Source organism: Streptomyces tateyamensis, from assembly GCF_003205575.1.
Taxonomy (GTDB): domain Bacteria; phylum Actinomycetota; class Actinomycetes; order Streptomycetales; family Streptomycetaceae; genus Kitasatospora; species Kitasatospora tateyamensis.
The window spans coordinates 1-57,025 of the sequence record NZ_PYBW01000040.1 but is presented as its reverse complement, the minus strand read 5'-3'; the positions used below and the strand labels follow the sequence as shown (position 1 = coordinate 57,025).

Annotated in this window: 48 protein-coding genes (1 of these 48 cut by a window edge); 16 read left to right on the top strand and 32 right to left on the bottom strand. The window is 74.5% G+C overall.

The annotated features are described in order from the left end of the window. The 21 genes from C7C46_RS13160 to C7C46_RS13065 all read right to left on the bottom strand — a co-directional run. Positions 1–1,031, bottom strand: partial view of an MFS transporter gene (locus tag C7C46_RS13160; protein ID WP_110669072.1) — the 5' portion only. Its footprint begins 427 nt before the window's first position; only the first 1,031 of its 1,458 coding nucleotides appear in the window; it begins with the start codon at positions 1,029–1,031; its stop codon lies beyond the left edge, outside the window. 602 nt (positions 1,032–1,633) lie between these two features. After that, the gene (locus C7C46_RS13155; protein ID WP_110669070.1) at positions 1,634–2,188 is read right to left on the bottom strand and encodes a hypothetical protein; all 555 of its coding nucleotides are present in this window, start codon (positions 2,186–2,188) and stop codon (positions 1,634–1,636) included. Positions 2,189–2,239: 51 nt separating this feature from the next. Then, entirely contained in the window at positions 2,240–3,457 is a 1,218-nt protein-coding gene (locus tag C7C46_RS13150; protein ID WP_181442330.1) for a serine hydrolase domain-containing protein, read from the bottom strand. Between the two features lie 85 nt (positions 3,458–3,542). Continuing rightward, the gene (locus C7C46_RS13145; protein WP_110669068.1) at positions 3,543–3,992 is read right to left on the bottom strand and encodes a universal stress protein; all 450 of its coding nucleotides are present in this window, start codon (positions 3,990–3,992) and stop codon (positions 3,543–3,545) included. Positions 3,993–4,131: 139 nt separating this feature from the next. Beyond that, entirely contained in the window at positions 4,132–4,923 is a 792-nt protein-coding gene (locus tag C7C46_RS13140; RefSeq protein ID WP_110669066.1) for an SDR family NAD(P)-dependent oxidoreductase, read from the bottom strand. Next, positions 4,923–6,644 carry a tryptophan 2-C-methyltransferase gene (gene tsrT / locus C7C46_RS13135; protein WP_110669064.1) on the bottom strand — a complete coding sequence of 574 codons (1,722 nt, stop codon included), beginning with the start codon at positions 6,642–6,644 and terminating at the stop codon, positions 4,923–4,925. Before tsrT ends, C7C46_RS13140 begins: the two co-directional genes overlap by 1 nt. Then, the gene (locus tag C7C46_RS13130) at positions 6,641–7,987 is read right to left on the bottom strand and encodes a TfuA-like protein (RefSeq protein ID WP_110669062.1); all 1,347 of its coding nucleotides are present in this window, start codon (positions 7,985–7,987) and stop codon (positions 6,641–6,643) included. Before C7C46_RS13130 ends, tsrT begins: the two co-directional genes overlap by 4 nt. Next, complete coding sequence (locus C7C46_RS13125; protein ID WP_110669060.1) at positions 7,984–9,183, bottom strand: YcaO-like family protein; 1,200 nt, start codon at positions 9,181–9,183, stop codon at positions 7,984–7,986. The genes C7C46_RS13130 and C7C46_RS13125 overlap by 4 nt, the downstream gene beginning before the upstream one ends. Beyond that, the gene (locus C7C46_RS13120; RefSeq protein WP_110669058.1) at positions 9,183–9,686 is read right to left on the bottom strand and encodes a pyridoxamine 5'-phosphate oxidase family protein; all 504 of its coding nucleotides are present in this window, start codon (positions 9,684–9,686) and stop codon (positions 9,183–9,185) included. Before C7C46_RS13120 ends, C7C46_RS13125 begins: the two co-directional genes overlap by 1 nt. Beyond that, positions 9,683–12,085: a lantibiotic dehydratase gene (locus C7C46_RS13115; RefSeq protein ID WP_110669056.1), complete on the bottom strand. Its 2,403-nt coding sequence runs from the start codon at positions 12,083–12,085 to the stop codon at positions 9,683–9,685. Before C7C46_RS13115 ends, C7C46_RS13120 begins: the two co-directional genes overlap by 4 nt. Continuing rightward, positions 12,073–13,299, bottom strand: coding sequence for a cytochrome P450 (locus tag C7C46_RS13110; protein ID WP_110669054.1), 1,227 nt, complete (start codon positions 13,297–13,299; stop codon positions 12,073–12,075). The genes C7C46_RS13115 and C7C46_RS13110 overlap by 13 nt, the downstream gene beginning before the upstream one ends. Then, the gene (locus C7C46_RS13105; RefSeq protein WP_110669052.1) at positions 13,296–14,591 is read right to left on the bottom strand and encodes a class I adenylate-forming enzyme family protein; all 1,296 of its coding nucleotides are present in this window, start codon (positions 14,589–14,591) and stop codon (positions 13,296–13,298) included. Before C7C46_RS13105 ends, C7C46_RS13110 begins: the two co-directional genes overlap by 4 nt. Further along, a complete protein-coding gene (locus C7C46_RS13100) occupies positions 14,567–15,925 on the bottom strand; it encodes a cytochrome P450 family protein (protein ID WP_110669050.1) in 1,359 nt (452 codons plus the stop codon). Before C7C46_RS13100 ends, C7C46_RS13105 begins: the two co-directional genes overlap by 25 nt. Then, a complete protein-coding gene (locus C7C46_RS13095; RefSeq protein ID WP_146259077.1) occupies positions 15,903–17,822 on the bottom strand; it encodes a TOMM precursor leader peptide-binding protein in 1,920 nt (639 codons plus the stop codon). Before C7C46_RS13095 ends, C7C46_RS13100 begins: the two co-directional genes overlap by 23 nt. Continuing rightward, positions 17,819–19,450 carry a hypothetical protein gene (locus tag C7C46_RS34300; protein ID WP_146259076.1) on the bottom strand — a complete coding sequence of 544 codons (1,632 nt, stop codon included), beginning with the start codon at positions 19,448–19,450 and terminating at the stop codon, positions 17,819–17,821. Before C7C46_RS34300 ends, C7C46_RS13095 begins: the two co-directional genes overlap by 4 nt. Further along, complete coding sequence (locus tag C7C46_RS13090; protein WP_110669046.1) at positions 19,447–21,048, bottom strand: nitroreductase family protein; 1,602 nt, start codon at positions 21,046–21,048, stop codon at positions 19,447–19,449. Before C7C46_RS13090 ends, C7C46_RS34300 begins: the two co-directional genes overlap by 4 nt. After that, entirely contained in the window at positions 21,045–22,151 is a 1,107-nt protein-coding gene (locus C7C46_RS13085; protein ID WP_110669044.1) for a thiopeptide-type bacteriocin biosynthesis protein, read from the bottom strand. Before C7C46_RS13085 ends, C7C46_RS13090 begins: the two co-directional genes overlap by 4 nt. Before the next feature lie 5 nt (positions 22,152–22,156). Then, positions 22,157–23,158, bottom strand: coding sequence for a lantibiotic dehydratase C-terminal domain-containing protein (locus C7C46_RS13080; protein WP_110669042.1), 1,002 nt, complete (start codon positions 23,156–23,158; stop codon positions 22,157–22,159). Continuing rightward, a complete protein-coding gene (locus C7C46_RS13075) occupies positions 23,155–25,773 on the bottom strand; it encodes a lantibiotic dehydratase (protein ID WP_110669040.1) in 2,619 nt (872 codons plus the stop codon). The genes C7C46_RS13080 and C7C46_RS13075 overlap by 4 nt, the downstream gene beginning before the upstream one ends. Beyond that, positions 25,770–26,522, bottom strand: coding sequence for an alpha/beta fold hydrolase (locus C7C46_RS13070; RefSeq protein ID WP_146259075.1), 753 nt, complete (start codon positions 26,520–26,522; stop codon positions 25,770–25,772). The genes C7C46_RS13075 and C7C46_RS13070 overlap by 4 nt, the downstream gene beginning before the upstream one ends. Before the next feature lie 102 nt (positions 26,523–26,624). Then, positions 26,625–26,807 carry a thiocillin/thiostrepton family thiazolyl peptide gene (locus C7C46_RS13065; RefSeq protein WP_110669035.1) on the bottom strand — a complete coding sequence of 61 codons (183 nt, stop codon included), beginning with the start codon at positions 26,805–26,807 and terminating at the stop codon, positions 26,625–26,627. Positions 26,808–27,488: 681 nt separating this feature from the next. Here C7C46_RS13065 and C7C46_RS13060 point away from each other — a divergent pair. The 6 genes from C7C46_RS13060 to C7C46_RS13035 all read left to right on the top strand — a co-directional run bounded on the left by C7C46_RS13060 (position 27,489) and on the right by C7C46_RS13035 (position 32,503). After that, positions 27,489–28,307 (top strand): alpha/beta fold hydrolase, encoded by an 819-nt coding sequence (locus tag C7C46_RS13060; protein ID WP_146259074.1) that lies wholly within the window; start codon positions 27,489–27,491, stop codon positions 28,305–28,307. A gap of 63 nt (positions 28,308–28,370) precedes the next feature. Further along, entirely contained in the window at positions 28,371–28,943 is a 573-nt protein-coding gene (locus C7C46_RS13055) for a DUF2867 domain-containing protein (RefSeq protein WP_110669032.1), read from the top strand. Further along, entirely contained in the window at positions 28,940–29,815 is an 876-nt protein-coding gene (locus C7C46_RS13050) for an SAM-dependent methyltransferase (RefSeq protein ID WP_110669030.1), read from the top strand. The genes C7C46_RS13055 and C7C46_RS13050 overlap by 4 nt, the downstream gene beginning before the upstream one ends. Beyond that, on the top strand, positions 29,812–31,014 hold the full coding sequence (locus C7C46_RS13045) for an acyl-CoA dehydrogenase family protein (protein WP_110669028.1): 1,203 nt from the start codon (positions 29,812–29,814) through the stop codon (positions 31,012–31,014). The genes C7C46_RS13050 and C7C46_RS13045 overlap by 4 nt, the downstream gene beginning before the upstream one ends. 45 nt (positions 31,015–31,059) lie before the next feature. Beyond that, positions 31,060–31,494, top strand: coding sequence for an ester cyclase (locus tag C7C46_RS13040; RefSeq protein ID WP_110669026.1), 435 nt, complete (start codon positions 31,060–31,062; stop codon positions 31,492–31,494). A gap of 4 nt (positions 31,495–31,498) precedes the next feature. Continuing rightward, entirely contained in the window at positions 31,499–32,503 is a 1,005-nt protein-coding gene (locus C7C46_RS13035) for a pyridoxal phosphate-dependent aminotransferase (protein ID WP_110669024.1), read from the top strand. Here the strand turns inward: C7C46_RS13035 and C7C46_RS13030 are convergent. Then, complete coding sequence (locus C7C46_RS13030; protein ID WP_110669022.1) at positions 32,493–33,137, bottom strand: response regulator transcription factor; 645 nt, start codon at positions 33,135–33,137, stop codon at positions 32,493–32,495. The genes C7C46_RS13035 and C7C46_RS13030 overlap by 11 nt on opposite strands. After that, entirely contained in the window at positions 33,101–34,501 is a 1,401-nt protein-coding gene (locus tag C7C46_RS13025; protein ID WP_245984391.1) for a sensor histidine kinase, read from the bottom strand. Before C7C46_RS13025 ends, C7C46_RS13030 begins: the two co-directional genes overlap by 37 nt. A gap of 209 nt (positions 34,502–34,710) precedes the next feature. Here C7C46_RS13025 and C7C46_RS13020 point away from each other — a divergent pair, with 209 nt between their 5' ends. Continuing rightward, positions 34,711–35,397, top strand: coding sequence for an ABC transporter ATP-binding protein (locus C7C46_RS13020; RefSeq protein WP_110669020.1), 687 nt, complete (start codon positions 34,711–34,713; stop codon positions 35,395–35,397). Between the two features lie 83 nt (positions 35,398–35,480). Continuing rightward, positions 35,481–37,814 carry an ABC transporter permease gene (locus C7C46_RS13015; protein ID WP_342775398.1) on the top strand — a complete coding sequence of 778 codons (2,334 nt, stop codon included), beginning with the start codon at positions 35,481–35,483 and terminating at the stop codon, positions 37,812–37,814. A 25-nt stretch (positions 37,815–37,839) separates the two neighbouring features. Here C7C46_RS13015 and C7C46_RS13010 read toward each other — a convergent pair whose 3' ends face one another. After that, positions 37,840–39,105 carry an SLC13 family permease gene (locus C7C46_RS13010; RefSeq protein WP_110669145.1) on the bottom strand — a complete coding sequence of 422 codons (1,266 nt, stop codon included), beginning with the start codon at positions 39,103–39,105 and terminating at the stop codon, positions 37,840–37,842. A gap of 200 nt (positions 39,106–39,305) precedes the next feature. On the opposite strand from C7C46_RS13010, the gene C7C46_RS13005 reads away from it, so the two are divergent. Further along, the gene (locus tag C7C46_RS13005; protein WP_110669016.1) at positions 39,306–40,190 is read left to right on the top strand and encodes an SDR family NAD(P)-dependent oxidoreductase; all 885 of its coding nucleotides are present in this window, start codon (positions 39,306–39,308) and stop codon (positions 40,188–40,190) included. A 67-nt stretch (positions 40,191–40,257) separates the two neighbouring features. Continuing rightward, positions 40,258–40,845 (top strand): TetR/AcrR family transcriptional regulator, encoded by a 588-nt coding sequence (locus C7C46_RS13000; RefSeq protein ID WP_110669014.1) that lies wholly within the window; start codon positions 40,258–40,260, stop codon positions 40,843–40,845. Between the two features lie 76 nt (positions 40,846–40,921). On the opposite strand, the gene C7C46_RS12995 is transcribed toward C7C46_RS13000, so the two are convergent. The 4 genes from C7C46_RS12995 to C7C46_RS12980 form a co-directional block, all read right to left on the bottom strand. Then, on the bottom strand, positions 40,922–41,383 hold the full coding sequence (locus C7C46_RS12995) for a flavodoxin family protein (protein WP_110669012.1): 462 nt from the start codon (positions 41,381–41,383) through the stop codon (positions 40,922–40,924). A 152-nt stretch (positions 41,384–41,535) separates the two neighbouring features. Further along, positions 41,536–43,878, bottom strand: a complete 2,343-nt coding sequence (locus C7C46_RS12990; RefSeq protein ID WP_110669010.1) for an immune inhibitor A domain-containing protein — start codon at positions 43,876–43,878, stop codon at positions 41,536–41,538. A gap of 421 nt (positions 43,879–44,299) precedes the next feature. Continuing rightward, complete coding sequence (locus C7C46_RS12985) at positions 44,300–45,034, bottom strand: LamG domain-containing protein (protein WP_245984390.1); 735 nt, start codon at positions 45,032–45,034, stop codon at positions 44,300–44,302. Positions 45,035–45,205: 171 nt separating this feature from the next. Further along, on the bottom strand, positions 45,206–46,030 hold the full coding sequence (locus tag C7C46_RS12980) for a M55 family metallopeptidase (protein ID WP_245984389.1): 825 nt from the start codon (positions 46,028–46,030) through the stop codon (positions 45,206–45,208). Positions 46,031–46,348: 318 nt separating this feature from the next. On the opposite strand from C7C46_RS12980, the gene C7C46_RS12975 reads away from it, so the two are divergent. Continuing rightward, a complete protein-coding gene (locus C7C46_RS12975; RefSeq protein ID WP_245984388.1) occupies positions 46,349–47,563 on the top strand; it encodes a serine hydrolase domain-containing protein in 1,215 nt (404 codons plus the stop codon). Positions 47,564–47,620: 57 nt separating this feature from the next. Here C7C46_RS12975 and C7C46_RS12970 read toward each other — a convergent pair whose 3' ends face one another. Further along, positions 47,621–49,447 carry an ABC transporter ATP-binding protein gene (locus C7C46_RS12970; RefSeq protein ID WP_110669006.1) on the bottom strand — a complete coding sequence of 609 codons (1,827 nt, stop codon included), beginning with the start codon at positions 49,445–49,447 and terminating at the stop codon, positions 47,621–47,623. 137 nt (positions 49,448–49,584) lie between these two features. Between C7C46_RS12970 and C7C46_RS12965 the strand changes: the two genes are divergently transcribed. Next, on the top strand, positions 49,585–50,379 hold the full coding sequence (locus tag C7C46_RS12965; protein ID WP_110669004.1) for a class I SAM-dependent methyltransferase: 795 nt from the start codon (positions 49,585–49,587) through the stop codon (positions 50,377–50,379). Between the two features lie 36 nt (positions 50,380–50,415). Here the strand turns inward: C7C46_RS12965 and C7C46_RS12960 are convergent, their stop codons facing one another. Next, entirely contained in the window at positions 50,416–51,660 is a 1,245-nt protein-coding gene (locus C7C46_RS12960; RefSeq protein WP_110669002.1) for a serine hydrolase domain-containing protein, read from the bottom strand. A gap of 194 nt (positions 51,661–51,854) precedes the next feature. Between C7C46_RS12960 and C7C46_RS12955 the strand changes: the two genes are divergently transcribed. Beyond that, positions 51,855–52,541, top strand: a complete 687-nt coding sequence (locus C7C46_RS12955; protein ID WP_110669000.1) for a GNAT family N-acetyltransferase — start codon at positions 51,855–51,857, stop codon at positions 52,539–52,541. Between the two features lie 66 nt (positions 52,542–52,607). Here C7C46_RS12955 and C7C46_RS12950 read toward each other — a convergent pair whose 3' ends face one another. Further along, on the bottom strand, positions 52,608–53,462 hold the full coding sequence (locus tag C7C46_RS12950) for an SDR family oxidoreductase (protein ID WP_110668998.1): 855 nt from the start codon (positions 53,460–53,462) through the stop codon (positions 52,608–52,610). A gap of 106 nt (positions 53,463–53,568) precedes the next feature. Here C7C46_RS12950 and C7C46_RS12945 point away from each other — a divergent pair, with 106 nt between their 5' ends. From C7C46_RS12945 to C7C46_RS12935, 3 genes are read left to right on the top strand one after another with little or no spacing between them, the layout of a single operon-like run. Continuing rightward, positions 53,569–54,033, top strand: coding sequence for a winged helix-turn-helix transcriptional regulator (locus C7C46_RS12945; protein WP_110668996.1), 465 nt, complete (start codon positions 53,569–53,571; stop codon positions 54,031–54,033). A gap of 56 nt (positions 54,034–54,089) precedes the next feature. Then, a complete protein-coding gene (locus C7C46_RS12940; protein ID WP_245984392.1) occupies positions 54,090–54,974 on the top strand; it encodes an amidohydrolase family protein in 885 nt (294 codons plus the stop codon). A gap of 43 nt (positions 54,975–55,017) precedes the next feature. After that, on the top strand, positions 55,018–55,761 hold the full coding sequence (locus C7C46_RS12935; RefSeq protein ID WP_110668992.1) for a hypothetical protein: 744 nt from the start codon (positions 55,018–55,020) through the stop codon (positions 55,759–55,761). Positions 55,762–55,811: 50 nt separating this feature from the next. Here C7C46_RS12935 and C7C46_RS12930 read toward each other — a convergent pair whose 3' ends face one another. Continuing rightward, a complete protein-coding gene (locus tag C7C46_RS12930; protein ID WP_110668990.1) occupies positions 55,812–56,963 on the bottom strand; it encodes a PP2C family protein-serine/threonine phosphatase in 1,152 nt (383 codons plus the stop codon). Between the last annotated feature and the right edge of the window lie 62 nt (positions 56,964–57,025).

The window sequence follows — 57,025 nt, the reverse complement described above, 5'->3', positions numbered from 1 at the left end:
CCGACCGAGTCGAACAGGCCGCCCAGCAGCAGCGGGCCCAGGAAGTTGCCGATCGCGATCACTACGAAGTAGTAACCGGTCTGCCCGGTCGGCACGTTGAAGAAGGTGGTGAGGATGACCGCGTAACCGAAGGTGACCGAGTTGTACAGGAACGCCTGCCCGATGAAGAGTGACAGGCCGAGGATCGTGCGGCGCGGGTAGCGGCTGGTGACGGTGCGTGCGATCGTCACGAACCCGAGCGACGCGCGGGGCCGGATCGTGATCGGTTCGCCCTCCGGCTCCGGCAGCGGGGCCCCGGTCTGCTCCGCCACCGTCGCTTCGGCCTCGCGGACAATTTCCTCCGCCTCGTCGGCCCGGCCGTGGGTGAAGAGCCAGCGCGGGCTCTCCGGCACGTGCCGGCGCACCAGCAGGATGACCAGGCCCAGGACCACGCCGATCCCGAAGGCCAGCCGCCAGCCCAGGTCGGTGGCGAACAGCGAGGTGTTCAGCAGCGCGATCGAGGCGAACGCGCCGACGGCCGCGCCGATCCAGAAGCTGCCGTTGATCACCAGGTCGACCCGGCCGCGCACCCGGGCCGGGATCAGTTCGTCGATCGCGGAGTTGATCGCCGCGTACTCGCCGCCGATGCCGAACCCGGTGAAGAAGCGGCAGAGGAAGAAGAACCAGGCGGTCCAGGACAGCGCGGTCACCGCGGTCGCCGCCAGGTAGACGGCCAGCGTCAGCATGAACAGTCGCTTGCGGCCCAGCCGGTCGGTCAGCCAGCCGAAGAAGAGCGCCCCGCTGCACGCCCCCGCCACGTAGATGGCGGCCGCCAAGGTGGTCACCTGCGAGGTGCTGATCGCGATCCCGCTGCCGTGCTCGGCCAGTCGGCTCGCCATGTTGCCAACGATCGTCACCTCCAGACCGTCCAGGATCCACACCGTGCCCAGCCCGATGACGATCCGCCAATGCCAGCGGGACCAGGGCAACCGGTCCAGCCGGGCCGGCACGTTGGTGCGGACCAGCGCCTGGTCGCCACCTGGTGATGTCATCTGTCTCTCCGTCCTCACGGCGCACCCCGACAACGGGCCCGGACACGCCGCCGACCCGCCGGGTGCGCGTCTGCCCCTGGGCAGCGGACGAAAACCCGGCGGGTTTCGCCGGTGCGAGGTGGCGCCAGCGGTGGACATGCTCTCGCAGTGGCGGGCGTCGGCGTTGCGCCGGCGCAGGTAGCGGTGCAGGTCGCGGGTGTGGACGGTGTGGGAAGCAGGCCGAGGTGGCGTCGAGCCTTGTCGCAGCTTGCCGCCGGCAGTCCGGGTGCTGCCGGGATCGGAGCCGCAGGGAAGCAGTTCAGTAGTTGTAGGCGATCAGCGAGCGGGTGACGGGTTGGTCCGGTGGTCGCGCGGTCCCGCGGCCACCGCGCGATCGGATGAGCGCGTACTCCTCACCCGGCCGTGAGGGCCGGGCAGTCAGTCGACGGACTGCCCTACCGCCACAGGTCAGCTCCGTCACGCCCACTGGGGTCCATCGTAAGGAGATCCTCATGCAGACCCGAGAGGACTCGCCCGGTCGGAGAGAGGTCGTCTCCGATCTCCATCACCCTCCAGCCCGCATGCACGGCCGAGTTCAGATCGGTTCCGGTGTCCTCGGCGACTCAGGCGCTGATCGGCATGCCGCTCAGCCGCCGGACGTCGGCAGTCAGCCGCTGCGTCGTGGTCCGCATCACGAGCGGATCCACCACGATCGGCGTGCCGTATCGCTTGATCAGCGCGCGTGCCCGGGCGTGCGGCCTGGACAACGGCCAGGAGACCGGCAGCGGCGGGAGCACCACGCCGGGCCGGGGGACGAAGGCCAGCACCTGCCGATGGGACTTCGGCGAACGCGTCACCAGCCGCACCGCACTCAGATCCGACCACGGCACCCTCGCGTGGCCGTGAACGGTGAGGCCGGCGGTGTCCAGGCGCAACCACCAGCCGGCCCTGCGCCTGCGTACCAGCGCCACCAGCCCGAGCACCCCCAGCACCGCGAACAGCCCGAGGGTGACACCGTCGAAGACGAACTGGATCGCCTGCGTCGGCCGGAGGACGCGGAAGGCCGCGTGGACCCCGCCGGCCGCCGCCAGCGGGACGGCGAACGCGAGCGGCAGACCGTTGGAGGGGCGCAGTTCCACCGGGGACGAGTCCACCCCGGGCAGGCCGATCGGTTGCATACGCGCAACCTACCGGCCCTGGCGACCTGGCCGCCAGACACGAGGCGGTAGCTACGACAGCGGGTGGTCCGGCACCAGGTCGGTCGAGATCTGCTTCGCGATCGTCTCGGCCGTGTTGCCGTCCGGCGTGTGGCAGCCCTTGGTGGTGGCCACGGCGATGGCGAGGCGCTGGGCCGGGTAGTACGCCTCCACGGCGGCGTAGCCGGAGAAGGACGGGTTCTGCACCACCCAGTCGTTGGCGACCAGCAGGCCCAGTCCGTAGTGGCGCGCCGGGGTGTTGAAGTCGGGCAGGCACGCGGTGGGCGGGCAGTCGGGGGTGGGGCCGCCGAGGCCGACGGTGCCCGGGTCGAGCTGGGTGCGGAAGCTGCTGGGCGAGAGCAGTTCACCGCTGCCGATGGCCTCTGCCGAGCGGGCGAGGTCGCAGATGTGGGTGGTGATCACGGCGCCGGGGCCGGTGGTCCAGGACGGGTTCCAGAACGTCGACTCCTCGTACGTCCCCCGCTCGGAGGTGAACGCGTGCAGCACCGGGGTGGGGATGTCCGGGGTGAAGCTGTTGCGGGTGTCGTGCAGGCCGAGCGGGTCGGTGACGTGCTGCGCCAGCAGTTGGTCGAGCGGGGTGTGGGTGATCCGCTCCAGGGCGGCGCCCAGCAGTACGAAGTTGGCGTGCGAGTAGCTCCAGTTGGTGCCCGGCTCGTACCAGAGGTGCTCGGGGTCGGCGATCTTGAGCAGGTCCTCGGGCGACCAGTGGCGGAACGGCTCGGCCTCCAGTTGGGCCAGGAACACCGGGTCGGTCACGTAGTCGTGGATGCCGGAGGTGGCGTCGCCGAGCATCCGCAGGGTGATCCGGTCCCCGTGCGGCAGCTCGGGCAGCCAGGTGTTCACCGGGTCGTCGAGCCCGACCACGCCCTGCTCGACCAGTTGGAGCAGCGTGACCGTCATGAACGGGAAGACCACCGAGCCCGCGCGGAAGTGCATGCCCGGCTCGGCCGGCACCCCGGTCATCGACTCGCCGAAGGCATCGGTCACCAGCTCGTGGCCGTCCACGGTGACCCGCACCAGGACGGAGTTCAGGTCCAGGTCCTGCTTCGCCCGCTGCACCGTCTCCAGCACCTGGCGCCCCGGGCCCTCGGCCGGCCGCGGCGAGCGGACGCACGGCTGCCCGTCACGCAACGCCGGGGCCGGGGCGGCGCCGACCGCGGTGCCCGGAAGGGTGGCGGCGGTGAACAGGGCGGTGGCGGCGCAGAGCAGCGCGGTCCGGGTTCGTGTCATGCCGCATGATGAGCACACGAACAGCACGGGCTAACGCGCGACACCCAGCAGGTAAGCCGTTCGGGCGCACCCTTCTTACGCGCAGTCAGCTCGTGCCCGGCCACACCAGCAGCACCGCACACGGCGCGTGGTCCACCACGAACCGTGCGGCCGGGCCCAGGCTGTGCGGGCCGGGGTGAGCCCGGTCGCCGTCGCGGGCCAGCACCAGCAGTTCGGCATCGGCTGCCGCCGCGATCACCTCCCGCTCGACCCGGCCGGACCGCTCGACCCGGGTGCAGGGGCGGTCCAGCCGCGCCGCCGCGGCGGCCAGCAGTTCCTGACCGGAGCCGGTGGCCAGGTCCGCCAGCCGGGCGCCGGGGTCCCGCTCGCGGTGCCCGCGGCCGAGCAGTCCGGCGAACGCCCCGTGCGCGACGCCGGGCACCTCCTGCCCGCTCACGTGCAGCAGCACGATCCCGGCGCCCGGTGGCGTGTGCTCGCGGGCGGCGTCCACGCAGGCGGGCCAGGTGCCCTCGTTGACCCACACAACGACTGACACGACGTCACCCCTTGACTTGCCGTCACTCTCCGACACGGCGTCACCCTACTGGCTTCGTACGGCTTTCGTACGGCTCGACGGCGTTGGCGCGGTCTTCGAGGAGGCCTGCACCGCCGAGGGCGCGGGGTGGAGCACCGCCTCAGGAGTTGATCAGCGCGGTCAGCGGGTCGTCCGGGGCGAAGCCGGCCAGTCGCAGCGTGCGGGCCGGGCCGGCCACCCGGTCCGGCAGCCGGTCCAGGTCGTCCACCCCGGCGTGCACGAACCGGCCGGCCAGCTGGTCCAGTTCGCCCGCGGCCAGCCGGAGCACGGCACCGGTGATCCGCTCCACCGGCGTCCAGTCGGTCCGGTCCGCGCAGATCGCCATCCCCCGGGTCAGCTCGGTGCGCACCATGCCCGGACTCACCTCGAACAGCAGCACCCCGTGCCGGCGCAGCGGCTCGGCCAGCATCCCGGTCAGGCCGAGCAGCGCCAGCTTGGAGGCGCCGTAGGCCGAGTAGTGCGGCTCGGGCCGCAGGGCCAGCACCGAGTTGACGCCCACCACCCGCCCGCCGCCGGCCGCCACCATGCCGGGCAGCACGGCCCGGCAGAGGTTGACCGTGCCGCGCACGTTGGTCCGGTAGGTGTGCCACCACTGCTCCTCGTCCGCCTCCCAGAACGGCCGCTCGTCCCGGTCGACCGTGCCGGCGTTGTTCACCAGCAGGTCCACCGGACCGAACCGCCCGACCGCGGCCCGCACCTGCTCCGGATCGGTGACGTCGGCGGGCAGTTCGACCACCGGGTGGCCGAACCGGTCGCAGGCCCGGGCGGTGGCGGCCAGCGGTCCGGGCCGGCGGCCCAGCAGCGCGACCGCCCAGCCCGCCCCGGCCAGCGCCACCGCGATCGCGCTGCCGATGCCGGTGCCCGCGCCGGTGACCAGCGCCCGGCCGGGCATCAGGCGGCCCCGACCCGGGCCACGATGCCGGCCTCCCGGGCCTCGCGCAGGATCGCCTCGCGGTCGCGCCAGTGCGCCCAGAACGCCCCGGTGTAGCCGAGCACGGTCAAGCTGGTGAGGAACGGGTTGTCGGCGTAGTTGTTGTCGTGCTCGCTGTCGCCCAGCGCCGTGGGCAGCATCACCCGGTAGTGGTCGGCCGGGTCGATCAGGCTCCACAGCAGGTCGACCGTGCGGTACCAGCGTCCGGTCGGCGAGTCGACCGTGCCCGGGTCCTCGGTCAGCTCCGGCGAGAAGTAGCAGACCAGCCGGAACTCCCCGCGCTCGTCGAACATGAACTGCCGCTCGTACTCCACCGGGCCCGAGCACATCGCCAGCGGCTTGAGCACGATCGGGCCGGTGGCGGTGTTCGACTGCAGGCCGGGCAGGGTGCGCACGCCGGCGCACTGCTCGGCCATCGCGATGCCCATCGGGATGTACGGGAACAGCCGCAGGCCCAGCGAGAAGGCGGTGACCGTGGCGTCCAGCGCCATGAAGGCCGAGACGCACTCGCGCACCGTCGCCTCGGTCTCCCCGGGCATCCCGAGCAGCGCCTCGACCATGGTGAGCATGCCGTTGGCGTGGCACAGCCGGACCAGCCGCTCGGTGTCGGCGAAGGTGTAGTAGGTGGTGCCCTTCTCGGTGGTCTTCCAGCCCCGCAGCAGGTCGGCCCGCACGTGGTCGGTCCCGACGTTGACCCCGGCGCACCCCGCCTCGGCCAGCAGCCCGGCCAACTCCTCGTCGAACGGGGACGGTTGGCAGTAGACCCAGAGCCGCAGCTGGTGCAGCGGACTGAACCGGCTGGCCCGCTTGCGCCGGACGATCTCGCGCAGCACGTTCTTGCTGTGTCCGATGGCCAGGTTGAACTCGCTGTCGGTGGTGTGCTGGTCGAAGATTCCGTGGGCGGCCAGCGACTGCATCTCGTCCACCACCGCCGCCACGTCCCGGCGGGCGAACCTGATCCCCTTGGCGTCCGGCTCCACGCAGTGCGAGCACCGGTAGGTGCAGCCGCTCTTGGTGAGGATCCCGGCCATCCCGCCGCGCCGGTAGTAGGCCAGGTTGTCCACCTTGAACGGGGTGCCGGTGCGCCGCAGGTAGGTGCCCTCCCGATCCACCTGCCAGACCCGCGGCTCGTGCGCGCCGGTGCCGGGCAGGGCCGGCGGGCGGGTGCCCACGGTGAGCGCGGGCGGCGGCACCCGGGTGACGCCGGCGGGGGTGTTGCGGATCAGCCCGGCCACCGTGCCCGGGTCCCGGCCGCAGGCCAGCGCGTCCGCCAGCTCGCACAGGATCTCCTCGCCCGGGCCCTTCACCCCGTACTCCAGGCCCAGGTAGTCCACCAGCGCGAACGGCATGGTGGAGAAGCCGATCCCGCCGCCGACGATCGGGGCACCGGTCAGCCGGCGGAGCTCGCCCACGATCTCCTTGTGCTCACCGACGAACGGGCGCTGCTCGAAGGCGTACACGGTGTCGGTGTTGCGGATGGTCACCCCGACCAGCAGCGGGCTCCGGTCGGCGAAGTACTCCCGCAGGTGGGTGCGCCAGTCGTCCCGGTGGAAGGTCAGGTCGACCACCTCCACCGCGAAGCCGGTCCGCTCCAGCGCCGTGCCCAGCACGTCCAGCGCGTACGGTGCGATCGGCGGGTGCACCTTGTTCGGGTTGACCAGCGTGATCAGGCCCCGGTTCATGACGGCTCCCCTTCGGCGGCGGCGAAGCTGACCGCCGCGAGTTGCGGTTCCGGCAGTCGGCCGGACCGGCCGAGCAACAGGAAGTACTGGCCCAGCTCGTGCAGTTGGCCAAGGCCCGTGAGCCCGCGGTCCCAGCAGGCGGTGACCAGGTCGGCGCACTGCCAGCGGGCGGCGAAGAACTCCTCCACCAGGTCGGTGCGGACGTGCTCGACCTGGAACTCCGGGTGCCTGGCCCGGCGGGCCGCGTTCAGTGCGGCCGCGGCCGCGGCGCAGCTGCGGGCCATGCGCAGCAGCGGCCCGGCGGCCAGGAGCGGCTCGGGCAGCCGGTGGCCGGTGCGCACCCCGGGCGCGGTGCGGAAGGACCGCACCAGGGCGGTGAGCGCCAGCTCGCGGCCGGGCAGCTCGGCCAGTTCCCGCTCGGTGAGCCAGGCCCGCATCCCGCTCCCCGGCTCGTCGCCGGCGCCCAGCAGGCCCGCGGCCCGGGCCGCCGCGAGGGCTCCCGCCTCGCCGCCGCCGATCCGGGCCAGTGCCTGATGGCGGTTCAGCTGCGGGTAAGCCGGCAGGAACAGCTGGAGGAAGCCGAGGGTGTGGAAGTCGCTCACCGGGTCGGTGGCGGAGTGCTCGAACCGCCAGTCGGCCAGGTAGACGGTGTCCAGGGTGGCCGGGCGGGGCCCGGGGGCCGCCGCGGGAGCGGCCTCCCGGCGCAGCGCCCGCAGCGCGGTCTCGGCGTCCAGGCGCTTCACGTCGGCGTCCGCGGGGCGCACCGCCAGGTGGGCGCGGACCCGGGCGGCCGCCGCCGCCAGGTCGGTCTGCCCGGTGATCCGCCACAGGTTGCGCCAACTGCGCTGCGGGAACGGCAGCTCGGCCAGTGCGGCAAGCAGCCCGGCCTGCTCGGCGGCGTTCAGCACGCCAGCCTCGACTGCCCGGCCCAGCCCGTAGCGCACCGAGACCAGGGCGTCGGAGAGCTGGCGGTAGCCGTCCTCCTCGCCCAGGTGGGCCACTGCCACCTCGTCGTCGGCGGTCACCGTGCCGTCGGCGTACCAGCGGAACACCTGGCCCAGCCCGAGCATCCCGAACCGGTGCAGCTCGGCCGCGCGCAGCGCGCCCATGCTGCTCGCGCCGGCCACCCGGACGCCCTCGTGCACCAGGTGCAGGATCTCCTTGTGCCGCACCGCGGGGGCCTGTTGGAACAGCCCGTCCACGATCAGCACGGTGTCCCCGGCGGCCACCGGCAGCCGCAGCAGGTCGCCGTGCTGCACCGGCGGGTGCAGCACGGCGCCGGGCAGTAGCTCGGCCACCCGGTCCGGGCCGATGGTCGGCCCGGCGAACACGTGCGTGGTCATCGGCCCTCCTCGGGCAGTTGGCGGAGCGGGCGCGGGCACTCGTCGCCGACGCCGAAGCGCAGGCCGGGGGCGATCACCCGGACCACCGCGAGCTCCTCCCCGGGGGCGGTCAGCGGCACGCTCAGCACCGGTCGGCCGGTCCGGGCCCGCACCAGCTCGGCGCAGTGCAGCAGTTCAGTGTCGACCGCGGCCCGCCCGGCGGGCTCGATCCGCCGCACCGCCTGCGCCCAACTGCCCTGCGTGTCCGGGGGTGTGACGGGCTGCGCGGCGTCCCAGCGGTGGCCGCGGTAGAGGCCGCCGCGCACGTCGTCGCGGGTGCCGTTGATCACCGTGAGCCGGCTCTGCGCGGCCTCGGTGATCGCCCGGGAGAGCGCCACCGCCGGGTCGGTGTGGCAGCCGGAGCCCGAGTAGACGGTCGGGTCCTCCGGGGACCACAGGTAGGCGACGTAGCAGGGGAAGTGCGGGTCGCGGGTGTTGTCCACCAGCTCCAGCCAGGCCCCGGCCCGGTCGATCCGGTCGATCAGCTCGGCGCAGCCGGGGTCGGTGACGCTGTGCGGCTCGATGTGCCGGCGCCGGTCCACCGGGCGCTCCCGCAGGTCGGCGGTGCTGTCCCGCTCGACCAGTTCGAACAGCGCGTGCAGGGCCGCCTCCTCGACACAGTTCCCGCTGGCCAGGCCGTTGCTGGAGACCCGCAGCAGCGGCGGCGACCAGTCCGGGGCGGCCAGCGAGGAGATCGCCACGCAGGGCCGGGGCACCCAGCTGGTGGCCGCCTGGCCGATCACCTCGGCCGGCAGCCACGGCAGCGGGGTGTGCTCGGTCAGCAGGCTGCCCGCGGCCCGCTGCAGGCCGGCGAAGTCGTAGGGCAGGGCGAGTTCGGCAGCCGGCGCGGTGACCGCGGGGCCGGCGTGCGGCAGGTTCTCGGCGTACCAGAGCTCGATCGCCTCCATGCTCGCGGAGACCTTCGCGGCGGTGTGGGTGGCGCCCTTGCCCTGACTGACGCTCAGCGTGGCGGCCAGCGGGCGGACCGCGACCCAGGTCGGGATGCCCAGTACGTCCAGTCCGGTGACGTCGGCCACCCGGCTGATCCCGCACCGCTCGAACTGACGCTGCGCCAACTGCCAGGTCCGCTCCGGCGCCCGGGTCCGCTGGGTGCCGGTGAAGTACCTTTTGGTGAGGTCCTGTTGGGCCGTGGCCATCAGGCGACCTGCTCGGCGACGGCCGGCAGCCCGGCCTCGGCCAGGGAGAGCGAACCGTCGGCGGCGAAGCTGAACCGGCGGGAGCGGAACATGTCGTCCGAAGTCCATTGCCGCACCACCTCGGCCCGCACCGCGCAGATCGCCATCCCGTGCTGCCGGGCGGTCACCAGGTCGTAGCTGCCGGCCGCGCCGCCCGCGTACTTGGCGTCGAACAGCGCGCCGATCTCCGCGAGTTCGGCCTCGTCGGTGACCTCGGCGGCGGTGCCGTCCAGGATCACCACCTCCTGTGCGCTGCTCAGGTGCACCGAGGCCCGGGCGTTGCCCCGCAGGTTGCGCGCCTTGACGCTGCCCCCGACGGTGGAGAAGACCAGGCTGTCGCGCCACCACACGCCCCAGACGGGGACGGTGTGCGGGCGGCCGTCCGCGCGAACGGTGCAGACCCAGTAGTCGGCGGCCTCGGCCAGCGCGGCGCGGATCGGGACGAAAGCTGCTTCGGCGGTCATGGGGTCCTCCAGTGGGTCTCGATCACGTACTCGACGGTGTGCTGGTCGTCGGGGAGAGTCAGGGGGTCGGGCAGCGGCTCGGTGAAGGTGAGGATCTCGCCCGGGGCGGTCGGGTGCGGGCGGCCCAACGGCTGGGCCAGGTCCAGGTAGGCGGGCTTGCGGTCGGCGGCGCCGGTGCGGGCGCGGGCCTGCTCGACCCGCTGGTCCGCGGCGCCCCGGCGCAGTACCTGCCAGGGGTCGGGCAGCGTGGTCCGGCGCAGGAAGGAGCGGCGCGGCACCCCGGTCCGCCCACTCCAACGCAGCCAGCCCATGGTGTCGTCCTCGGCGGGCAGGTCCTCCCCCGGCACCTTCCAGGTCCGGCGGCAGAGCACCAGCCGACCCAGCGTCAGGCGCGGGTAGTGGCGCACCCCGCCGGCTGCGGCGCTCGCGTCCACCAGGTCCCACAGCGCCAGCGTGCTGCCCTGCGAAGGGCCGAGCCGGGTGAGGAAGCGGTACAGCGCGGGGGCCAGCGCGGGCAGGGTGGCGTTGTGCGGCACGGGCAGCAGGGTGCGGCCCGGGTGGGCGGCGCTGGTGGCGGCCAGCCGGCCGGTCCCGGTCAGCCCCAGGGTGACGGTGGCCAGGTCCACCCGGGCGTCGGGCTCGCACTCCAGCGCACTGCCGGGCCAGGCGAGCGCGGCGGGCAGCAGCAGGGGGTGCTCGTTGGCGGTGGCACCGAACTGGACGGCGAGGTCGGCCGGGACGGTACCGGCCGGCACCGTTTGCGCCACCTCGCGGCGCAGCAGGAGCAGTTCGGGGCCGGACAGGGCCCCGGCCAGCCGGGCCGGGAAGCGGCCGAAGCCGAGTGCCGCACCGTTCAGGACCAGCTGCTCGCCGGCCCACTGGACCGGCCAGGAGACGTTGGTCCACGGCGCCACCTCGGCGGGCAGCGCGGCGGCGAGGTCCTCCAGCAGGGCCGGGGGCACCGCGGCGCTGTGCGGCTCGGCGGCCAGTGCGCGCAGCGCCTGTACCAACTCCTGGCGCAGCCGCAGCACCTGGCGCAGCACCGGGTCGGCGGCCTCGGCGATCAGCCGGTCCGACTCCTGGCGCCCCTCGGCCAGGTACCAGCGCAATCCCGCCAGCAGCGTGATCCGCCCGTTGCCGAACCGCGCCCGGAAGGCCAGCGCGGTGGCCAGTTGGAACGGCAGGTCGGCCCCGAGCAGCGGGGCGAAGCGCTGCACCCGGGCCAGGTCTGCCAGCAGCTCCGGGTCGAACCGCGGCCCCTCGGGCGGGGCGACCGCGACCAGGTCCTCGGTCACCAACTGCCGGTCCGCGGCGGGCTCGGGCTGCCCGCAGGCGGCGGCCAGCCGGCGCAGTCCGGCGTGGGCCCGGGCCGCCGCCACCGGCGCGGGGGGAGCGGCGGTCTCGATCTCCTGCAGTTCCGACAGCGCCGAGCGCAGCTCGCCCGGTCCCACCGCCTGGGCCGCGCCGGCCAGCCGCCCCGGGCCCCAACCGGGCAGCTGCGGGCCGGCCTCCAGCAGGCCGGTCCGCAGCAGGGCGGCCAGCGCGGGCGGCAGCGTCCCGTCCGGGGCGAGCGAAGCGAGCGCGACGGGGGTGCGCAGGCCGGCCAGCAGGGTGGCCAGCTGCTCGGTGCACCGGGCGCTGCGCACCCCGTCCGGGGCGAGCCAGCCGACCCGGCCCTGCTCCAGCGTCGCGCTCGGGTTGACGGTCAGCAGCACCCGGTCCGGCGGCAGCACCGCGAGCCCCGGGCCGCCGGCCCAGGCCCGCACCCAGTCCACCGCCCGCCGGTCCACCCGCACCAGCGCCGCGGCGGGCCGGGCGGCGGCGCCGGGCAGCAGCAGCGTGGAGTCGGCGAACCGGGCGAACGGGCTCGGCTTGGTCGCCGCGCGCTGGGCCAGCCGAAGCACCGTCAGCGCCCGCCGCCGGGTGCGCGCCGTGCCGGGCACCGGGGCGTCCGCCAGCGCGGCCGCGACCAGCCTGGGCACCGACAGCTCCACCGAGGCTGCGAAGTCCGGCTCTTTCAGCAGTGCGTGCAGGGTCCGGCCGGTCGCCTCGTCCAGCGCCGCCGCGCACCGCTCCAGCCGCGCCCGCCCGGCAGTGCGCTCCGCCACGGCGGCCTGATACTCCGTCAGGTCGAGTGCCTCGCAGGCCACCGCGCGTCCGTTGAAGGCGTCCCGGCGCATCCGCAGCAGCTCGCGGCGCAACTGCGGTACCGCCGCGGGCACCAGCGCGGCGATCCGGTCCGCGACCGCCTCTCCGGCCCGCCGACACCGCTCCTCGGCAGCGGCCAACCGCTCGGCCGCGTCCCAGAGTTCGGCGCCGTCCAGCTCGCGCAGCCGCGCCACCGGCACCCGGCAGCGGCGGCGCACCACCACTGTGCCCAACTGGATCAAGAGCGCCACGTCGCCTTCAACGGCAGCGCCCCCAGGCCCCGGTGCAGGAAGTGCGGGCTCCACTGCGGGTCCCCGGCCGGTTCGAGCCCCGCCCAGCGCTCGGCCGCCGCGGTGAGCAGCACGGTTCCCTCCAGCCGGGCCAGGTGCGCGCCCAGGCAGACGTGCCGCCCCTCGCCGAAGGCCACCCCGGCGAACTGCCCGGGCGCCGCACCGGACTCCAGCAGCTCGTGGTTGGCCGCGCCCAGCATGATCTGAACCCGGTCCCCCTGCGCGATCAACCGTCCCGCCACCCGCACGTCCGCCAGCGCCACCCGCGCGGTGAAGGTCAGCGGCGACTCGCCCAGCAGCACCTGGTCCACCACCTCGCCGGCCGTCTGCGGCCGTTCGGCGAGCTGCTCCAGCAGACCGTCCTGGCCGGACAGCCGCAGCAGCAGTGCGCCGAGCATGTTGCGCGAGGTGTCGTGCCCGGCCAGGTAGAGGCTGAACACGGTGGCCACCGTCTCCACCCGGCTGAGCAGGGCCTGCTCGGCGGTGGCCGCCAGCACCGAGCCGGCCGGCAGCCGGTCGGGGGCGGCCAGCCACTGGTCCACCAGCGCGAACAGCTGCTCCAGGCCGCCGACCGCGCCGGCCACCGCCTGCGGTCCGGCCGCTCCGGTGCTCAGGCCTCCGCCGGTGCTGATCAGCCGGCACAGCCGGGAGACCTGGTCGCGGTCCGCGGGCGGGACTCCGACCAGGTCGCCGACCACCGAGACCGGCAGTCGGGCGCCGAGCGCCGCGACCCCGTCGAACTCGGCCGCACCGGCCAGCTCGTCCAGCAGCTCGTGCACCGTCGCGGTAATCCGCTCGGTGCGGGCCCGCACCGACCTGGGGGCGAAGACCGGGGAGAGGATCCGGCGCAGCCGCTCGTGGTGCGAGCCCTCCGCCTCCAGCAGCAGGCTGCGGACGAACTCACCGTACCGACCGCCCTCGCCCCAGGTGGCGTCGCCGCCCCCGGGGCCGGGCATCCGGAACCGCTGGTCGCGCAGCACCTCGCGGGCGGCGGCGTAGCCGACCACCAGCCAGGTCCTGCCCGGCTCGCTCCACTGCACCGGGCCGCGCGCGTGCAGCCTGCGGTAGAGCGCCGCCGGGCTGCGCAGCAGCGCGGCGGTCACCTTCTGCTCCGCCGCGGTGGTCGACTTCTGCTCCGCAGGGGTGTTCACCTTCTGCTCCGCCGTGGGGTTCAACGCAGCACCTTCCCGCGCTCGTTGTAGGCGACCGCCTCGGCCGCCGCGACGGTCACCCGGTACGGGACCACCGGCTGCGCCAGCGCGCCGCAGGCCGCCCGGACCGCCTCCTCGGTGGTCTCGCCGACCGCGGTGACCAGGACCCGGTCGGCCGGACCGGTGCGGTCCACCGCCACCGCTGCGTCCAGCACCCCGGGCAGCGCCCGCACCGCCGCGGCCACCGCGTTCGGGTAGACGCTGACCCCGTCCACCTTGATCAGGTCGTCACCGCGGCCGTCCAGCACGTAGCCGGTGCCGGACGGGTCCAGGTGGGCCAGGTCCCCGGTGCTGACCGCACCGCCGGCGCCGCGCAGCAGCCGGCCGTCGCTCGCCGCGAACCGGGTGTCCGGCCCCCTGGTCCACAGGGTGCCGACCCCGTCCCGGCCGGTGTCGGCCAGCCAGACGGGCTTGCCCGGCAGCGGGCTGCCCACGTGGCCGTCCTCGCGGACTTCCCGACCCACCGTCAGCAGGCCGGTCTCGGTAGAGCCGAGCATGGTCAGGAACGAGCAGCCGGTGAACCCGGCGGCGATCCGCTCGGCGCGGGCCACGGTCAGGCCGCCGCCGGCCGGCACCAGGGTGGTCCGGGCGAAGTCGCCGCCGGCCGCGGCCCGGGCGCCGAGCGCGGCCAGCACCGGCGCGGCCAGGCAGACCGCGGCACGTCCGGCCAGCTCACGGGCCGCCAGGTCCCAGCGGTGCGGCGCGAAGACCAGCAGGTCACGGGCGAGCAGCAGGGCCGGGACCACGGTCATGTAGAACGCGGCGGCGAAGTCCATTGCCGAACAGGCCGCGAAGACCTCGGCGTCGGCGTACTCGGGCATCCCCGCCGCGTACAGCCGCGCCGCCTGCGGCAGCCCGGCCGGATCGCCGAACAGCAGCCGGGGCTCACCGGTACTGCCCGAACTCGCGGTGGCGTAGGTCGCCGCGGTGACGCCGGGTGGCGGCGCGCACTCGGCGCCGGCCCGCCAGAGCACCTCGCCGACCGGCTCACCGGTGCCCCAGCGGCCCGGGTCGCCCAGCACCCAGCGCGGCGCGGGCTCGGCCAGACCCACCGCGAGCAGGCCGATCACCGAGCGCACCGAGCCGTCGGCCGGGACCACCCAGCCGTGCGGGGCCGGCGGCAGCGAGGCCGCCACCGCCCTGGCCCGGCCGAGCAACTCCGGCCAGCCGTAACGGCCGTGCTCGGTCACCAGACCGGTGCGGGCCCGTGCCAGCCGGTCGGCGGCCTCACTCAGCCACGGTCGTGATTCGCCCATGTCACCCACTCCCGAATGGTCTGCGGCAGATCGGTCGGTTCGGGCCGCGGACGGCCCATTTCCTCCAGCACCGCGGCGGCCACCACCCGTTCGACCGAGCTGAGCGGCCGGTCCAGGTCGTGCTCGGCGAGTGCCTCGGTCAGCGCCTCGGTCAGGTCGCCGGGCAGGCCGGCGGCGGGCGTCCCGGCCGGCGGCGGGCTCGGCGGCGGGCCGAGCGGCAGCCGGCGCGGCATGTCGAAGCGCAGGTGGCGCACCCGCTCCACCTCGGCGTCCTGGAGCACCCAGTCGGGCGCCAGCCGGTGCAGCGCGCCGAACAGCTCCAGCGCCTGGTGCCGGGCCAGCCGGGCGCCCAGGCACCGGTAGGCTCCCCAGCCGAAGGAGAGCACCGCCCGCCCGGCGACCGGCTCGCCCGACTCGGCCGGCCGGTTGGCCTCGGCGATCCGCACCGAGACCACCTGGCCGGCCTCGAACCGGAAGCCGTCCAGCTCGACCGGCTCCCGGACCAGGCGTTCGAGCGTCTTCAACGGCGGTTCGGCGCGCAGTGCCTGATCGATCGCCGCCTCGCGCCGGGCCGGGTCGGCGAGCGCGCCCGCGCTGCCCAGCAGTCGGGCCGCGGTGTTGCCCAGCATCCCGGCCACCGTCTCCAGCGAGGCCTGGATCAGCATCACGATGTTGGCCTCGACGTCCGGCTCGGGCAGCTCGCCGATCCCCTCGCGCTGCCACTGGCCGAGCACGCTGCCGGCCGGGGCGGCGGCTCGGGCGGCGGCGACCGCCGAGCGGATCTCGCACAGGGCCGCGTGGCCGTCGCGCACCGCCTGCGCGGGGTCGGCCAGCCTGGCCGCGTAGGCCACCAGGGCGAGTTGCTGGCTGAGCTTGTGCAGCCGCCGGTACTCGGCCGGCGGCAGCCCGATCAGCCGGGCGCCGGTGTCCACCGCGTAGCGGAAGGCCAGCTGCGTCATGAACTCGCAACCGCCCCTGGCCACCGCCTCGCTGACGGCCCGTTCGGCCAGCAGTCGCAGGTCCGGCAGCAGCGCGTCCACCGCGTCGGCGGTGAAGAAGCGGCCGAAGCCGCGGCGCAGCTCGGCGTGCCGGGCCGGGGCGGCCTGCAGCATGATCCGCTCCGCGAAGGCGGCCAGCTCGGCGGCCGGCGCCCGCACCTCGGGCGGCAGCCGGGCCGCCAGGGCGGCCATCACCGGCGCGGACTCGACCACGCCGAGCCGCTCGTCGGCGAGCAGGCGCACCGCCACCGAACGGTCGGTCACGGTCCAGCCGAGGCCGCCCGGCAGCGCGGTGACGCCGGGCAGCGGGGTCTCAAGGGAAGGGGTGGGGCTCATGCCGGACCTCTCTCGTCGGTTCCTCGGCCGTGCCGCCGTTGCGCAGCCGGAACGCCCGCACGGTCGGTGCGCTCGGCAGCCGGCGGTGCAGGTGCCCGAAGGTCATCGGGGCGGTCCCGGGCACCACCGCCTTGACGCAGCGCAGGCCCAGCCGGTGCAGCTCGATCGTGGTGTGGTCGACCACCAGCACCTCGCGGCCGGCCCGCTCGGCGGCCGCGAGCATCGCCGCCAGGTCCGCCGCCACGTCGCCGCGCGGGGTGAGCAGGCCGGCCACCGGCGCCTCCACGGGCTGCGGCGCGGCGTCGGAGCCCAGTAGGAAGGCGAACCGCTCGCGGGCCCGCGGCAGCGCGGCGACCAGCGCGTGGTCGGCCATCACCCGCACCCGGTCCGGCTCCTCGTAGGCCCGCTCCAGCTCGCGCCGGTCCCGCTCCCGGTAGGTGACCGAGATGGCCGGTGCGGCGGCGGCCATCTCCTGCACCGCGCCGAGCAGCGCGGCCCGCACGGTCAGCGCGCAGCCGGCTGTGCAGAGGGTGGCCGGTTCGGCCGGGTCCTCGGAGGTGGCCAGCAGCACCACGACCGGCACCCCGAACTCGCCCACCGCCCGGAAGGCGCGCAGCTCGCGCCGGGTGTGGTGGCGCAGCATCCGCAGCGCCGCGGCCAGCCGGGGATCGGCCGGGGCGGCCAGGTCCAGTTCGGGCAGCGGGGTCTCGGAGTACCAGGCGCACAGGAACGCGTCCCGCTCGGCCACCTCCAGCAGGGCGGCCAGCAGCGCCTCCTCGACGCCGGCGCCCAGCGCGCAGCCGTTGGAGTTCTCGTAGACGAAGGCCGGGCCGGTGTCGGGGCGCTGGGTCGCGCCGTAGTAGGCCACGTGGAAGGGCAGCAGCACCTCCTGGCCGGTGCGCACCGCGTGCGCCCGGGCCCAGCCGGTCGGGGTCTGCGGGGTGAACGGGGCGTACTCGAAGCCCGGGGTCGCGTACGCCTGCGGCAGGTGCAGGCCCAGCGAGCGCGGGTCCACCGCCCGCTCCAGCTCCTCGAAGGCGGCCGTGCGCACCGGGTCGCGACCGCCGCAGTGCCAGCCCGCGTACCGCTCCAGGCCCTCCAGCACCGCGCCGGTGCGGGCGGTGGCGTAGTCCTCCGCCCGGCCGATGGCGATCTCGGCGAAGCCCCAGGCGGTCGGCACGTCGGCCTGCACGGCGGGCAGCGCGGCGTTGCCCGCCAGCGCGGGTGCGGTGGCCAGCCCGGACCACGGGTCCAGGTACTCCCGCTCCAACCGCTCGGCGAAGACCTGGACCCCGAACCGTCGGGTCTGCCCGACCCCCAGGGCCGGCAGCGGCCGGTCCAGCTCGGGCAGCGGCGGTGGGATCGGGACCCGGGCCGCCGTGCAGTGCGCCGAGCGGCACAGCGCGTGCGCCAGCACCGGGTGCCAGTCGCCGCCCGCCCCGCCGGCGTCCAGCACGTATGCGGCACCCCGGCTCAGCGGGGTGGTGCCCGCGGCCAGCGCGGCCAGCTCCGCCTCGAGCACCGCGGCCAGCGTGCCCAGGGCCGTGCCGGGCCACGGGAACGGCCCGCTGCGCGGCGCCAGCGGCAGCAGCCGCGCGCCGCGCACCGCACGTTCCGGCCGGTCGATGGCGCGCACCCGCAGGTCCAGGCAGCCCGGGCAGCCGGGCTCCCCCGGCAGCACCAGCGGGCCCAGCACCAGCCGTCCGCGCACCCCGCGCACCGTCAGCAGTGGGGCGCCGACCGGGGCGAACTCGGTGTGGTCGGTGTCCCAGCCCAGGTCCACCAGAACCCCGGGGCGGTCGGCGGGCAGCCGGTCCCGGTCCTCGGCCAGGGCCGCACCGGCCACCGCCCGCAGCAGCCGCAACTCGGCGCCGGCCGGCGCGGGCGGCGCCGTCACAGCGCCACCCCGACCAGGTGGGCGGCGACCAGCGGCGGCAGCACGACCGGGCGCGGGCTGCAGCCGAGCGCGTCGAGCAGCCCGGCCAGCACGGCCGGCTCCGGGTGCCGGGCCGCCGCGGCCGGCACCGGCGCGGCCTCCCCGGGCAGTTGGGCGGCGCCGAGCGCGGCCAGCAGGGCGCGCTGCTGCGCGTGTTCGGCGTCCAGGCCGGTGCGCGGCGGGTGCCCGGGCACGGTGGCCCGCCACAGGCCGCTCGGATGCCGCTCCAGCAGGACCGGCGGCAGCGTCCCGGCCAACGCGGCCCAGCGGTCCCGGTCCGCCGCGCCCGCCTCGGGCCCGGCCGCCGACCAGCCCGCGCCGATCTCGCGGTCGGCCCGGCGCAGCAGCGCCCGCCCCACCGCCTCGGCCCGGTCGGTCCCCACCTCCACCAGGTCGTCCGGACCCGCCACGGCGGAGCGCACGGCCAGCAGCACCGCCTCGTGCCGCGCGTCGGCCATCGTCTCGGCCGCCAGCAGCTGTCCGGCGCCGCCGGGCGCCGGTTCCTGACGGTCCGGCACGCTGCTCTCCAGTCGGACCACCGTCAGCGGCAGCTGCGGGTAGCCGCCCGGAGCACAGCTGACCAGCGGGCCGAAGCAACGGGCCGCGAAGACCTGGTCGGGGAACCGGCCGGCCCGGGGGGCCGGCGGCGGGTCGCCGCGGTGCACCTGGTCGGCCGGGCAGCCGGGGTCCGGGTCGACGGTGGTGCGCCAGATGCTCAGCCGGGTCAGGTCGACCACCACCCCCTCGCCCAGCCGGTCCAGTGCGCCGGTCGCGGCGTGCTGGAACAGCTCCTGGGCCAGCACCGCGGCCGCCACCGCCACCTGGGTGTGCCCGAGCCCCGGCACGGGCGCCAGCCCGACGGCGGAGTGCACCAGGCGGCGCCAGGCGCAGCGCAGGCAGGCGGTGCCCGAGCCGGGCAGCTGGCCCTTGAGCAGCATCGCCTGGCCGCGCACCAGGGCCAGCCAGGCCCCGTGCCCCGCCGCGGCGGCGCCGTCGGCCAGCGCGAAGGCCTGCTCGGTCTGTTCCGAGCCGAAGACGCCGACCACGGCGCGGCCCTGCGGCGCGGCGCCGGCGGTCAGCCGCAGCGGGCGCCCGCGGGCCGCGTACTCCTCGGCCAACTCACGCAGCCGCTGGTCCGGTTCGGCCTCCAGCAGGGCCAGGTCGGTGAACCCGGTCTCGGCCAGCGCGGCCGCCAGCGCGGTGGCCCGGGCCGGATCGCCGGCCACCGCCACCGGCGTGTCCGCCACCCGGCGCAGCGCGGCCCGGGCGTCTGGGCTCTGGTGGCGCAGGAACTCCAGTTGCTGCGGGAAGGGCTCCCCGTCCGGCTCGGCCGGCTCCCGGCGCAGCACCTGACGCGACTCCAGGGCGCCGATCAGCTTGCGCACGTAGTCGAGCTGGTCGGGGCGCAGCGCGGCGAACAGCCGGTCCGGCTGCACGCCCTGGTCCAGCAGCGGGGCCAACTGCTGCACCCAGGCCGCCGCGTTCGGTCCGCGCAGGGTGAAGGAGCCCGCGGTGGTGCGGATCCAGACCCCGTCGCGGACCGGCATGTAGTAGGCGTCCGCCCGCAGTCGCAGCACCGTCTCGGTCACGCCGGCTCCCCCGTTCCGTTGGTCGCGCTCTCCAGGTACAGTCCGCGCCGGTACCGCCCGATCCCCACCAGCAGCAGCGAGGTCAGCCCGCGCGCCGCCAGGCCGAGCGGGCCGTCCAGCTCGGCGCTGACGAAGCCGAGCACCGGGTGCGCGGAGCAGCCGTCCCGGCCGGCGGCGACCGCCAGCCGCTGGGCCAGCACGCCCGCGAGCAGGTGCTGGGTCCGATAGGCGACCGGCCCGTTCACCCCGCGCTGCGGTTCGGCGTCTCCCACCAGTACGGCGATCAGCGGGAGCTGACGGAAGTTCATGTAGGAGCCGAACAGGCTGCGCTGGACCAGCTCGCCGAAGCCGCCGGCCGCCAACTCGACCAGGGTGCCGTCCCGGCGCGGCAGGTAGGCGCCCGGCGCCAGCCCGGTGACCGCGCCCGCCAGCAGCAGGCAGCGCGGATGGGCCAGTCCGGCCGCCGCGCCGGGCAGGTCGCAGTCCAGCGGCGCACCCGCCTGCGCCACCCACTCGGCCACCTGCGCCGCGCTCACCGGCGAACCGCGGAACTGCTCGCCCAGCGCGGTGCGGCCCAGCGCGTCGGCCACCGTGAGTGGCCCGGCGCTCGGTGCGGGCAGCACGCCGGCCGACCCGGCGGTCGCGCCGGCCGGCTCCACCGGCGCCAGCTCCACCGGCTCGCCGGGGCGGGCGGCGCGCAGGCAGGCCGCGTGCATCCGGGGCGCGGTGGCCGCCGGGTCCAACTCCTTGCCGCCGAGGTGGCGCAGGCCCGGGTCCACCGCCGGCGCGGGCCCGGCGGCCGAGCCGTCCGGCGTCGCGCCGGGCCCGATGTCGAGCACCACCGGTGCGGCCTCCACGGCCGCGTCCAGGCCGAGCTGGGCGAGCAGCAGCGGCTCGTCCACCCCGAAGGCCACCGTGCAGGCGCGGCCCCACTGCCGGGCCACCAGCGCGAACTGCCCGACCACCGCGCCGGTGTCCATCGCACCCAGCCGGTAGGAGAAGTCGCCGTACTTGAAGTGGTTCTTCCACAGCGGCACGGTGAGCACCAGCCGCACCCCGCCGTCCGCGCGCCCGATGCCCAGCGGCGGGCGCCCGGTCGCCAGCGGCACCAGCGCGTGCCGGGTCCCGTCGTAGTGGTAGACCCCGGCCGGCAGGCCCGGATCGCCCTGACCCACCGTCAGGTAGCACTCGGCGGGGAAGGTCACCCCGCCCGAGGGCACCGCCCGGCGCAGCTGGTAGTGCGGGTCGCGGTGGACCGGCAGCGGCTCCTCGGGGCTGCTCTTGGCGATCCCCTCGGGGTACCACCGCACCCCCGAGACGCCGTAGCCGGCGTACAGCAGCGCGCCGAGCCAGTCGGTCAGCCCGCGCGCCGCCACGAGGTCCGCCTCGGCGCTCCCGCCGCGCAGCAGCGGCCGGGGCAGCGGCGGCAGGTCGATCCGGGGCAGGTCCTGGTACCAGCGGAACGGGCTGGGCACGCTGCGCCAGTCGATCGACCAGTTGTCCGGGTAGATCTCCTGGTAACTGCCGCGCAGCCGGTGCACGAAGGCGTCCACCCCGGCGGCGTCCAGCGCCGGGGCCGCAACTGCCGTGCCGGTCATCCGGCGACCTCCGCCTGCGGCCGCACCGAGCGGATCAGCTCGGCCGCGTCCAGCTCGTACTCCTCCTCGAACGCCCGCGCCACCAGGTAGAAGAGCGTGTAGCGGTCGGCGAGCTGGAAGCCCAGCCGGAACAGGTGCCAGTTGGTGTAGGCCTGGGCCAGCCGGGAGGCGAGGAACCGGCGGTCCTCGCGGATCATCCCCTGGTAGTACTGGTTGTCCGCGATCGCCCGGTGGATCCCGGCCACCGGCGGCTCGGGCAGGTCGGCGAGCCAGGGCACCTCCGGGCGCCGGTACAGCCCGTCCGGCGAGGCGGTGATCTTGGCGGCCTCGCTGGTGCGCGGCGTCGCGTAGAGGTAGAACCGGTCCTCGTCGAAGCCCTGCTGGATGGCGGGCAGGTAGTCGCGCAGGGTGCCGGTCCAGCGCGCGGCCATCGGCGGCAGCTCCGCCAGGTCCCCGTCCGGGTCCCGCATCGCCTCGACCAGCGCCCGCAGCCTGGGGCGCAACAGCTCCCGGTTGGCCTCCCAGCGCTGCGCGTGCTTGGCCCGGGTGCCCTCCGGGTCCCGGATCAGCAGCATGTAGCCCTCGAAGGTGGCCAGGTAGGACAGGTAGCCGGCCTTGAAGCCGTGCTTGCCCACGCTCGGCGGCAGCCGGCTGGCCAGCAGCGCGCCGCTGGCCACCAGCAGGTCGAAGGTCATCGCCATCCGCAGCGCCCGGTCGCCCCGGGTCGCGGTGATCGCCTCCAGCGCCAGCGGGGTGGTCTCGGTCCAGAACCGCTCGGCCAGCGGCAGCCCCGCCGGGCCGCCGAGCCAGTCGTGCTCGCGGTTGTAGGGCCGGTGCTCGAACAGCCCCTCGCGCATGGCCGGGGCGACCTCCTCGCCGATCCGGGCGGCCAGCCGCCGGCTCACCGAGGGGCTGTCGGTGTCGAAGCGCAGCCGCAGGTACGGCCGGCCGTCGAAGCTCTCCCGCAGGTAGAACCAGCTGCGGGTCTCGCCGTTGGCCACCGACTGGTCCAGGGTCGGCGCTGCCACGTCGAGCAGCACCTCCTCCTGCACCGACCACGGCACGTTGATGGTCAGGTCCCGCTGGGGGCCGGCAGTCGACATCTGGTTCAGTCCTTCCTCGCCGCGTCCGCCGGTTCCCGGGGACGGGACACGCTGTCGGTGACCGCACGGTGGGCGAGGAAGGCGACGAAGCACTCGCCCTGCGGACGGACGTTCATCCGGTTGTTGGTGGTGTGCAGGAACTGGCAGAGCAGCGCGGCGACGGCGACGAACGGCGGGGCCGTGCGGTCCACCTCGCCGGGCCAGACCTGCCCGGCGGCGACCAGCGGGCGCAACCGGGCCACGGCCGCCGCCATCGTCCGCTCCCAGTAGGCGCCGACGCCGCGGCCGATCGGGCGGCCCGCACGCAGGTCCTCGACCAGGGCGGCGTACTGCGCCCGCTGGTGCTGGTACTGCCGTTCCCAGGCGGCGAACATCTTCGCCGCGTCCGGCAGGTAGCCCTGCCAGCGTTCGCGGTAGGAGCGCAGGAAGACCGCCGTGGCCGCCTCGTCCAGGTCCAGCGAGCGGCTGGTGAGCAGCAGCAGTTGCAGCGCGACGCCGAGCCGGGCGTTGTCGTTCACGCCCTGGCGCAGGACCTGGCCGGCCAGGGTGCTGCCCGCGTCGAACACGTCCTCGGCCACGGCGACGCCCGACGCGCCGCCGTACTTGGCCAGTTCGGGCCGGTAGTCGATCCAGCGCACGGTGTTGGGCGGTTCGGGCCGGTACAGCTCGGGGTCCGCGTCGCCGCCGTGCTCCAACCGGCCGAGGTGGCGCAGCGTGACCCCCAGCTGCTCGGGGTCCGCGTCGGTGGGCCCCGGGTGGGCGGCCAGGTAGCCGGTGAGGCGCTGCTCCACCAGCGCGCGCAGCGCCGCCGCGTGCTGCGGCTCGACCTGCAGGCGCACCCGCAGGTGCGGGCCGCGCTCCCAGTGGCGCAGGAAGAAGGCGCGGCGCACCAGGCCGTCCGCGCGCAGTTCCTCGACCAGGGGCAGCACCGCCTCGGTGATCAGCTGGTCGGTGGTGCCGTGGTGGAAGACGTGGGCGGAGAGCCAGAGCGGCTCGGTGGCGGTCATCGGGCCGGTCCTGAGGTCTCGATGGTGAATTCGCGGGTGACCGGCTCGGTCCCCGGTAGCGGCAGGCACTCCTGCACGGTGAGCTCCGGGCCGTGGCGCCGCAGCGCACGCTGCCAGGTGCGCACGCTGGTGACGCTGGTGAAGTCGAGGAAGGCGGGCTTGCGTTCGGCCGCGCTGGGGAAGCCGGCCAGGCTCCGGGTGAGCTGCTCGCGCTCCTGCTCACCGACCACCAGCAGCGGGTCGGGGATGCTGTAGGAGCGCCAGAACACCTGCTCCGGCAGCGACAGCCGGGCCCGCCAGGCGCGCACCGCCGAGAACGCGTCCGGATCCGACAGGCCGTCCAGCGCGGGCAGTTCGGCGCGCGGGATCTTCCAGGTGCGGCGGGCCAGCACCAGGCTGTCCAGGCGCAGCCGCGGGTAGTGGCGCACCGCGTCGGACCGGCCCGCGCGCTGGTCGACCCGGTCCCACCAGGCGAGGTTGCCCAGGCTCCCGATGCCGAAGAAGTGCAGGAACCGGTACAGCTGCGGGGCCAGGTCGTTGAGCAGGAAGTTGAGCGTGACCAGGCGCAGCGGCGGTCCCTGCCGCCCCTGACGCAGGATCAGCCGCCCGGCCGGATCGACCTCGGCCCAGCAGTCCTCCAGCGAGATCCCCTCGCCGCCCCAGTCCTGCGGGGTGCCGCACGGGTAGCGGAGGTGGCGGGCGAGCAGCGGCGGGTGCACGTTGGCGTTGATCCCGAGCACCGCGGACAGGTCGGTGAGCGGGGCGGCCGGGTCGTCGTCCCGGGCCAGGTCGGCCCGCACCGCCTCGGTGAAGCCGACCGCCGGGCTCGGTGCTCCGTCGTAGGCCGCGCAGAACCGGGAGATGGCCCGGCCGTAGCCGGTGGCGCCGCTGTTGACCACCAGTTGCTCCGGCTGCCCCGCGGCGGCGTGGCGCTGCACCTGCCAGTGCACCCGGGGCCAGTGCGACACCCAGTCCGGCGTGCGGTCGGCGACCGCGGCCAGCCGGGCCGCATCCAGCAGCGCCTCCTCGGGCGCCGAGCGGTCGCCCTGGTCCAGCACCTCGTCCTGCAGCTGCCGCAGCCGGCTGGGGACGGGTGCGGTCACGTCGACCAGTCGTGCCGTCAGCAAGGCGCGCAGCTTGGGCGTGGACATCGCCGAGTAGAGGGTGAGCAGGCGGTGCGGGCCCGGGCCGAAGGCCTCCCGCACCACCTGGCCGGCGATCGCCCGGACGTGGGCGTCGTCGTCGAAGAGCGGGATCAGCCGGTGCAGGGTGGTCAGGGCGGGCAGGTGCGCCGCCCATCGGCCGGGCTGCTCGCGCTGCACGGCGGTGACCACGCTGTCCTCGTAGACCAGGGTCCGGGCCGCCTCCAGCGGCGGGGGCGGCACCGCGCAGCACTCGGCCAGCTGTGCCACGGCCGCCCGCGCGTCGGCCAGCAGGGCGGCCCGGCGGTCGGTGGTGGCTTCGCCGAACTCACGTTCGAGTTGCGCCAGTTGCGAGATCGCCGCGTGCAACTGCGGGTCACCGTCGGTGGTGCGGGCGGTCAGCACGCAGAGCGGATCGAGTTCCTGCTCCCCGACCCCCAGGTCCGCGGCCAGCACGCCCTGCCCGATCAGCGCGTCCAGCTCGGCGCCGCCGCCCGGGAACGCGGAGCAGCGGCGGCGCAGTTCAGCCGCCGGGACCGGCAGGTCGGCCGGCAGTGCCAGCACCGCGTCCAGCACCGGGGACGGCTGCACGCGCACGATCCGCTCCACCGCGGCGGCGGTGTGGGTGCCGTCGCGGCCCCGGAGCAGGAAGACCACGCCCTTGGCGGTCACGGCCACCAGTGGCGCCCGGCGCAGCACCACGGCCGCGGCCATCGAGGGGTGCTGGGCCAGGGTGCGCTCCACCCAGCTGACCAGTTGGCGGGGCAGCCGGCAGACCGACTGCCGCTGCTCTCCTCCCGCGGTGGGGTCGAGCTGCGCGCCGGTGGGCCCGAGCCGCGTGTCGAAACCGACCGGCCGGGTGTACACCAACTGGCCGAACGGGGAGGGCTTGAGCGCGCTGCGGCTGACCAGGTTCACCAGCGTCGCCTCGGTGGTCCGGGAGCGCTTGTCGCGTGCGGGGCCGTCGGCCGGGCTGACGGCGGCGGCGAACCGGTCCAGGTTCTCCAGCATGCCGGCCGCGGTCAGCTGGGCGGTGGTGCGCAGTTCGGGGCGGGCGGCCGCCTCGGCCAGCACCCGCTGCTCGGCCGTCCAGGCCCGCTGGTAGTCGGCGGCGAGCCGCTCGGCCGCCTCCTGCCGGCTCCGGGCCAGTGCCACCAGCTCGGCGAGGCGGGGGAGCCGGCAGCCGTCCGGGAGCTCGGCGAGCGGCTGCAGCTCGTCCTCGGTCAGCTCGCCGCCCTGGTGCAGCCGGCGGCGCAGCGCGAGGACCGCGCTGCGCTGCCGGCGGTCGGACAGCTCCGGCACCACCGTGGTCAGCGCCTGTGCCGCGGCGGCTGCGGCCTCGATCCAATGACTGGTCAACTGCGCTACTTGATCGGCAAGTTCAGCCAGCTTCGGGGAGCCGAGCTCGCTCAGCACCGAGACCGGCAGGCTGCAGATCCGCACCACCCCGTAGGGCACCAGTCGCGCGCTCACGCGGCGGCCCCGTCGGGGACGGCCGCCGTCTGCTGCCGCTCGGCGGCGCGCCGGCGCTCGTGGAAGGTGGTGCGCCGCTGGTCGATCCGGTCGCTGAACTCCTCCACCACGGCGACGAAGCTGCGCGGGCTGTCCGGCGGCACCAGGTGGCCGGCCCCGGCCAGCAATGCCACGTCCGCGCCCGCTTCGGCGGCCGGCTGCGCGGAGAGGCGTTCGTTCTCCAGCAGGGCGCCGTTGGCCAGCAGAACCGGCAGCTCCAGCCGGGCCAGGTCGGCGGCGTCCGGCAGGACCAGGCAGCCGTCGGACAGTTCGGCGGCGGTGGCGGTCAGCAGGTGGTCCCAGTCGGGACCGTGCAGGGCGGCGAAGTGGTCGCGGGTGGCCTGCTGTTGGGCGGCCAGCCCGATGAAGCCGGTCAGCCAGCGGCCGAGCGTGCTCGGGCCGACCACCAGCGAGTACCCGGACAGGACCACCCCGTGCACAGCTCCGGAGTCTGCGGCCTGGGCCGCCCGCAGCGCGACGGCGGCACCGAGGTAGGAGAGCCCGACCAGCAGTGGAGCCTGCTCCTGGGCCCGGATCTCGGCCTGCAGCCGTTCGATCGCCACCCGGGCCGGATGCGCCGGGACCTGCGGGTCCGCCCCGTGGCCGGGCAGGCCGGGCGTCACGACCGGTCGGGTCCACAACTGGGCGCAGGCGCCGAAGTGCGTGGCCGCGGTGCCCATCAGGCCGTGCACGAGTATCAGTGGTCGCAAGGGCCGGATCCTCTCGTGATCGCCGGAGTGCCGGCGTCGTGGTGGAGGTCAGGGGGCGAGAACCGCCCCCGCCGGGTGGCGGGAGCGGTCCTCAACGGTGTGTCAGGAGCTGCAGCTGCAGGTGCAGATGCAGGTGGTGCAGGAGGCCGAGGCGACCATGGTCACGGTCAGGTCGTGCTCGTCCAGCAGCGACTCGTCCAGGTAGTCGCTGATCTCGAGGGTGTCGGTGTCGAGCCCGGTCAGGCCCACGACGCCGAGGTTCTGGATTTCGGTGGGAGCGCTCATGATAAAGACCTCTCCATCACTGAGTTCTTTACAGCCGGCCGATGGGCCGGTGCATTTGACTGCCTACGGGAACTCGGCGGCGCACTCAAGAGAAAACTCGGCTCTCGTCACGCTCGCCAAGTCCGAGGCATTTCGATGCAAGCACATGCCCGATTGATATGTCCACCACCGATTCGATGTTTGCCCGGGCCGTCCCCGATGTCGGACATGTCCGAACCGACGCGGCGCGACACAGCCCTTGACAGGTTCACGGGTGCGGGGTTTGACTGGCTTTCAGCTGCGCAGTCCACGAGCACTGCCGAGCCGGTCAACCGTAGTCACTGTCACTCGCGCCGAGAGGCGTCGAGCGCTGCCTTTGTGACGTCCACCCTGCGACCTTGACCTGGGGGAACAACCCTGTACTCGCACGTAGGCACACGATGTCCGAGTTCACGTCCGCAACGTTCCACCGCACACGTTCTACGCACCATCACGACCCTGGCCGTCCTGGTGGGCTGCCTGATCCTGTGGACCACCGGCGGCCCGGCCGCTGCCGATCCGCGGCCCGTACCAGTCGACGCCGAACCCGCCTGCACCCCGGCCCACTTCGCCGCCACCCTGACCGCCGGCACACCGGTGCGGGTCAGCGCGGTGCTCTGCTCCCCGCCGGGTGCGCGGCATGAGGCCCCCCTGCAGATCCTGGTGGCCGGCGCCACCTACGACCGGGCCTACTGGATGCTGCCGTCGGCCCCCGGGCGCCCCTCCTACGTGAGCTGGATGGCTGGTCACGGCGGGTCGACCCTGACGATCGACCGGCCCGGCACCGGCGAAAGCAGCCGGCCCCCCGCCGACCTGCTGACCATGGCCAACGAGGCCGGGGTGCTGCACCAGGTGGTCGCCGAGGCCCGCACCGAACTGCACTTCCGGCGCGTCGTCCTGGTCGGCCACTCGGTCGGCAGCAGCCTCGCGCTGCTCGAAGCGGCCACCTTCCACGACGTGGACGGCGTCATCGCCAGCGGCTTCCTGCACACCTACGGGCCCAAGCTGGGCACCCTGTTCAGCGACATGCAGCCCGCCTCGCAGGATCCGCAGTTCGCCGCGGGCACCGAGCCGGCCGGCTACCTGAGCACACTGCCGGGCACCAGATCCGACTTCTTCTACGCCGCCGCGGATTCCTCGCCGGCCGTGGTCGGCTGGGACGAGCTGACCAAGTCGACCATGACGACGGGCGAGGAGCAGACCATTCCCGCGGCGGCCGATCCGGCGATATCGAGATCCGTCGGCGTACCGGTCATGATTTCCGTCGGCGAATACGACCAGCTTTTCTGCGGCGGTCCGTTCGCATTTCCCTGCAGCACTGCTGCGGATATCGTCCGGAACGAACAGTCCGACTATTCGCCGAGCGCCGGCCCCGAAGGCTACGTGCTGCCGGGCGCCGGACACGCGATGAATCTCCACGAGAATGCCGTGCAATGGTTCGCGGCCGCCGCCGGCTGGCTGGACCGCCATTTCCCCAGCTGATCCGGCGTTCCCCGGCCACGGCATTTCCGGCCGACCCGTCCCCCCGCACCAGGGAGTGATCACATGCGGTTCCGAGAGTGCGCCGTGCCCGAGGGCACCCGGCTCGCCGCCTTCCAACTGGACGCCCCGCACCTGGCGGCGGCGGCCGTCGAGGCCGACCTGCCCGGCACGGTGCCGATCACGGCACCGCAACTGGCCCGCGCCGCGATGGCCCGCCCCAACCTGGTACCGGAGCGGCTGCAGGCCTTCGGTGACGCGCTGACCGCGATCCAGGGCGTGATCTTCAAGCCCTTCGGCGTCGTGCCCAACACCCACCGCCGGAACAAGGAACTGCCCGAGTTGGTGGTCGGCGACCGGTTCGGCCCCTGGCAGGTGTACAGCATCGAGGACCACGAGGTGGTGCTGGGCGACACCGACCCGTTCTGGGACTTCAGGGTCTCCTTCCTGGTCACCGAGCCGGTCGCCCGGCTCGGGGTGGTCCTGCGGGCCCGCAACAAGCCGGGTGAGCTCTACTACCGGCTGATGCGCCGGATGCAGCAGCGGATGCTGCGCGACTCGCTGCAGCGCGGCCTGGAGACGCTCACCGCGGCCGCCGGTGCCGCCGCGCCGCCCGTCCAGCCGCGCGGCGCCCGGTGACCGCCGGGGTCGGCCCGACCGCCGAGTGGATCGCGCACGCCCGTGCGGCGGAGAGTGTCCGGGCGGACCGGCTGTTCGAGGACCCGCTGGCGGTCGCCTTCACCGCGCGCAGCAATCCGCCGCTGCTGGCCGAGTTCCGGGCCGCGCCCACGCCGCGGTTCGACGTCCTGGCGGTGCGCACCCGGTTCTTCGACCAGTACCTGACCCGGGCGACCGAGGCCGCCCGGCTGCGCCAGGTGGTGCTGCTGGCGGCCGGCCTGGACAGCCGCGCCTACCGGCTCCGGTGGCCGCCCGGCACTCGGGTCTTCGAACTCGACCTACCTGAACTCCTCGAAGCCAAGGCCGAGTTGATCCAGCAGGCAGAGCTCGCCGCGGCCACCTGCGAGCGCCGCACGGTGGCCGCCGACCTGCGGCTGGACTGGCCCGCCGAGCTGCGCGCGGCCGGCTTCGACCCGGCGGCACCCACCGCCTGGCTGGTCGAGGGACTGCTCTACTACCTGACCCAGCCGCAGGTCGACGCGGTGCTTGCCGAGTTGGGCCGGCTCTCGGCCCCGGGCAGCCGGCTCGGCCTGGAACAGGTCAACACCGACACCTACCAGGTGCCCTGGATGCAGGACTGGCTGGCCGGGATGCGCGCCGAGGGCCGCCCCTGGCAGTCCGGGGTGGCGGAGCCGGAGCCGTGGCTGGCCGGCCACGGCTGGGCCGCCGACGTGGTCGAGCCCGGCGAACTGCCCAGCGCCGCCGGCCGCCGGGTTCCGCGCACCCCGGCCCGCGAGGTGCCCGGTGTGGCCCGCACCTGGCTGGTCACCGCCCACCTGCTCGAAGGCGGCGACACCACCGAACTCGGAGCGGAAGCGAGGCAGCAGCGATGAGGATCAATCCCGCCCAGCCCGGCGCCCGCTTCCTCGCGCTGGCCGACGAACTGGCCGACCGGTTCCGCGACCGGGCCGCCGGCTACGACGAGCGCGGCGAGTTCCCGTACCGCAACATCGACGAACTGCGCGACAGCGGCTACCTGGGCCTCACCGTGCCCGCCGAACTCGGCGGGCTCGGCGGCGACCTGCGCGACCTGGTGGTGGCCCAGGAGCGGCTGGCGGCCGGCTGCGGCTCCACCGCCCTGGTGGTCAACATGCACCTCTCGATGGCGGGCCAGCTGGCCCGAGCCTGGCGGGGCGGCAACGAGCAGGCCGCGGCGCTGCTGCGCGGTGCGGCCGAGGGCAGCGTCTTCCTGGCCGGCGCCACCGCCGAACCGGGCCACGCGCTGGTCCGGTCCACCGGCGCCAAGGCGGTGCGCACCACCGGCGGGTACCTGGTGACCGGGCACAAGACCTTCGGCACCGGCACCGCGGTGGCCACCCACCTGGTCTCGATGGCCGTGCACGAGGAACACCCCGACGGCCCGCAGGTCCTGGTCTTCCGGGTCCCCGCCGACGCCCCGGGCCTGAAGGTACGCACCGGCAGCTGGCACACCGCCGGGATGCGCGCGACCTGCAGCGACAACGTCGATCTGGACCAGGTCGAGGTGCCCGACGAGGCGGTGACGCTGCGCTTCCCGCAGGACCACCTGGACGGCACCCTGCTGCAGACCCTGTGGGGCTGGGCGATGCCCTCGTTCGGCGCCGTCTACCTGGGCATCGCGGTCGGCGCGCTCACCCAGTGCCTGCAGGACGTGCGTCAACGCCAATGGCAGCACCGGCCGTTCACCCAGTCCACGATCGCCGAGTGCGAACTGCTGGTGGAGACCGCGCGGGCCGTGATCGCCCGCACCGCCGCGGAGGTGATGGGCAACAGCCTGTGGACCGAGCTCGGTGTGCAGGAGGGCATGGCCCGGGTGGTGGCGGCCAAGCTGGTCGGCACCAACCACGCGGTGGACGTGGTGGACCGGGTGGTCCGGCTGGTCGGCTCGCCGGCGCTCAAGGCCGGCTCGCTCTACGACCGGGCCCAGCGCGACGTGCGGGCCGGAACCATGCACCCCTACAGCAACGCGGACGCCCAGGAACTGCTGGCCGCCACCGCCCTGGACCTGCCGGTCGCACCGGTGCATCCGCCGCTCCGCACCGACCTTGCCTGATCGCCCCGACCTGGCCTGATCGCCCCGACCGAGGAGAGCCCGCCGATGGACCGCGCGACCGCCGAGCAACTGGTGGCCGACTTCGTCGCCGCCTACAACACCGGCGACCCCGACCTGTTCGACCGGTGCCTGGTACCGGACTACCGGCACCCCAACCCCGCCGTCCCCGACCGCGCCGCCTTCAAGGCCGTGGTGGCCCGCTGGTGCGAGGTGGTGGCCGACCTCTCGCTCACCGTGGAGGACCTGGTGGTCGAGGGCGACCGGATCGTGGTCCGGATGACGTTCAGCGGCCGCCAGGTCGGCGAGGTGCTCGGCATACCGGCCACCGGGCGGGAGTTCTCGGTCGGCCTGATCGACATCTTCCAGGTGGCGGACGGCCGGCTGGCCAGGCACTGGGACCAGATGGACCTGCTCGGCCTGCACCGGCAGCTCGGCGCGCTGCCGCCGGCCGCGGTGCCCGCACCCGCCGCCCGGAGCTGACCCGGTGTCGGCCGCCGCCGGGTCGCCCCGGCTGGACCGCAACGAACTCCCCCACCCGCCGGGCCCGGCGGTGCTGGACCGGATCGGCGCCCTGCTGCCCGAGCTGCACCGCTACCCCGGCAACCACTGGCAGGCCCGCGCGGTGGCGGCGATCGCCGAGCACAACGACTGCCCGCCCGACCAGGTGCTGCTGGGCGCCGGCAGCTCCCGGGTGCTGGAGCTGGCCTGGCGGGCCCTGGTCACCCCGGGTTCGCGGGTCTGCTACGCCGCGCCGGGCTTCGAGCTCTACCCGGTCCTCACCCGCCAGCAGCGGGCGGTCGCGCTCGAGGTCCCGCTGACCGCCGGCTTCGCCCCCGACCTGGAGCGCCTGGCCGAGCTGGCGCGCACCGAACAGCCGGCCCTGCTCGCCGTGATCACCCCGCACAGCCCCAGCGGCACCCCGGTCGGCGCCGCCGAGCTGGCCCGGCTGCTGGACCGGGTGCCGCCCCGGACCGTGGTGGTGCTGGACCAGGCCTACCTGGAGTTCGACGCCGCCGCCGATCCGCGGGTCTTCGCCCGGTTCGCCCGGCAGGCGCCCAACGTACTGGTCACCCGCACCTTCTCCAAGGCCTACGGGCTGGCCGGGCTGCGCATCGGGTACGCCCTCGGCAACCCCGAACTGCTTTCCCGGCTGGCCGAGTTCTCGATGCCGTTCACGGTCTCCGAGCCGGCCTGCGCGGCCGCCGCCGAGGTGCTGCGGGACACCGCCGGGCACGCCGCCCGGACAGCCGGCCTGCGGGCCGAGCGCTCCCGGCTGACGGCCGGGCTGCGCGCGGCCGGCCTGACCGTGGTGGACAGCGCCGCCAACTTCGTGCTGCTGCCGGGGCAGCCCGGCCTCGCCGAGCACCTGCGCTCGCGCGGCATCGCGGTGAGCGAGTCTCCCGTCGGGACCCGGCTGACCGTCGGCACCGCCGAGGACCGGGCGGCGGTACTGGCCGCCGTCGCTGACTGCCCGTCAGTCAGCGGTTGAGGTAGGCGAGCACCGCCAGCACCCGCCGGTTGTCGTCGTCCGAGGGCTGCAGGCCCAGCCGGGTGAAGATCGAGGCGGTGTGCTTGGCCACCGCCCGCTCGGTGATCACCAGTTGCTGGGCCACCGCCGCGTTGGAGCGCCCCTCGGCCATCAGCGACAGCACCTCGCGCTCCCGCGGGCTGAGCGAAGCCACCGCGCCGTTGCCGGAGTTGTGGGTGAGCAGCCGGGCGATCACCTCCGGGTCCATCGCCGTCCCGCCGCCCGCCACCCGGCGCACCGCCTCGACGAACTCGGTGCTGTCCAGCACCCGGTCCTTCAGCAGGTAGCCGATCCCGCCGCTGCCCCCGGCCAGCAACTCCCGGGCGTAGAGCTGCTCCACGTACTGCGACAGCACCAACACCGGCAGCCCGGGACTGGTCCGGCGGGCCTCCAGCGCGGCCCGCAGGCCCTCGTCGGTGAAGGTGGGCGGCAGCCGGACGTCGACGATCAGCACGTCCGGCTGTTCCTCGGCCACCGCGGCCAGCAGTTCCGGCCCGGTCTCCACGCCGCGCACCACCGTCATGCCGTGCGCCTGGAGCATCCAGGTCAGTCCGTCCCTCAGGAGGACGAGGTCTTCGGCGATGACAACGCGCACGGGATCTCCAGGGTGGCGATGGTCGGTCCGCCGAGCGGGCTGCTGACGGCGAGCACGCCGTCGAAGGCGGCCAACCGCCGCTCCAGACCCCGCAGTCCGGTGCCGCGGGCGGGGTCGGCACCGCCGTGCCCGTCGTCGGTGACCACGATCCTCAGCGCGCCCCCAGTATGGCCGATCTCGATCCACACCTGCTGGGCCCGGGCGTGCTTGGAGACGTTGGCCAGCAGCTCGCTGACCGCGAAGTAGCCCGCCGACTCCACCGGTGCCGGAGCCCGGCCCGGCAGCTCGCCGCTGAACTGCGCGCGCAGCGGCAGGTCCAGCGCCAGCGCGTGCACCGCGTCGGGAAGGCCGCGGTCGGCCAGCACCGGCGGGTGGATGCCGCGCACCAGGTCGCGCAGCTCGGCCAGCGCCTTGGCCGAGGCCTGCTTGGCCTCCGCCAGCAGCGCCCGGGCCGCCTGCGGGCTGGACTCGAAGAGCTGCTCGGCCGCGTTCAGCGTCATGCCCATCGCCACCAGGCGGGCCTGCGCGCCGTCGTGCAGGTCCCGCTCGATCCGGCGCAGTTCGGCGGCGCCGGAGTCGATGGTGTCGGACCGGGTGATCGCCAGGTGCTCGACCCGCTGGGCGAGTTGGGCCTCCCTCGTCGGTCCGAGCAGGGCGGCCGCCAGCCGGCCGTAGCCGGTCAGCAGGCGCGGGGCGGCCAGCAGGGCTACCGAGATCAGCGCCAGGCCCAGCGGCACCACGGCCCACAGGCCCAGCGCGCCGTGCCGCCACGGCTGGGTGAGCAGCGCCGCGAGGCCGGCCTGCGGCGCCGGCTGGACCGGGACCGGCGGCAGCGTCGGCAGCGGCACGCCCGGCAGCTCGGGCGGCGGACCGGAGCCGCCGTGCAGCGAGGCCAGCGCCCCCAGCCCGTAGATCACCGCGATCACCGGGGCGAGCACCAGCAGGAACCCGCCGCAGGCGTTGACCGCCGTCCACACCAGGTCCCGCCAGGTCGCCGGATCGGCCAGCATCCGGCCCAGCCGCAGCATCCGCTGCTCCGTCCCGTGCGCCACGGGCAGCGGCCGGTACGGGGAGCGGATCCGGACTCCGCACCAGCGGCCGAGCAGCCGCCGGGTCCAGTCGGTCAGCCGCCGCTGCCACACCGGCCCGGTGGCGGCCAGCAAGGCCGCCGCCACCAGCGCCCAGGTGTGGTACGGCCCGTGCGTGGTGCGGTCGGCGGTGCCGTCGTGCAGCAGCATGCTCAGCACCATGGCGAACGAGAACAGCGGCAGCCCGGCCAGCAGTCCGACCGCGCCGAGCGCAACCCCCTTCGCGCCGGCCGCCGCACCCCGGCCGATCCAGCCCACCGCCCTGCTCCAGCGCACCGCCGGCCCTCCTGTTCGCCCACTGGCCCGTACCCGGTGAAGTCTGCCGGGTGCACCCGGCACCCCACAGGGGCGCTGGGCCCCCGATCCGGGGGTGGACCTAGGTACACCTGCGGACACCGCTCAGCCGTATGTCCCCGGCCATCCTGCGCTACCTAGCGTGATGGACGTTCCGCTACCCCGACCAACAGGCTTCACGGAGGCCCCGGATGACAGCGCCGCTCATCGAGATCCGCGACGTGACCAAGAGCTACGACACCGACCGCCCGGCCCTGGCCGAGCTGACCCTGGAGGTCCGCGAGGGCGAGGCGGTGGCCGTGCTCGGCCGCTCCGGCAGCGGCAAGTCCACCCTGCTCAACCTGATCGCCGGCCTGGACCGGCCGACCCAGGGCACGGTCACCGTGGCCGGGGAACGGGTGGACCGGCTGACCGAGGCCGGCGCGGCCCGCTACCGGCGCGAGCGGATCGGCATGGTGTTCCAGTTCTTCAACCTGCTGGACGACCTGACCGTGCTGGACAACGTGCTGCTGCCGGCCCAGCTCGCGGGCCTGGCGGCGCGCACCGCCCGGTCGCGGGCCGCCGAACTGCTGGAGCAGCTCGGCGTCGCCCGCCACCAGCGCGCCTTCCCGGGCCGGCTGTCCGGCGGCGAGCGCCAGCGGGTCGCGGTGGCCCGGGCCCTGATGAACCGTCCGCCGCTGCTGCTGGCCGACGAGCCGACGGGCGCGCTGGACAGCGCCTCGGCCGCCGACGTGCGCCGCCTGCTCACCGAGCTGAACGCGGCCGGCCAGACCGTCCTGCTGGTCACCCACGACACCGCGCTGGCCCGGAGCTGCGCGAGCCGGATCGTCGAGCTGGCCGACGGCAAGGTGCTGCGGGACGCGGCGGTGGCCGCATGAGCGAGCGGAGCGGGCAAGGGGCGGAGCTGGCTGCGCGTAGCGCCCGCCGAGCGGGGCGAGGTGGGGGAAGCGCGTTGGGGAAGGTGGTCCGGGCCGGAGTCGGTCGGCGCCGGATCCAGAGCCTGGTGATGCTGCTGACCACGATGATGTCGGTGACCGCCGCACTGCTCGGCGGCGGTCTGCTGGTCGGCGCGCACGCCCCGTTCGACCAGGGCTTCGCCCGGCAGCAGGGCGCCCACCTGACCGTCTCCTACGACTCCGCCAAGGTGACGCCCGACCAGTTGGCCGCCACCGGCCGCGCCGCCGGGGTCACCGCCGCCGCGGGCCCGTTCCCCACCGCCCTGCTGCCGGCCACGGTCGGCAGCAACGACTCCCGGCTGCCGGTCGGCGCCGGGCTGCCGCCGCTGACCCTGGTCGGCCGTGACCGGAACGGCGGCGCGGTGGACCGGCTGGACCTGACGGCCGGACACTGGCTGACCGGCCCGGGCCAGCTGGTGCTCAGCGCCCACGACACACCGCTGCGGGTCGGCGACACCGTGGTCTTCCCCGGGCAGCCCGCCCTCACCGTGGTGGGCGTGGCCCGGTCGGCGGGCCAGAGCGCGGACGCCTGGGTGACGCCCGGTCAGCTCACCGCCCTGGTGCCGCCCGGCACCCCCACCGAGCAGCAGATGCTCTACCGGTTCGGCCGGTCCGGCACCGACGCGCAGCTCACCGCCGACCGCGCCGCGCTGGCCGCCGCCGTGCCGCCCGGCTCGATCACCGGCGCCGCCTCCTACCTGAAGATCAAGCTCGCCACCGACAAGAGCACCGCCACCTTCGTCCCGTTCGTGGTCGCCTTCGCGGTGATCGGGCTGGTGATGTCGGTGCTGATCATCGGGATCGTGGTCAGCGGCACGGTCGGCGCCGCCACCCGGCGGATCGGCATCCTCAAGGCGATCGGCTTCACCCCGGCCCAGGTGGTGCGCGGCTACGTCGGTCAGGCGCTGATCCCCGGCGGCGCGGGCACCGTCCTCGGCCTGCTCTTCGGCAACCTGGCCGCGCTGCCGGTGCTGGCCAAGGCCGGTGAGGCCTTCGACTCCGGGCCGCAGCCGGTGGCGCCCTGGCTGGACCTGGTGGTCGGGCTCGCCGCGCTGGCCGCGGTGGCCGGCACCGCGCTGGTCCCGGCGCTGCGGGCCGGGCGGCTGAGCACCGTGCAGGCGCTCACCAGCGGGCGCACCCCGAGCCGCGGGCGCGGGCGGACGGTGCGTCAGCTGCTCGGCCGGCTGCCGCTGCCGCGCCCGGTGAGCCTGGGCCTGGCCACCCCGTTCGCCAAGCCCGGCCGCTCGGCCGTGATGGTGGCGGCGGTGCTGCTCGGTACCGTCGGGGTGACCTTCGGGGTCGGCCTGGCGGTCTCGCTGAACGGCATCACCGCGGGGATGGAGCGCGAGCGGCCCGGACTGATCCAGGTCCTGCCGAACCCGCAGGGTCCGGGGGACCACCGGCCGACCGCCGACGACCTGCCGCAGATCAGCGCCAAGATCGCCGCCGACCCCGATGTGAGCCGGTTCGTGGCGATCAGCCGCACCACGGTCTCGGTCGCGGCGCTGGCCGGGCCCACCACGGTGATCGGCTACGACGGCGACTCCTCCTGGGCGGCCTACCAGATGGTCGCCGGGCGCTGGTTCAGCCGGCCCGGCGAGGCGGTGGTCCCGTCCGCCTTCCTGCAGGCCACCGGGACGCACGTCGGCGACACCCTGACGCTGACCGGCAACGGGCGCACCGCACCGGTGACGATCGTCGGCGAGACCTTCGACGTCGCCGGGTCAGGGATGCTGGTGCGCACCCCCACCGCCTCGCTGGCCCCGCTCGGCCTGCCGGTGGACCCGCTGGGCCTGGACTACGAGGTGGACGCCAAGCCCGGCCACGGCCTGGAGCAGACCATGCAGTCGCTGGACGCCGCGCTCAAGCCGTACGGCTTCGGCCCCAACTCGATCCACCCGCCGTTCAACCCGACCATCCTGGCGATGGACACGCTGGCCGCGATGCTCACCGGCCTGCTGGTCGCGGTCGCCGCCCTCGGGGTGCTCAACACGGTGCTGCTGGACACCCGGGAGCGGGTGCACGACCTGGGCATCCACAAGGCGCTGGGGATGTCGCCGCGGCAGACCGTGCTCATGGTGCTGACCTCGGTCACCGGGATCGGGGCGCTCGCCTCGGTGCTGGGCACGCCCCTGGGGGTCGCGCTGCACCACTACGTCCTGCCGGCGATGGGCCGGGCGGCGGGCACCCGGATGCCGGCGGCGGACCTGGGGGTGTACCACGCGGGGCTGGTGGCGGTGCTGCTGGTGGTTCCGCTGGTGGTGGCCACGCTGGCCGCACTGCCGCCGGCGCTGTGGACGGCACGGACGCCCACGGCGGTGGCGCTGCGGACGGAGTGAGGTCAGCGGCTTCGCGGCGTACCGCTTACGCAGCACCTGTTCCGAGGAGCTGCAGTGCGCACCAGAGGGCCACCACCGCCAGGGTCAGTGCGACGGGCACGACGAGCAGGCCCAGCCGGGTGAACTCCCCCAGCCCCACGTCGGAATCGTGCTCACGGACGATGCGCCGCCACAGCAGGGTGGCCAGCGACCCGGCATAGGTGAGGTTGGGGCCGATGTTCACCCCGAGCAGCGCCGCCAGCACCGCGCCCGGTCCGGCCGGCGCGGTCAGCGGCAGCAGGACCAGGATGGCCGGCAGGTTGTTGATCAGGTTGGCCAGCACCGCCGCCAGCGCCGCGATGCCCAGCAGCGCGGGCAGGCCGGTCCCCTGCGGCACCAGGTGGGCCAGGCCGCCGGCCAGCCCGTTGTCCACCACTGCCCGCACCACGATGCCGAGCGCGAGCACGAAGGCCAGGAACGGCACCGAGGCCGAACCGACGATCGCCCGCACCGTGGTGCGCCGCCGGGCCAGCGCCCGCGCGGCGAGCACCAGGGCGCCGGCCAGCGCGGCCCAGGCCGGGTCGATCCCGAGCGCGGAGGTGAGCACGAAGCCGGCCAGCGTGCCGGCCACCGTGAGCAGCGCGAACAGCGGCAGCTGCGGCACCGGCCCGGCCGCCGGGGACTGCGCGCCCGCGTCCAGATCGGTGGCGAAGAACCGGCGCAGCACCAGGTATTCGACGCCGATCGCCACCAGCCAGGGCAGGCCCATCAGTGCCGCGAACTTGGTGAAGGCCAGTCCGCTGGCCGCGAAGGCCAGCAGGTTGGTCAGGTTGGAGACCGGCAGCAGCAGCGAGGCGGTGTTCGACAGGTGCGCGCACGCGTACACGTGCGGCTTGGGGCGGACCCCCAGGCGGCCGGCGGTGGCGAAGACCACCGGGGTGAGCAGCACCACGGTGGCGTCCAGGCTGAGCACCGCCGTGGTGACCGAGGCGACGGCGAACACCTGCACCAGCAGCCGCCGCGGCCGCCCCGCCGCACTGCGCGCCATCCAGGCCCCGCAGGCCTGGAACAGCCCCTCGTCGTCGCAGAGTTGGGCCAGCACCAGGACAGCCGCGAGGAACCCGACCACCGGGCCGAGCCGCGCGGCCTCGGCCGCCGCGTGGTGGGCGGGGATCGCCCCGGTGGCGATCGCCAGCCCCGCCGCCGGGACCGCGACCACCGCCTCCGGCCAGCCCCACGGTCTCGCCACCGCGCAGACGAGCACCAGGACGAGCAGTGCGACCGAGAGCGCCTCGGCGATCGACGTGTTCAGGAGTCCACTCCTTCTCGGCGGTGACGGGTGACAAAGGTTCCTCGGCGGTGGCGAAGGCTTCACGCCGTGGCGACGGCGCGGGCCCGCTGCGGCACCGTCCATCGAAGCAGAAAGAGAAACGGATAACCAATCCACATGTGCTAGCGTCCAGCCAAGCGGATAGCTCATCCGATTAACCTCCAACTGGAGACTCGACTCGTATGCCCAAGTCAGCCCTCGTCACCGCCGGAACCGCCGGCATCGGCCTGCACACCGCCCTCGGCCTCGCCGCGGCCGGCTTCGCGGTCACCGTGGTGGGCCGCAACCCCGAGCGCGGCGCTCAGGCCCTCACCCGGATCAACGCGGGCAGCCCCCGGCACCCGGCCCGCTTCCGCCGCGCCGACCTGGCCTCCCTCACCGAGGTCCGCGCCCTCGCCGAACAGCTCGCGGCCGAGGCCGACAACGCGCCGCTGGGCGTGCTGGTCAACAACGTCGGCGCGATGTTCCCGCAGCGCCGCACGCTGGACGGGGTCGAGGCCTCGTTCCTGGTCAACCACCTCTCCCCCTACCTGCTCACCGAGTTGCTGCTGCCCACCCTGACCGCCGCCGCACCCAGCCGGATCGTCAACGTCACGTCCGGTGCCACCGGCCTGGCCAAGCGGGTCTTCGACGCGGCCGAACCGCCCGGCGGGTACTACGGCTTCCACTGGTACGGGCGGGCCAAGCTCGCCAACCTCGCCTACACCCTCGACCTGGCCGCGCGGCTCGCCGACACCGGCGTCTCGGTCTTCGCCGCTGACCCCGGGGGCGCCGCGACCGACATGACCGACGGCACGCTGGACGACCCGCGGATCGTCTCGCCCGGCCTGCGCCTGCTCTGGCCGCTGGTGCGCCGCAAGTTCGCGCGCTCGACGTCCGGGTCGGCCGCGCTCGCCGCCAGGTCGTCCGTCACCGCCGCCACCGACGAGGCGCTGACCGGGCGCACCGGCCTGCTCATCGGGCCCGACAGCCGCCCCGTGGCACCCCATCGCAGTGCCACCGACCCCCAGGTCGCTCGGGCGGTGCGCCGACTGAGCGAGCTGCACGCCCCACTGACCGTCAGCTGAGCTTCCGACCGCTCACCGAGCCGGGAGCGCACCAGATCCGGATCCCCCATCCGGTTAGCATGTCCGCATGACCACTCCCCTGCGCAAGGACGCGGCCCGCAACTGGGACCGGATCGTCGGCGTCGGGCGTGCCCTGGTCGACCAGGGCACGCCGTTGCAGCTCAACGACGTGGCCCGGCGGGCCGGCCTGGGGGTGGGCACGGTGTACCGCCACTTCGCCACGCCCGAGGCACTGCTGGAGACCCTCGCCACGCCGTGCCTGGAGGAGCTGACCGCGCACGGCGAACGGGCCCTGGCCGACCCCGACCCGTGGCGGGCGCTCTGCGAGTTCCTGCGCCGCACCGTGGAAGCGCAGATAGGTGACCCGGCGCTGGCCCCCGTCGCCGCGGCCGCCACCGACGCGCTCCCCCGCACCACGGACCTCAAGCGCACCCTGCACGAGGTCGGCACGGCCCTCTTCGACCGCGCCCACGCCGCGGGTGCAATCCGCCCGGGAGTGACCGCCGCCGACCTGGTCCCCCTGATGTGCGGCGTCGCCTACGCCGCCACGGTCCACGCGCCCACCGCCACCCGGGCCGCCCAAGCCACCACCGCCCACCGGTACCTGACGACCCTGCTGGAAGGCCTGCAGTCCGCCCCGGTGCCGGGCGGCTGACCCTGCGGCCGGCCGAACGCAACGTGCGCGCCTTCGCCGCCGGCCCGCTCGGCCGGCGGCAGGGATCGGGCCCAGCTCAGCCCCGTCCAGCCGCCTGGTCCCGCAGACCGGCGGCGAAGGCGCGCGCGGCGGCCAGGTCGTCTGTGTCGGGGTGGGCCCGGTTGATGCCGCCGACGAGCCTGAAGGGCAGCCAGGTGTCCAGGCCGCGGCAGGAGAAGGTGCCGCAGAGCTGGAAGCCCCTGGCTTCGAGGGCACGGGTGAGCGGGCGGAACCGGGGGCCGGGCAGGCCGCTGGTGGCGAAGGCGAAAGCCCGGGTGGGCCGACCCGCCGGGATGGCCCGGACGTAGGCGCGCAGGCGGGGGTGGAAGCGGCCGGTGAAGATCCCCGAGCCGAAGCCCACCAGGTCGTAGTCGGCCAGTTCGGCGGGATCGAGCTGCCCGGGCTCGATGACCCGGGCCGACAGCTCCCGCCCGATCGCCTCGGCGACCCGCCTGGTGTTGCCGTGGGACACGGACGCGCACACGATCACGGTGTTCATGCTCTTCTCCCCGCTCTCCTGCTTTCCCGGCGGCCCGGCCGGACCGCTCCGACAGGTGGACCGGACAGCACCTCGGAATGTGACACCGGAACGCGCGCGGCGCCCGACCGGAGGAACCGGCCGGGCGCTGCGCGCGTGCGGGTGACGGAGAATCAGTCCACCGGGCGGACCCGGATCCAGGTCTCCAAATAGTTGCCGCTCTCGTTCTCGATCTCGATGCTGGTGCCGGTGTCCGGCACGATCACGCTGCTGTACGGGTCACTGGCGTCCCAGTACGAGCGGTCGTGGTCGTTGAACTCGTCGACGCCCTTGCTGCGCGGGATCACCGTCAGCTGGTCGGCCTTGTGGAGCTGCAGGCCGGAAGTGCGGCGGGAGCCGAAGGGCGAGTCGTAGCCCTGCATGCGCGGGCGCATCAGGGTGCCGTCGCTCCACTTGAGCGGGGCCGGGTGCGAGTCGATCGGCAGCACCAGGCCGTGGCCCGGGTGGGCGCTGACGTTGTTGTCGCTCTGCGACTCGTCCCAGTACCAGAGCAGCAGGCCAGGCTGGTACGCGTAGTGCTCGACCCAGCTGGGCTTGCTGGCGAAGCCGAAGTTGTACGGACCGGTCTTCAGCGTCTCGTCGTAGGAGATCGGCTGGCGGTTCTCGGCCAGGTAGTACTGGGCGAAGTCCTTGGAGAACTTGCCGTTGATGACCGAGAAACCCTTGGCCTCCCAGCCCGCGTTGCCGGCCTCGACGCCGTCGGTGAAGACGGTCGCGCCGTCCGCGGTGACGCTGATGTCGTCCAGCGCGAGGCCGTTGTAGTGCAGGCCGCCGTCGGTGGTGTTGTGGAAGCGGACCTTGACCTTGCTGCCCGCGTAGGCGTCCAGCGGGTAGGACAGGTCGCCCCACTTCTTGGCGTTGCCGGTCAGCCCGGCCTTGCCGCCGTTGTTCTTCGGGATCGCGACCCCGTCGAACGTGCCGTCCAGCGCGGTCCAGTTGGCGCCGCCGTCGGTGGAGACCTCGGCGTAGCCGTAGTCGTAGTCCTGCTCCAGGTCGTACCAGCCCTTGGCCTTGAGCACGGCGGACTTCTTGCCGGTCAGGTCGAGGTCCCGGGCTATCGAGACGTCCAGGTTGTCGGCCGCGCCGCTCCACCACTCACCGCTGCCGGCGAAGGGGGTGTTGATGTCGGTGGTGACGGTCTTCTTCGGCAGCGTGACCACCAGGCCCTGCGGGAGCTTGGTGTTGAACTCCACCGGACCGATGTGGTGGGTGGACTCCTTGCCGGCCTGGGCCTTGTCGTAGTTGAGCCAGCCGAGCTGCAGCTTGCTCCACACGTCCAGGTCGTTCGGCATGTCGCCGATGGTGTCCTTGCCGGTGCCCAGCCAGGAGCCGGAGCTCATCAGCGACCAGAAGCCGACCGAGTTGTCGTTCGGGCCCTGGGTGTCGTAGAGGTCCGGCAGGCCGAGGTCGTGGCCGTACTCGTGGGCGAAGACGCCCAGGCCGCCGTTCTCCGGCTGCATGGTGTAGTCGCCGACCCACAGGCCGCTGGTGCCGATCTGCACGCCGCCGCGCTTGTTGCCCTCGGGGCCGGTGACCCCGGCGTCCGCGCCGTGCACGTAGGAGCGGTGCGCCCAGAGGGCGTTGCTGCCCTGGACGCCGCCGCCGGCCGACTCGTCCTCGCCCGCGTGGACGATCTGGAAGTGGTCGATGTAGCCGTCGGGCTGGTTGAAGTTGCCGTCGCCGTGCGAACCGTAGCGGTCCCACTGGTCGTACTCGGCCAGGTTGGCCTTGATGTCGGCGTCCGAGCGGCCCTTGGCCTTCTGGTCGGCGACCCACGCGTTGAGCGCGTCGACGATCAGGTCCTGGGCGTTGGCGCAGATGTGCGCGCCGCAGTAGTTCGAGCCGTAGCGGGCCTCGTTCCACGGCACCCGCACCCAATCGGTGACCTGGCCGTCGACCGAGTAGCGGCCCGAGGACTGCGTCTCGTAGTAGGTCTTCAGGGACGGCTTGTCCTTGGCGAAGTACAGGTCCTGGTAGTGCTGCTTGCTGTAATCCGCCTGCCAGGCGGTGGAGTTGTTGGTGGCGCGGTCGGGCGCGGCGATCTGGTTGTGCGCCGGGCCGGGCGTGCCGCCGTACTTCAGCGTGCCGTTCGGCAGCTTGGTGGTGCTGTCCACCTGGTCGCCGAAGTCCACCAGGATGGTGAAGATCTTGTCGGTCCGCTCACGCTTGAGCTCGACGTACTTGTCGCGGCCCAGCTTCACGCTGGTGCTGGCGCCGTGCTGCTCGACCTGCGCCGTGCCGTCCAGCACCTGCTGGGTGGCGGCCTTCTGCTCGGCGTTGACCTTGTCGGTGTAGGGGCCGGGCAGGTCGTGGTCGACCTGGGCGGCCTGCACGGCGTCGGCCGGGTCGGCGGTGGCGGCCGTCGGGGCCGCCGCGGCTGCTGCGGTGCCCGGCAGCACGCCGAGTCCGAGGGCGGCGACCAGCACCGCGCCCACGGCGGTGGCCGTGGCCTTCATGGGTGTTTTCAACGTGGGTGACGTCCTCCCCGCACCGGGCGGACCTCGTGGGATACACGACCGACCCGGTGAACGAATGTGCCAAGTTGAAGACATAGTTGAGCCAATAAATGGCAAACATGGAAGACCTTGACCTTGACATGTCCGAGCAGTAAGCTGCCCGCCTCCCGGAACCTGACTGAGAGTCATATCTGCAGGTCACGAGGGGGTTTCAATCGGACCCCCCGCCGACCGGCGGGGGCCTGGCAGCGGGGCAGCAGGCACCGCGGTGTGAGGCAGATCACTCATGAACATTTAAGGCTTCATGCAACCATCACAATTGGGCCTCGGGGAGGGTCGGCCGATTCGGCCGCGGCCACACCTGCCCCGGGCAGCGCACGCTCCCGCCCGGCGCCCCGGGCTCGGGTGGGCAAGCCCCCCGTCAGCGGGCCCGGTACACCCGCAGCTCGCGGCAGCGCCAGGAGAGCCGGCGGGTCTCCGGCCGGGGCCGGCGGTGGCCCCACTGGCCGGCGGCCACCGAGAGGTTGACGATGATCCAGGCCCGCCAGTCGGCGCCCACCCCCCGGCCGTCCGCGTGCACCTGCTGCCCGTCGACCGACCAGCGCACCGAGTCCGGGTCGAACCGGCAGCCGACGGTGAACCACTGACCCGGGGTCACCAGGTCGTCGATGTACGCCGGATCGCCCGGCCGCACGTGGTTGCTCAGCTCCAGCAGCCGGGGGTGGTCGTCGTGGTACTCGAACACGTCGACCTCGCCGTGACCTGGCTGCGGGCGCCCCCCGGCGAGGTCACGGCCCCAGGTCCACAGGGCCGGCCACCCGCCCTGGGCGGCCGTCAGCAGGCACTGCGCCTCCAGCAGGTCGCCCGGCAGCAGTTCGAAGCCGCCCTGGGTGTTCTCGGTGGTCACCAGCGGGGTCCGCCACCGGTACGCGCTCTCGCGCACGGCCGTGAACAGGTCCCCGTCCGGTCCGTAGCCGGGGACCAGGCGGTCCAGCTTGTTGTCCCCCGAGCTGACGCCGCCGGGCGGGTAGGCGGACGACGCTCCTGCGGCCCACTGCGTGCGGTCGGCGAACGGGGCGTCGAAGACCAGGGTCGCCGGGCCCGGCTGGACCGGTTCGCGAGCCGGTTCACCGGCCGGGGGAAACGATCCGCTCATCACACGGGCTCCCGAGTTCGCCAGATCACATCACTGACGGCATGCCCGCTCCGTTCACTTCCGTACCGTGCAGCGCTGCTGCGCACAGGCGCACACCAGGGCGCACAGGTCCCGAGTCCGCCCCCGGGGTGCGCCGACTGCGATCCTGGTGCGCCTCGGGGGCGGATCCGGCTACTCGGCGATGCCGCGGGTGAGCAGCACCACCGTGACGAAGGTGCGGTAGAGCCGGATCGGGTCCTCGCCGGTGATGCTGACGGTGAGTCCGTCCTCGCGCACCACGCCGCCGATCCAGGTGGCGAGTTCCGCCAGGTCCGCGTTGCGGAACCGCACCGTCAGCGTGGCGGGCAGCGTGATCGCGGGCGGCCGGGCGGCGGACAGCGCGCGCACCGCGTCGCCGGCCTGCTGCCGGATCAGCTCGCGGGCCTGCTCGGGGTGCAGGCTGTCGGCGGCGTACCGGGTGACGGAGGTCTTCACCACCGCGGCGCGGATCCCCGGGCAGAACGGCTCGATCTGCTCGGCCGTCACCTCGTCACCCGTGATCAGCACCACCGGCACCCCGTACCCGAGCGCGACCAGGGCGTTGATCGCCGCCTCCCCGGCCGGTCGGCCGTTGAGCCGGACCTCGGCGATCGCGCGCGGGTTGTAGGTGTGCGACAGGGTGGCGGCCGCCCCGTCCATCGAGCCGTGGTACGACACGAAGAAGACCGCGTCGTAGCTCGCGTCCAGCCCCTGCATCATGTACATCGGCTTGTGTCGGCCCGACAGGTACCGGGCCCGGTGCGCCAGCGCGTCCGGGCGCAGGTTGGCCATCGAGGAGTGCGAGTCGTTCACCAGGAACTCCCGCGCACCCGCCTCGGCCGCGCCCTCGATCGCCGCGTTGACCTCCTGCTGGAGCAGTTCGCGGTAGTACCCGTACTCCGGGCCGCCGGGCCGACACTGCTCCCAGTCGACCACCCCGGCGGTGCCCTCCATGTCGGAGGAGAGGAAGACCTTCACCTGGACGCTCCCATGCTGTGCTGCGGCTCGACGTTTCCGCAGCCCAGCATGGTGCATCGAGGACCGGGCCGGAACGGCGGCCGGGCGTGTCGGGACGTGCCCCGACACGCCGCCTCCCCTGACTGTGCCTCCGCACCCCGCCTCCCCAGCCTCCGCGCCTCCCCTGACGATCCGCCGCCCGCTGCCCCCGGATCACTCGGGGACGGGCCAGGGACGGACCAGGGGCGGTCCCTGATGGCCCGGGCGCCGCCAGGCAGCAGACTGATCGTCAGGTCGAAGATCACCTACCGGATCACCCCGCAGAGTTGGAGAACCACCGTGCGCACCAGTTCCCCCCGCCTCCGTTGGACCGCCGCGGCCGCCGCCACCGCCCTGATCGCCTCGCTCACCCTGGGCCTGGCCACCGAGGCGACGGCCGCCCCCGCGGCGGGGCCGGCCGGCGTCGCCGCGGCCGCGGGCAGGTCCGCACTGCCACCACTGGATCCGGCCGCCATCCGGCAGGCGCTGGCCGGCCGGCCGGCGGCGGACGTGTCGGGCGCCTTCGTGCGGGTGACCGGCAGCGGCGGCCACTTCACCGGCACCTCGGGAGAGGTCGACCCGGACGGCCGGTTCCGGATCGGCTCGATCTCCAAGGTGTTCACCGCCACGGTGGTGCTGCAGCTGGCCGCCGAGGGCCGCCTGGACCTCTCCGGCACCGTCCAGCAGTACCTGCCCGGCCTGCTGCCAACCGACTACCCGCCGATCGTCGTCGGTCAACTGCTCAACCACACCAGCGGGTTGCCGAACGGCGGCACCTGGGGCCGGCCCGGGACCGCCTGGTTCACCGAGCACCGGTTCGACTCCCGCACGCCCGAGGAGGTGGTGGCGAGCCTGGCGGGCGAGCCGATGTCCTTCACGCCCGGCACCGCCCAGCAGTACAACGGGATGAACACGTTCGTCGCCGGGCTGCTGATCGAGAAGGTCACCGGCCACAGCTACACCCACGAGGTCGGGGCACGCATCATCCGTCCGCTGGGCCTGCACGACACCAGCGTGCCGGACGCGGACGACTTCGCCCTGCGCGATCCCGCTGCCCGTCCCTTCCTGGTCGTCACCGACGCCGACGGCTCCTCGCACCAGGTGGACGTGACCGAGCAGAGCCCGTGGCCGTGGGCCGAGGGCGGGCTGATCTCCAGCGCCCCGGACCTGGACCGCTTCATCACCGCACTGCTGGGCGGCCGCCTGCTGCCACCCGCCCAGCAGGAGTTGCTGTTCACCGTGCCCGACGTGCCCAACCACCGGAGCAGCCACTGCACCGGCCCGACCAACCCCGGCGGGCGCGCCTGCATGAGCATGGGCCTGGAGCGGGCCCAGCTCGGCGACCTGGTGGTCTGGGGCAAGACCGGCTCCCGGCCCGGCTGGACCAGCGGTGTCTTCGCCACCCGCGACCTGCGCCGCAAGCTGGTCTACTCGCTCAACCCCACCGGCCTGGACGGCGCCGAGGCCCCGTACCTGCTGCGGGTGGCCGCTGCCGCAGCCGGCGTCCCGCAGTAGCGCGCACGGGCGCAGCCCGGACGCCCCGCGACGCCCGGGCTGCGCCCTGGCCTCCCCTCAGCCCGCGACCACCCCGGCCGGGGCCTCGTCCTCCAGGAAGCCGCCCGACTGGTGCTGCCAGAGCTTGGCGTAGGCGCCCTCGGCCGCCAGCAGCTCCTGGTGGGAACCCTGTTCGATGATCCGGCCGCGGTCCAGCACCACCAGGCGGTCCATCCGGGCAACGGTGCTCAGGCGGTGCGCGACGACCATCGCGGTGCGGCCCTCCATCAGGCGCCACAGCGCCTGCTGCACCAGGATCTCGCTCTCCGAGTCGAGCGCGCTGGTGGCCTCGTCGAGCAGCAGGATCGGGGCGTCGCGCAGGATCGCCCGGGCCAGCGCGACCCGCTGGCGCTGGCCGCCGGAGAGCTTGACGCCACGCTCGCCGACCATGGTGTCGAAGCCCTCGGGCAAGCTGTCGACGAACTCCGAGACGTGCGCGGCCTGGGCGGCCCGCCGGATCTCGGCCTCGCTCGCGTCGGGGCGGGCGAAGGCGATGTTCTCGCGCAGCGTGCGGTGGAACATCGCCGGGTCCTGCGGGACGTAGGCGATCAGGCTGCGCAGGTCGGCCTGGCGCAGCTTGGTGATGTCCTGACCGCCGATCAGGATCCGGCCGGCGTCGATGTCGTTCATCCGCAGCAGCAGCCGGGTGAGCGTGGTCTTGCCGCCGCCGGACCGCCCGACCAGGCCGATCTTGGCACCGCTGGGCACGGCCAGGTCGAGGTCGGCGAAGATCGGCTCGGCGCCCGAGTGGGCGAAGGTGACGTGTTCGAAGCGGATGTCGCCGCGCCCGGTGCGCCCGGCGCGCAGCGGTTCGGGGGCAGGCGGGTCGACCACGGTGGGCGGGACCAGCAGCAGTTGGGTGAACTGGGCGGCCTCGGTGAGGGAGCTCTCCAGCCGGCGGTAGATCTGGTTGAACTCGAACATGATCCTGGTCGCGCTGGAGTAGTAGGTGAAGGCGACCATGACCGCCTCCACCCCTTGCGGGCCGCCGGCCAGCGTGACGGCGATCAGCAGGCCCAGCGCGTTGGTCAGCACCGACATCGGCGCGACCACGGTGTCGATCCGCAGGTTGCTGTAGTCCCAGGAGCGCAGCGCGAGGCTGCGCGAGCGGGCGACCCGGTTGCGGTGCTCGGCGGCTTCGCGGTCCTCGGCGGCGAAGGCGCGCACGGTGTCCATGTTCATCAGGGCGTCGGCGACGTGCCCGGACATCCAGGCGAAGGCCTCCTCGCGCTGGTCCACCAGCCGCTGGCGGCGGCGGATCAGCGGCAGCACGATCCCGGCGGTGACCGCGATCAGCACCAGCAGCCCGAGCACCAGCAGCGGCTGGTAGTGCCACAGCACCACCGAGCCGAAGACCAGCGGGACCAGGCTTGCCACCACCGAGAAGGTCAGCGTGTCGACGAACTCCTCGTAGCGGGAGGCGAAACTGAGCACCCGCTTGGTGAGCGAGCCGGCGAAGTTGTCGTGGAAGAAGGCGGCGTCCTTGGCGAACAGCTCGTCCATCCCGATCACGTACAGGTTCTCGATGCCGCGCGCCTCGGTGCGGTTCATGCAGTGCAGGCCGATCCGCCACAGCAGTTCGCCGGCCAGCAGCGCGGCGCCGAAGGCCAGCACGTAGGGCAGCAGGGCGACCAGCCCGGTGCTGCCGCCCCCGGCCAGGTGGGCGACCAGCTTGGCGACCACCAGCGGCGCCAGGTAGGCGATCCCGATGTTGCCCAGCGCGGGGAGCAGCAGGGCCGGCAGCGCGAGCCGTTTATGGCGGCTCAACTCCCGTCCGTAGTACCGCAGGGCGAGCAGCACCGAGGCTCTGCCCGGGGTGCCCTGGTGCGTGTCGGGCGATTGCATGCGCACTCCCAGTAGTCGCTCGGAGACGTTCGGCTACGGCAGTCTGCCGCGCCCTGCGCTCCGGCGTCCACGGGTTTTCCGGCTACCCTCACGTTCGGTGACAGGTGACGGGTGAGCGATCGGAGAGGCGGCGGACCATGGCCGAGGACCACGGGTACCTGCTGGACAACCGGCAGCGCGAGGCCGGCGAGCGGTTCGCCGCGATCGCCGAGCTCTTCGACTCCTGGACGACGGCCCACCTGGACCGGCTCGGGCTGACGGCGGGTCAGCACTGCTGGGAGGTGGGCGCGGGCGGCCCCGGCATCCCGTCGGCGCTGGCCGAGCGGGTCGGGCCGGCCGGGCGGGTGCTGGCCACCGACCTGGACGTGAGCTGGCTGACCGGGCCGGCCGCCCCGGAGGGGGTCGAGGTGCGCCGCCACGACGTCACTCAGGACCCGCTGCCCGCCGAGCAGTTCGACCTGGTGCACGCCCGGCTGCTGCTGGTCCACCTGCCGGACCGGGCGGCGGTGCTGGAGCGGCTGGCCACGGCGGTGCGGCCCGGCGGCCTGCTCGTGATCGAGGATGCGGACCCGGCGCTGCAGCCGCTGGCCTGCCCGGACGAGTCGGGGCCGGCCCAGCTGCTGGCCAACCGGGTGCGCCGGGCGTTCCGGGCCCGGCTCGCCGAGCGCGGCGCCGACCTGGCCTTCGGGCGCACGCTGCCCCGTCTGCTGCGCGGGGCGGGTCTGACCGAGGTGGCCGCGGAGGCCTTCTTCCCGGTCACCTCCCCGGCCTGCCGCGCCCTGGAGGCGGCGACCGTGCGCCAACTGCGCGAGCAGCTCACCGGCCCCGACCTCACCGCCGCCGACCTGGACCTGCACCTGGCCAACCTGGCCGGCGCCGAACTGGACGTCACCACGGCCCCGTTGATCACCTGCTGGGGCCGGCGCGGCTGACCGGGCGCCAGGGAAGCCCGCCGGCCGCTGCCCGCTTCACGGTGCCAGCAGGGCGCAGACGAAGTCCTCCTCGACCGCGCGCAGTTGGGCCAGCAGGTCGGCGTTGACCCGCTCGTTCACCTGGGCCGTGAGCGAGACGGTCACGCTGCGCCGACCGTCCGGGGTGCCCGCGCCGAACTGGGTGTAGCCGGCCGTGTTGCCGGTGTGCCCGTACACCACCCCGCACCGGGTGGTGTACTCGAAGATCGCCAGCCCGGCGCGGTTGGCCCCGGGGCCGGCCGGCTCGGAGGCACCGGCGACGAAGGTGCGCTGCGCCGCCCGGGTCGCCTCGCTGAGCAGCGGGCCGCCCGCGTAGCCCGCCGCGAAGGTGTTGAAGTCCGCGGGGGTGGAGACCACGCCGCCCGAGGCCCAGGAACCGGAGGCGCCGAACTGGGTGCTGACGTCCTCGGGCGGACTGCCGGCCTCGACGTCGTAGCCGTGCAGGTACGGGTCCGGGAGCTGGTAGCCGCTCGGCAGGCTGGTCTGGCGGAGCCCGAGCGGCTGGTAGACCTCCGAGGCCAGCAGGTCCTCGTAGCGCTGCCCGGTGGCGGCCTCGGCCATCAGGGCGACCGCGATGTTGTCGGAGTTGGAGTAGTGGTACTGCGAGCCGGGGGCGAACTCCAGGTCCTGGTCGGCGGCGTAGTCGAGCAGGTGGCGCGAGTCGAAGACCTTGTGCGGGTCGGCCCGGATCTCGTTGACGAACTCCGGCGCCCTGCTGTAGTCCGGCAGTCCGCTGGTGTGGTTGAGCAGCTCACGCAGTGTCACCGCACCCCAGGCGGAGGGCAGTTCGGGCAGCCGGTCGGCGAGGGTGTCGTCCAGTCCGAGCAGGCCGCAGTCCACCAGGCGCAGCGCGACCGCGCCGCTCAACGCCTTGGCGGCGCTGGCCAGCCGCATGTGGTCGGTGGCGCGCGGCGGGCGGCCGGTACCGAGCTCGGCGACACCGGCCCGCACCACCCGCATCCGGTCGCCGTCACGCAGCACCGCGATGGCGCCGGGCGGCCCGTCCGGGCGGTCCACCAGCTCCTGCAGGCGGGCCCGCAGCCCTGGGTCGGCGTCGCCGGCGCCACCACCGCTGCCTCCGCGATGGCCGCCCGGTGCCGCGACCGCCGCCGCGGACCCGGCCGGCCCGAGCGCGAGCGTGGCGGCGAGCAGGGCGGTCAGGGCCCGCCCGCGACGGCGCCCGGGTGCGAGCGGGCGGCGCGCACCGAGGGATACGGGCAGGTGGCGGGAGCTGACGGACACGGCGGGCCTCCGGACGGCGACGGGGCGGCGCCGACGGCGACCGCTCTGCTGCCAGCCATCCGTCACCGCCCGCCGCGCCGCACAAACGCCCGCTGGCCCACTGTGGCCCGGCCGGCCGAGCGGATACCCACCGTCACGGGGCGCCCGGGGCAGGTGCGAGCCTGGTAACGGAACCCGACCCGAGAGGTAGCACCATGACCGACCCCGCAGACGGCGTACTCGACCACCCGGTGGCCGAGTCGCTCAGCCACCGCCACGCCCACCTGGCCCGCCGGGTCGGTCGGGCCGCCACCTACCAGCCCGAGGTGGCCGGTTTCGCGGCGGTGCCGGCCGGTGCGGACGCTGCGGACTGGGCCGACCTGGCGCAGTTGCTCGGCCGGGGCGAGGTCGCCGACCTGTTCAGCTGCCCCGTACTGCCGCCGGGGGGCTGGGAGCAGGTCTTCGAACTCGACGGGCGCCAGCTGGTCTGGGCCGGTGACGCCGCCGACCCGGACCCCGAGGTGGTCGAACTCGGCCCGGCCGACGCTCCCGAGATGCTCGACCTGATCGCCCGCACCAAGCCGGGCCCGTTCCGCCCGCGCACCCACGAGCTCGGCCGCTACCTCGGCATCCGCGAGGGCGGCGCCCTGGTGGCGATGGGCGGCGAGCGGCTGCGGCCGCCGGGCTGGACCGAGATCAGCGCGGTCTGCACCGCCCCCGAGGCCCGCGGCCGGGGCCACGCCGCCCGCCTGGTGCGCACCCTGGCCGCCGGGATCCCCGCCCGCGGCGACCAGCCGTTCCTGCACGTGGCCGAGGCCAACACCCCCGCCCTCGGCCTGTACGAGCGCCTCGGCTTCGAGACCCGCCGCTCCGTCACCTTCCGGGGCTTCCTGATTCCCTGACGGGGAGTCGGCGCCTGAGGGCAGCGGCGCTCCGGGCGTCAGCCCTTGAGCGTCAGCCCCAGAGCATCAGCCCTTGAGCCCCGCCGCGACCGCGTCCGCGAGCGGGGTGGTCGGACGGCCGATCAGCCGGGCCAGCTCGCCGCCGGCCACCACCAGCTCGCCCTGCTGCACCGAGGCGTCCACCCCGGCCAGGATGGCGGCGACGTGCTCGGGCAGCCCGGCGCCGGCCAGGACGGCGGCCAGCTCCGCCACCGTCACGTTCCGGTAGCCGATCTCCCGGCCGGTCTGCCGGCTGAGCTCGGCCGCGTACTCCGGCAGGCTCCACGCCTGGTCGCCGCCCAGCTCGTAGGTCCGGCCCTGGTGCCCCTCGCCGGTCAGCACGGCGACCGCGGCCGCCGCGTAGTCGGCCCGCGCCGCCGAGGAGATCCGGCCCTCGCCCGCGGCGCCGACCACCGCGCCGTGCGCCAGCACCGGGGCCAGGTGCTCGGTGTAGTTCTCGTGGTACCAGCCGTTGCGCAGCAGCACGTACGGCAGGCCGGAGGCGAGCAGCACCTGCTCGGTGGCCCGGTGGTCGTCGGCGAGCGCGGCGGTCAGGCTGCCGGGAGCGCTGGTGTAGGCGAGCAGCGCGACGCCGGCCTTGGCGGCGGCCTCGATCACCACCCGGTGCTGGTCGACCCGGTCGCCGCCGACCGCGTTGCCGGAGATCAGCAGCACCTTGTCACCTGCGGCGAACAGCCCGTCGAAGGTCTGCGGCCGGTCGTAGTCGGCCACGGCCAGCCGCACGCCGCGCGCGGCCAGGTCGGCGGCCTTGGCCGCGTCCCGGACGACGGCGGTGACCTGCTCGGCGGGGACCTGCTCCAGCAGTTGGGTGATCACGTGGCGGCCGAGGGATCCGGTGGCTCCGGTGACGACGATGCTCATGTTGCTGCGCTCTCTTCCTGCGGTCTGTTCGTGCGGTGCGGACGTCATCGACCGTAGGATGGGAGCTAACTATTCGGAAGTACCCACTTTGAAGTAAGGTACTGACATGACAGTAAGTCTGGCGGACGGCACGGCACCTCGAACGGCAGCACCCGGGGCGACAGCTCCCTGGACGACAGCGCCCCCGACGGAGGCGCCGGTCGGGAAGTACGACACGGCCGAGGAGCTGTGCCCGTACCGCCTGGTGCTGGAGCACGTCACCAGCCGCTGGGGCGTCCTGATCCTGATCGAGCTCGCCGAGCGCCCGCAGCGCTTCAGCGAACTGCGCCGGGCGATCGGCCGGGTGAGCGAGAAGATGCTCGCCCAGACCCTGCAGACCCTGGAGCGGGACGGCATGGTCCACCGCGACGCCAAGCCGGTGATCCCGCCGCGGGTCGACTACTCGCTCACCGAGCTGGGCCGCGAGGCGGCCGAGCGGGTGCAGTTGCTGGCCAGTTGGACCCGCGAGCGGATGGACACCGTCCGCGCGGCCCGGCTGGCCTACGACGCGGCCCGGGAGCAGGCCGCGTGACGACGGACCGGACGGACCAGGCCGACCAGTCCGACCGGGAGGACCAGGGCGGCGCGCTGTCGGCCGAGGCCGCCGAGGTCCGCCGGTTCTGGGGCCGCCTCGGCCTGCCCGGCCTGATCGACGTCCACACCCACTTCATGCCCGAACAGGTACTGCGCAAGGTCTGGGCCTACTTCGACGCGATGGGCCCGCTGACCGGCGGGGTCGAATGGCCGATCGGCTACCGCCAGGAGGAGGCGGAACGAGCCGCCGTGCTGCGCGAGTTCGGCGTCCGGGCATTCACCGCGATGCTGTACCCGCACAAGCCCGGCATGGCCCGGTGGCTGAACGAGTGGGCCGTCGGCTTCGCCCGCCGCACCCCGGACTGCCTGCACACCGCGACCCTCTTCCCCGAACCGGGCGTGGAGGCCTACGTGCGCGAGGCCGTCGAGGCGGGCGCGCGGGTGTTCAAGGCGCACGTCCAGGTGGGCGGGTACCACCCGGCTGACGAACTGCTCGAGCCCGCCTGGGGCTTGCTGGCCGAGGCCGGGGTGCCGGTGGTGATCCACTGCGGCTCGGGGCCCGCGCCCGGCAAGCACACCGGCCCGGAGCCGATCGCCCGGGTGCTCGCCCGCCACCCCCGCCTGCGGCTGATCGTCGCGCACCTCGGGATGCCCGAGTACGCGGAGTTCCTCGACCTCGCCGAGGAGTACGACGAGCTGCGACTGGACACCACGATGGCGTTCACCGACTTCGCCGAGCGCCTGATGCCGTTCCCCCGCCCGGACCTGCCCAGGCTCGCCGCCCTCGGTGACCGCGTGCTGCTCGGCTCCGACTTCCCCAACATCCCCTACCCCTACCTGCACCAGCTCCAGGCCCTGGAGCGGCTCGGCCTCGGGGACGACTGGCTGCGCGCCGTCTGCCACGACAATGCGGCGGAGCTGTTCACTGACCAGCAGTGATGGGTACACCACGGAAGGTCAGACATCGCACAAGGAGGCGTCCGTGACCCCCATCTGGCGTACCCTCAGCACCCCCGTCCGCGAACCATCCCCCGCCACCGCCCCGGACGGGCGGACCGCCGTCTCCCAGGACGGGCGGACCGTCGGGTTCCTGCGCCTGGGCGTCGGGGCGATCGGCATCCTGCTGCCGCCGGCGCTCCCGCTCGGGAACTGGCTGTTCGCCGAGTTCCGGGGGCTGAGCACCAGCGGCTTCTGGCCGGAGTCGATGAGCGGCTCGTACTACACGAGCACCCGCAACGTCTTCGTGGGCAGCCTCTGCGCGCTCGGGGTGTTCCTGATCTGCTACCGCTTCGACCGCCGGGACGACCGCTGGAGCACCGCGGCCGGGGTGTGCGCGATCGGCGTGGCGCTCTGCCCGACCACCGCCGACAACCCGACCTCCTTCCAGCAGACGGTCGGCGCCCTCCACCTGGTGCTGGCCGCGCTGCTCTACCTGGTGCTGGCGCTGTTCTCGATCCTCTCCTTCCGCGACCCGCGCCTCGCGCAGAGCCGGTGGGCGACACGCGGGTACCTGGCGGCCGGCGTGCTGATCCCGGTCTCCCTGCTGTTCGCCATGCTGGCCGCACTCACCCACCTGGGCACCGACTGGCCGGTCCGGCCGGTCTACCTGTGCGAGTGGCTCGCCACCTGGGCGTTCGGCGGGGCGTGGACGGCGGCGGCGGTGGAGTTGGCGGCCGCCGACAGTGCGTCCCGGCGCACCGGCGTCACCCCGGTGGCGGGCACCTGAGGCTCACGCCCTGGGCGCGCGAGCGCCGCTCCGCCCCTGGTGCGCGAGGCTCACGCCTCGCGCACCAGGGCCAGCAGTGCGGCGTCGTCCGTCATACCGCCCCAGGGCGCGTCGGCCACGTATGCCTGGACGTCGGCCAGCAGTTGGTCCAGCAGGGCACCCGGGTCGCGGGCGGTGAGCCGGTCGGCCAGGCGGGCGGCCAACGGGTAGAACTCGCCGGCCGCGTCCCGGGCCTCGCTGACCCCGTCGGTGTAGAGCAGCAGCAGGTCACCGGGGCCGAGCTCGACGGTGCTGCTGCGGTAGGGCCCGCCGGTCAGCGCGCGCAGCGCCAGCGGCGGGGCGAAGGCCGGCGGCTGCACCTCCTCGACCTGCCACCGGCGCGAGTGCCGGCGCAGCAGCGGCGGCGGGTGGCCGCAGTTGACCACCTCCACCGGGCCGGGGGCGGGCGGGACGCCGAGCAGCACGGCGGTGACGAACCGCTCGCCGGTGGGCCGGTTGGCGAGCGCGGCGTCCAGCCGCTCGGCGAGCCCGGTGAGCAGCGGCTCGGTGCGGGCCGCCTCCCGGAAGACGCCGAGCACGTCGGCGGCGGTCTCCACGGCGGCCAGGCCCTTGCCCTGGACGTCGCCGAGCAGCACCCGGGTGCCGTAGTCGGTCTCCAGCACCTCGTACAGGTCGCCGCCGATCCGGGCCTCGGCCGCGGCGGCCAGGTAGCGCACGGCCACCCGCAGTCCGCGCACCCGCTCGGGCACCGGGCGCAGCAGGGTGCGCTGCGCGGCCTCCGCGACGGTGCGCACCTGCTGGAGCTCCTGCGCCCGGGTCCGGGTGAGCAGGACGTTGGCCACGCAGGCCAGGGTGACCGCGACGACCCCGCTCACGGCGGCGACGTCGACGCTGGTCGGCACCCCCTCGTTGGCCCGGGCCAGCAGGGCCATCAGGGCCACCACCACCGCGCCGGCGGCCAGCGGGACCCGTACCGAGCGGGTGCCGGCCCCCGCCAGCACGGGCACGCAGGCCAGGATGGGCGACACGGTGGAGCCGGGACCGGTGACCAGGTCCGCCAGCACGGCCAGCGCGAGCACCCCGTAGGACCCGTACACCAGCAGGCGCACCCGTCCGGGCACCAGGTGCGACCGCAGCGCGGGCGGGCGCGCGTTCGGCCGGCGTGCGGTACCGGGCGCGGGGGAAGGGCCGGGGGCGGGCATGGCAGCTCCAGGAGTCGCTGCGGGGGCGGCTCTTCTCACTCTCTGCCGCGCGCAGGCGACCG

Excerpts from the sequence above, each read along its gene's own strand:
- C7C46_RS13130 (WP_110669062.1), bottom strand. The coding sequence starts at position 7,987 with ATGACCACGCACGTGTTCGCCGGGCCGACCATCGGCCCGGACCGGGTG.
- C7C46_RS13100 (WP_110669050.1), bottom strand. The coding sequence starts at position 15,925 with ATGAGCCCCACCCCTTCCCTTGAGACCCCGCTGCCCGGCGTCACCGCG.
- C7C46_RS12955 (WP_110669000.1), top strand. The coding sequence starts at position 51,855 with ATGACCGACCCCGCAGACGGCGTACTCGACCACCCGGTGGCCGAGTCG.
- C7C46_RS12930 (WP_110668990.1), bottom strand. The coding sequence starts at position 56,963 with ATGCCCGCCCCCGGCCCTTCCCCCGCGCCCGGTACCGCACGCCGGCCG.
- C7C46_RS12990 (WP_110669010.1), bottom strand. The coding sequence starts at position 43,878 with ATGAAGGCCACGGCCACCGCCGTGGGCGCGGTGCTGGTCGCCGCCCTC.
- C7C46_RS13125 (WP_110669060.1), bottom strand. The coding sequence starts at position 9,183 with ATGGCCACGGCCCAACAGGACCTCACCAAAAGGTACTTCACCGGCACC.
- C7C46_RS13000 (WP_110669014.1), top strand. The coding sequence starts at position 40,258 with ATGACCACTCCCCTGCGCAAGGACGCGGCCCGCAACTGGGACCGGATC.
- C7C46_RS13055 (WP_110669032.1), top strand. The coding sequence starts at position 28,371 with ATGCGGTTCCGAGAGTGCGCCGTGCCCGAGGGCACCCGGCTCGCCGCC.
- C7C46_RS13065 (WP_110669035.1), bottom strand. The coding sequence starts at position 26,807 with ATGAGCGCTCCCACCGAAATCCAGAACCTCGGCGTCGTGGGCCTGACC.
- C7C46_RS13005 (WP_110669016.1), top strand. The coding sequence starts at position 39,306 with ATGCCCAAGTCAGCCCTCGTCACCGCCGGAACCGCCGGCATCGGCCTG.
- C7C46_RS13020 (WP_110669020.1), top strand. The coding sequence starts at position 34,711 with ATGACAGCGCCGCTCATCGAGATCCGCGACGTGACCAAGAGCTACGAC.
- C7C46_RS13040 (WP_110669026.1), top strand. The coding sequence starts at position 31,060 with ATGGACCGCGCGACCGCCGAGCAACTGGTGGCCGACTTCGTCGCCGCC.
- C7C46_RS12950 (WP_110668998.1), bottom strand. The coding sequence starts at position 53,462 with ATGAGCATCGTCGTCACCGGAGCCACCGGATCCCTCGGCCGCCACGTG.
- C7C46_RS13045 (WP_110669028.1), top strand. The coding sequence starts at position 29,812 with ATGAGGATCAATCCCGCCCAGCCCGGCGCCCGCTTCCTCGCGCTGGCC.
- C7C46_RS13080 (WP_110669042.1), bottom strand. The coding sequence starts at position 23,158 with ATGACCGCCACCGAGCCGCTCTGGCTCTCCGCCCACGTCTTCCACCAC.
- C7C46_RS12945 (WP_110668996.1), top strand. The coding sequence starts at position 53,569 with ATGACAGTAAGTCTGGCGGACGGCACGGCACCTCGAACGGCAGCACCC.
- C7C46_RS13105 (WP_110669052.1), bottom strand. The coding sequence starts at position 14,591 with ATGGGCGAATCACGACCGTGGCTGAGTGAGGCCGCCGACCGGCTGGCA.
- C7C46_RS13085 (WP_110669044.1), bottom strand. The coding sequence starts at position 22,151 with ATGTCGACTGCCGGCCCCCAGCGGGACCTGACCATCAACGTGCCGTGG.
- C7C46_RS13120 (WP_110669058.1), bottom strand. The coding sequence starts at position 9,686 with ATGACCGCCGAAGCAGCTTTCGTCCCGATCCGCGCCGCGCTGGCCGAG.
- C7C46_RS13140 (WP_110669066.1), bottom strand. The coding sequence starts at position 4,923 with ATGCCCGGCCGGGCGCTGGTCACCGGCGCGGGCACCGGCATCGGCAGC.
- C7C46_RS13150 (WP_181442330.1), bottom strand. The coding sequence starts at position 3,457 with ATGACACGAACCCGGACCGCGCTGCTCTGCGCCGCCACCGCCCTGTTC.
- C7C46_RS12965 (WP_110669004.1), top strand. The coding sequence starts at position 49,585 with ATGGCCGAGGACCACGGGTACCTGCTGGACAACCGGCAGCGCGAGGCC.
- C7C46_RS13155 (WP_110669070.1), bottom strand. The coding sequence starts at position 2,188 with ATGCAACCGATCGGCCTGCCCGGGGTGGACTCGTCCCCGGTGGAACTG.
- C7C46_RS12970 (WP_110669006.1), bottom strand. The coding sequence starts at position 49,447 with ATGCAATCGCCCGACACGCACCAGGGCACCCCGGGCAGAGCCTCGGTG.
- C7C46_RS12995 (WP_110669012.1), bottom strand. The coding sequence starts at position 41,383 with ATGAACACCGTGATCGTGTGCGCGTCCGTGTCCCACGGCAACACCAGG.
- C7C46_RS12985 (WP_245984390.1), bottom strand. The coding sequence starts at position 45,034 with ATGAGCGGATCGTTTCCCCCGGCCGGTGAACCGGCTCGCGAACCGGTC.
- C7C46_RS13090 (WP_110669046.1), bottom strand. The coding sequence starts at position 21,048 with ATGACCGGCACGGCAGTTGCGGCCCCGGCGCTGGACGCCGCCGGGGTG.
- tsrT (WP_110669064.1), bottom strand. The coding sequence starts at position 6,644 with ATGAACCGGGGCCTGATCACGCTGGTCAACCCGAACAAGGTGCACCCG.